Here is a 54,772-nt window from a genome sequence, read left to right as displayed (position 1 = left end):
CAAGCTCGACGGGGCCGGCGCCGACCCGGTGCTCGGCCGGCAGTACCTGCTCGCCAACGACGACGTACGGATCGCGTACGTGCTGGCCGACCGGCCGTCTCCGCTGTTCCGGGACGCCACCGGCGACCACTGCCTCTACCTGGAGTCCGGGTCGATGCGGGTGGAGTCGCCGTTCGGTGTGCTGGACGCGGTGGCCGGCGACTACGTCATCATCCCCACCTCGACCATCCACCGGCTCGTGCCCACCGGCGACGAGCCGACCCGGCTGCTCACCATCGAAGCGGCCGGCCACATCGGCCCGCCCAAGCGCTACCTCTCCGTACGCGGGCAGTTCCTGGAGCACTCGCCGTACTGCGAGCGGGACGTCCGCGGGCCGGACGCGCCGCTGCTGGTGGACGACGAGGACGTCGAGGTGCTGGTCCGGCACCGTCGGGGCTGGACGAAGTACGGCTACGCCCACCACCCGTTCGACGTGGTCGGCTGGGACGGGCACCTGTACCCGTGGGCGTTCTCCATCCACGACTTCGAGCCGATCACCGGCCGGGTGCACCAGCCGCCGCCCGTGCACCAGACCTTCCAGGGCCCGAACTTCGTGATCTGCTCGTTCGTGCCGCGCAAGGTGGACTACCACCCGGACGCCATCCCGGTGCCGTACAACCACCACAACGTCGACTCCGACGAGATGCTCTTCTACACCGGCGGCAACTACGAGGCCCGGCGCGGCTCCGGCATCGAGCAGGGCTCGATCTCGCTGCACCCGTCCGGCTTCACCCACGGGCCACAGCCGGGCGCGGCCGAGCGCTCGATCGGGGTGGACTTCTTCGACGAGCTGGCGGTCATGGTGGACACGTTCCGCCCGCTGGACCTCTGCGACGCGGCGTCGGGGTGTGAGGACTCGGGGTACGCCTGGACCTGGGCGCGTCGTTCGTAGTCTTCCCCGGGGTTTCGCCGGGGTGCTGCCTTGCGTCGGGTTACCTGGGGGTGCGGGTGAGGGCGGCGAATTCGGCGAGCATCGCCACGGTGATGGCGGCGACCAGCGGCCAGGGGCCGCCGACCAGCGCGTAGAGGAGCAGCAGCAGGGGCGCGGCGGCGACCGCGTAGACCGCCAGGGCGAGGGCACGGTCGGCGCGCAGCAGCCCGGGCAGGATCGTGCGCAGCAGGCCCGGAATCCGGGCCGCGTACCGCCAGACCACCAGCGCCCCGCCGAGCGCGGCCAGCACCGCGAGCAGCCGGGAGAGACCCGGCGCGCCCGGGGCCAGGAAGGTCACCACCACGGTGGCGACCAGGGACCAGCCGGCACCGTAGAGCACCAGCCGGCGCAGGCCCGCGGAGATCGTCCGACCGGCGTCCACGCGCCCCGGATCCATCGCCGCCGCCTCCGTCAGGTGCTCCAGCGCCTCCGCGTAGCGGCGCTGTTCCAGCCGGATCACGCCCATGTCGTGCCGCGCCTCGGCCAGCTGCGGGTCGAGCCGCAGCGCCTCCCGGTAGGCCCGCTCGGCCAGGTCATACAGCTCCAGCCGCACGGAGACCAGGCCGAGCACCAGGTGCGCCTGCGGGGCCTCGGGGGCCAGCTCCACGCCGCGCCAGGCGGCGTTGAGCGCCTGCTGCCCGTTGCGTGAGCCGGCCAGGATCGCGGCGGCGCTGCGCTGCGCGTACGGGTCGGTCGGGCCGAGCGCCAGGATCTGGTCCGCGGTGCTCGCGGCGGCCTTCCACCGCTCCAGGTCGACCAGGGCCATCCCGCGCGCCACCAGCGGCGGTACGGCCCCCGGGGCGGCGGCCACGGCCGCCTCGGCGGCGTCGAGCGCCTCGCCCGCCCGCTCGGCAGCGAGGTGCACCTGGGCCAGCATGGTGAGCGCCTCAGCGTTGCCCGGATCTGCCGCGAGCGCCCCGCTGAGCTCCCCGGCGGCCTCGTCGTACCGGCCCAGCTCGGCGAGGAGTTGCGCGCGCTGGAGGTAGCCGTCGGCGGCGGACTGGTCGGGGGCGGCGTCACTCGGCATCCCGGCGAGCGTAGCCGCCCGCGTCCCGCCCCGCCGACCTACTCCGCCGGAGCCTCGTACACCAGGGCGACCGCGATGCCGGTCAGCCCCTCGCCACGGCCGGTGAAGCCGAGGCCGTCGGTGGTGGCGGCGGAGACGGTGACCGGGGCGCCCACCGCCGCCGAGAGCACCAGCTGCGCCTCCTCCCGGCGCGGACCGATCTTCGGCCGGTTGCCGATCACCTGGACCGACACGTTGCCGATCCGGAACCCGGCCGCCCGGACCCGCCGGGCGCTCTCGGTGAGCAGAGCCACGCCGGCGGCACCCGCCCACTCCGGCTGGTCGACGCCGAAGTTCGCCCCCAGGTCGCCGAGGCCGGCGGCGGAGAGCAGCGCGTTGCAGGCGGCGTGCGCCGCCACGTCGGCGTCCGAGTGACCGGCCAGGCCGTCCTGGTCCGGCCAGTGCAGGCCGGCCACCCAGCACGGCCGCCCCGGCGCGAAGGCGTGCACGTCGGTGCCGATGGCCACCCGAGGAACGATCATGCGCCGAGGGTACGCCCGGATCAGTCCAGCCAGCCGGACCGGGCCGCCACGACACCGGCCTGGAACCGGGTACGCACGCCCAGCTCAGCCATCACCCGCGCGACCCGGGCCCGGACGGTCCGTACGGAGAGACCGAGCCGGCGGGCGATGGCGTCGTCGGTGAGTCCCTGGGCCAGCAGCGCCACCACCTGCCGGTGCGGATCGACCGCCGCACCCAGCGGCACCGCGGTCCGCCACAGCTCTTCGAAGAGGCTGGTCAGCGCCGCCACCAGCACGGTCGAGCGGACCAGGTGGAACTGGTACGCCGAGCCGGCCAGGTCGTCGCCCCACTTCCGCGGCAGCGCGGCGTGCTCGCCCAGCACGTAGTAGCCGCTGGGCAGCCGGCCACGGACGCGTACCTCGATGCCTGCCCCGGCGAACCGGGTCAGCGTCCCCGACGCCGCCGGGGATTCCAGCACCTCGGCCTCGACCAGCAGCGACATGACCAGTAACCGCTCCCGGGCGGCGTGCAGCAGGTCCTCCATCCACGGCACCACCGCCGCGTCGAACGAGCGCGGGTCCCGCTGGCAGCAGTACGACCGCACCGGCGGGTTGGTCAGCGCGACCGCGAGCGGCACGTCCTTTGCCTCACCCACCCCGGAGACCAGGCTGACCGACGCGTCGGCGACGACCCGCTGGCCGGCGGCGTACTCCCGGCTGAGCGGCTCCAACTGCGCGACCAGCCGCTCGACGTCGGCGAGCCGCCGGGACACCCCGTCCAGTCCGTCGCGGAGCAACCGGCCGAGGCCCGCGCCGGGCGGCACGGCCTCGACCCGCCCGTCCACCTCACCGACCAGGCCCAGCCCGGCCAGCCGGCGCAGACCGTCGGCCACCTGCGCCTGATCTCCGCCGAGCGCGAACGCCAACTCGTCCCGACCGGCGCCGGGCATCCGCAGAGTCAGGGCGTAGAGCCCGCGCAGTTCCTCGTCGAGGTCCACGGCGGCACGCTACCGCCGGCCGTCCACGTCGGATGCCCGACCCTGCAGCTTGCTGAAGCTGCAGCTAGTGACCTGGATCGACGTCTCCGGCGGCCCCACCATGGGTCCGACCCGACCGATCGACGGAGGAGAAGGATGAGACGAGGCAGGGCAGTACGGGCCGGCGTGGCGGCCATCGCGGTCGCCGTACTACTGACGGCGTGCGGGCCGGAGGACGTCGACCCGGGCACCCGGGAAGCGGTGGACGCGGCCGCGTCGGCCGGCGTCGAGCCCGGCGTACGGCCCGCCGGGGCGGGCGCGATCGAACTGGTGATCACGGGCGACCTGCCCCGCACCGAGCTGCGCGGGTCGATCAGCGACACGTATGGGGAGCACTGCCGGCTGGGGCGCACCCCGCCGTTCGTCGGTGGGCGGGGCGCGGACGTCGTCAAGTCGAAGGTCGCCAGCGGCGGCAGCCCGGCGGTGACGCTGAAGGTCTGGTCGCCCCGACAGGCCGAGGCGGGCGAACTCCAGGGCGATCCGCAGGTGATCGTCGAGGTGGACCTCGACACCGCGTTCGTCGCACCGCTGCCCGCCGGGGCGGTGGACGGCAGCAGTCTCCGGCTCGACCTGGACCTGCCCGGCGTGCAGGCGTACGCGGGAAAGACCGCCCACGTCGTCGCCACCGTCACCTGCCCGACCGCCTGACGATCCGGAAAGGACCGACCTGCATGACCACGCGACTCAACGCGGCCGCGGTGCTCGCCACCGCGCTCACCCTCCTCGTCGGCTGCGGCGACCAGCCGAGCCCGGCCAGCAACGATGCGGCGGCCACCGCGGCCAGCACGCACACCGGCACCGCGGACCCGGCGGCCGGTACGGACACGGACACCGCCGACCCGGCGACCACCGCCCCGGCCGCTACCGCGGCGGAGGCGCCCGGGCCACCGGACCCGTGCCTGCTGACCAGGACCGAGATGTCGCGACTAGCCGGGGTGGAGATCGTCGACGCCGACACCGACGAGTCCAGCAAGGAGGTGGCGGTCTGCGCCTACCACTTCCACTCGGCGGACGGGCCGGCCATCCTGCTCCAGTACCACAAGGGCGGCGCGGCGATGATCAACAATCCGCTCTTCAAGGACGCGGAGAAGGTGACTGCGCTCGGCGCCCCGGCGGAGTGGTTCGACGGCCAGGCCGGCCTGCACGTGGCCGTCGGGGACGGCGACGCGCTGGAGGTGATGCTCGGGGCGTCCAGCGTCAAACTCCGCGGCGGTGACCTGAAGGGTCTCGCCGTGGACATCGCGAGGCTGGCGCTAACCCGCCTGGCGGGCTGAGAGCAGGTACTCGGCGAGGGCCAGGTCGAACGGCCGAGTGACCTTGAGGGCGTACTCCGAGCCGGGGACGCAGACCACCGGCACGCCCTGCTTCTCCACCAGGCCGGCGTCGTCGGTGAGCGGGTCGCTGGTCGCCGCGTGGGCGGCGGCCAGCACCGTCCGGCGGAAGCCCTGCGGGGTCTGCACGGCCCGCAGCGCGGACCGGTCGACCGTGCCGAGGACGAGTTCGCCGGTGCCGACCTCCTTGATCGTGTCGACCACGGGGAGCACCGGGATCACCGCGTCGTTCCCGGAGCGGACGGCCGCGGCGACCGACTCGATCAGTGCCGGCGGGGTCAGCGCGCGGGCCGCGTCGTGCACCAGGACGATCTCCGGCCCGGCGGGGACGGCAGCCAGCGCGGCGGCCACGGACGCCTGGCGGTCCGCGCCGCCGGGCACCACGATCACCGGAGCGACCGGCGCGAGCATCGCCCGGACCGGCTCGACGTCGGCGGCCGGGGCGGCCACCACGACGGTGTGCACCGAGGGTGCCGCCGCGATCCGGCGTACCGCGTGCACCAGCAGCGGCTCGCCGGCGAGCGGCCGGAGCGCCTTGGGGGCGCCGGGGCCGAGGCGTACGCCGGCACCGGCCGCAGGAACAAGGACCGCGACGTCACCGCGCGGATTGAGCTGCGCGGTCACGTCGCGGTCCTCGGATTTCTTTGCTACGGGGTGGGTACGACGATGCTGTGGAACTCAGGCCTCGGTCAGCACCTTGTCGAGCAGCGTCTCCGCCTCGTCCTTGGTGCTCTTCTCGGCCAGCGCGACCTCGCCGACGAGAATGTCGCGGGCCTTGGCGAGCATGCGCTTCTCACCCGCGGACAGACCCCGCTCCCGCTCCCGGCGCCACAGGTCGCGGACGACCTCGGCGACCTTCAGCGGGTTGCCGGAGGCCAGCTTCTCCAGATTCGCCTTGTAACGCCGCGACCAGTTGGTCGGCTCCTCGGTGTGCGGTGCGCGGAGCACGTCGAAGACCTTGCCCAGGCCCTCTTCGCCGACCACCTCACGCACACCCACGATCTCGGCGTTCTCAGCGGGCACCCGGACCGTAAGGTCACCCTGCGCGACCCTCAGGACGAGGTACTGCTTGGGCTCGCCCTTGATGACCCGAGTCTCGATTGCCTCGATGAGTGCGGCCCCGTGGTGGGGGTAAACAACGGTCTCGCCGACACTGAAAACCATAGGTTCGAAACCCCTTTCGCTGTGTCTAGGGTAACACGCTCAGGCACCGATGTCTCACCGCTGTCCTGACCGTTGGCGCAGCTCAGGGGCCCTGTGAGAGGTATTTCTTCAGCTTGACAGGCGGTCAAACCGACGCTTTCGACACGCTCCGTGACCAGCGGATGACAACCCGGTGCGGGTGACGGAAGCGTGGATGTCTAGGGCGATGCGCTCCTCCCATGGTAGCCCCGGAATCCGGAGTGCGCCCAGGTGTGGCGGTACGCCGAGCGGTGCGGGAGGCTGGAGGTGGACGCGACGTCCGCTCACCGAGACGGTTCCTGGGGGTCCGATGGGCATGCCTGATGCTGAAGGCCAAGGGCCACCGGACGGGCTGCCCGACCTGCCCCCGGAGTGGGGGCGGGTGGTCATCCCCGACGACGCCTCGGCGCTCGCCCACGAGGCCCGGCAGGTCCGCCGCGAGCTGCGCCGCCTCCGCCGGCGGGCCGGCTGGCGCCGCCGGCTCGGCCTCACCCCCCGGCCGGACGGCCGCCCGCCGCTCGGGCTGCCGGTGCTGGTGCTGCTGGTGTCCGTGTTGATCACCCTCACCGGGCTAGCGGCGGTCACCTGGCCCCGCTCGTCACGCTCCGGCGGCAGCCCGACCGTCCTCCCGTACCCGACGGCCACCCCGGTCGCGGTCGGGCCACTCCCCGCGCTCGACCTGGTCGGCGCCGGCGAGTCTCCGGTGCCGCTACGCAGCCTGCTGCCGGCGATGATCGTGCTGGTGGACGCCTGCGCCTGCGCGGAACAGGTCACCCAAGCGGCGGCCGCCGCGCCCCCGAGCGTCACCGTGGTCACCGTCACCGAGGGCCGCCGGGTCGAACCTGCCACCGCACCCGGGGTACGCGCGCTCGCCGACCCGGCCGGCGGGCTGCGCGCCTACGCCCACCTCGCCGCCCGCCCCGGTACGGCCCCCGCGCTGCTGGTGGACCGGGAAGGCACCCTGGTGCGGATCGTCCCCGAGTTGGGCGCGGTCGAGCAGTACCGCGACGACCTGGCTCGCATCGCCGGCTGACCGGCGTTCAGAACAGGGCCACGAGCCGGGCGTCCAGGTCGACCGCGCCGCCGGCGACGGTGAACCGCACCAGCAACGGGCCGCCGGCGGCGTCGATCCGGCGGGCGAGCGGCGTCTCCGCACAGGTCGTGGTCAGTGGCGTGCCGTCCTGGTCCGAGCCGGAGTAGGCCACCGTCAACGTCCCCGGGCCGCTGCAGGACACCGTGAGCAGGTGGCGCTCGCCGGCCGAGGGGTTGGCCTGCCGGACCAGTGGACCGTCACCCGGGGCGAGCTGGGACCGCTCCGCCCAGACGGCGTGCGAGCTCAGCACCTCCGCGGCGGCGCCCGGCTCCTGATGGACGACCAGGCCCGCGTCCGGGTCGGCCTCCGGCCCCGGGAGCACCTGCCCGGTCTCCGGGTCGACGGTCACCCGCCTCGCGTCCGGGTCGACGGTCACCCGCCTGGTGTCCGGGTCGGCCAGCCGCACCCCCGGCTCGAGGAAGGCACCCGTCGACGGGCTGGGTGAGGCGCCCGTCTCGCCGAGGGCCGGCGCCGACCGCTGCCACCACCAGCCACCGGCGGCCAGCGCGGCCACCGTCAGCCCGGCCAGCAGCGCACCCCGTACCCGGTCGTCGGCGCCCATCCGGCCAGGGTAGCCGCGCGACCCGGCGGGCACCGTCCCGTGGGACCGGCCGGTCATCCGGTGCGGTCGAGCAGGGCGGCGTACAGGGTCAGGCCCGGTCCGAACGCGAGCATCACGATCCGTTCCGGCGGGGTCTGGGCCCGGCGGAGCCGGTCCAGGATCAGCAGCACCGTGGGGGACGAGCAGTTGCCGTGCTGGTCCAGCGTGGCCCGGGACGCCGCGAGGGCGTCCGGTGGCAGAGCCAGGTCGCGGTCCACCACGTTGAGGATGCGCGGGCCGCCCGGGTGCACCGCCCAGCCGTCCACCTCGGAAACAGTCCGCCCGTGCCGGGCCAGCAGCTCGTCGACCAGCCGCCGGACGTGGCGCGAGAGCACCTGCGGGACCTTCGGCGACAGCCCCATCCGGAAGCCGGTGTCGGTGACGTCCCAGGTCATGTGGTCGGCGGTCGAGGTGTCGGTGACCGAGGCAACTTCCCGCAGCGCGTACCCCCGGCCGCCGGGGACGAGCACGGCGGCGACCGCGGCGTCCGAGAAGAGCGCGTGCGAGACGATCTGCTGGGTGTCCACCCGGACCCCGGCGGGCTGGATGTGCAGGCTCGTCAGCTCGGCGCAGAGCAGCAGCGCCGGCCGGCGCCGGGCGGTGACGAAGTCGCTGGCCGCGCCGAGCCCCGGCAGGGCCGCGTAGCAGCCCATGTGGCCGACGAACATGCGCTGGGTGCCCGGGGCCATGCCCAGATCCCGGGCGAGCAGGATGTCCAGCCCCGGGGTGGCGTACCCGGTGCAGGAGCAGACCAGGAACAGCCCGATGTCACCGGCGTCCAGGCCGGCGGCGGTGAGCGCCCGGCCCACCGCCTCCTTGCCGAGCGGCAACGCCTCTACCTGGTAGCGCCGCATCCGGCGCTCGGTGGGCCACTCGGAGACGTCCTCCAGCAGCGGGTTCACCGCCGCCTGCCGGCGGGACACTCCGGAGTTGGCGAAGATGCGTTCGGCCAGGGCGTGAGTGGTCCCGGAGAAGTGTTTCGCGAAGAAGCCGTCCCAGAGCTCGTCCTGCCCGGTGGCCGGCGGCAACGCCGTACCCACCCCCGCGATCACCGGCACGGCCATGTCGCCCACCTCTCGTTCCCGATCCCACGCTTCACCAACGACCATCTCCCGTTCGCGACTGCGGGGCACGCAAAACCGGCTCACTCCTCGCGCTCACCAACGACCATGTCCCGCTCGCGACTGCGCGGCCGGCTCGCCGCACTGATTGGTGACCCCGGTGGACGGTCGATGCTCACCAGCGAGGCGTCGAGCCGTCGCGGTCCGGGTCGCCGCCGAGCGCGGCGATGCCGAGCCAGTCGGCGCAGACGTCGGAGGTCGCCGGATGCAGCGAGCCGCACCGGGCGTCCCGGTAGAGCCGCTCCAGCGGGTGACCCCGGCGGGTGGCCGAGGTGCCGGCCGCCTCCAGCATGGACGCCGCCACGTCGGCGGCGGTGGTGCCGGCGAGCAGCTTGGCCCGCCACACCCAGCGGTTGGTCTCCGCGTCGCCGGGCGCCTCGTCGACCCGGCGGGCCGCCTCGGCCACCACCAGCTCCGCCGCCGCGACCGCTGCGTCCGCCCGGCCCAGCCGGGCCCGGACCGCCGGCAGACCGGCCAGGTTACGGGCGTTCAGGTGCTCGGCGGCGGCCTCGATCGCCGCCCGGGCCACCCCCACGTACACGGCGGCGTAGCTGGCCACCAACCAGTGCGGCATGAGCTGGGCGACCACCAGGGCCAGCCCCTCCACCCCACCGAGCAGCCGGTCGGCGGGCACGGTGACGTCCAGGTGCAGGTCGTGCGAGGAGGTGGCGCGCATGCCGAGCGAGTCCCAGGTGGGCTCGACGGTGATCCCCGCGCCGGCCGGGACGAGGAACTGGGAGACCACCGACTGGTCGGCGGCGCTGCGGGCGGCCACCAGGTAGCCGTCCGGGTGCCCGGCACCGGAGCAGAAGGTCTTGCTGCCCTTGATGTGCCAGCCCCCGTCGACCGGCTCGTACACCGTGCTGAGCTGGGACAGCCGGGCGCCGGCACCGCGCTCGCTCATCGCCACCGCGTACCAGGCCCCCTCGGCCGCCGCGCGGAGCAGCCGGTCCCGGGCGGCCAGCGCCTCGTCCGGTACGCCGAGTGCCTCGGCCAGCTCCTCGGTGACCGCGCCGAGCGCCCCGGTGACCGAGGCGTGCATGTTGAACACCAGCGCGGTGGCACCGTTGCCCCGGGCCAGCTCGGTGGCGATGGCGGCGTACCCGGCGAAGCTGGCGCCCGCGCCGCCCAGCTCCCGGGGCACCATCAGCCCGAACAGCCCGGCCTCCCGCAGGTCGGCGAAGTCGTCGACCGGAAAGGAGCCGTCCCGGTCGTGGTCCGCCGCGCGGGCGGCCAGTCGCGGCGCCAACCGGCGGGCCGCCTCCAGCGCGTGCACAGTCATGTCGCCCCCTTCTCGGCGTCCCGCTACCCCGGCCGGCCCCGGCTATCCGTGCCGGACCCCCTGGCCCTGGTAGAGCACGGCTCTGGACCAGGTCGGCACGATCCGGGGCGTCCGCCCGGGCGGACGGTCGGTGGCGCCGCTCCGCATCCGGCGCAGCAGCCAGGCCAGCGTCCCACCCAGCTCGGGGCGGATCCCGCGCAAGCGCAGCGCCACGCCGTGTCGGGCGCACTCGGCGACCAGCGCGCGGGCGTCCACGAACAACCGTGGATCGTGGATGCCGCGCGGCACGGTGGGCAGCCGTTCGCCGATCTCCACGGCGACGAGCCGGGCCAGCACGGTGTCGTTGAGGGTGTCCAGCACCAGCAGGCCGCCCGGCCGCAGCAGGCGGCACGCCTCGGCCACCGCGCGTCGCCAGTCCGGCACATGCTCCAGCAGCTCGCCGGCGGACACCACGTCGGCGCAGCCGGCCGCGAGCGGGACCGCGGTGGCGTCGGCCCGGATCGCAGTCACCCCGTGCGTGGCGGCCTGGTCGAGGGCGGAGCGGGTGAGGTCCACCCCGATGTGCCGGTAGCCCTTGCCGACCAGGTGCGGGGCGAGCAGTCCGGCACCGCAGCCGAGGTCGACCAGGACGGCGTCCCTCCTGGACGCCGGGGGCACCAGGTCGGCCCGGGCCCGGGCCAGCCAGTGCAGCATCGCGAACGCGCCGTCCGGGCGCCACCACTCGCCGGCCAGGTCGTCGTACTGGCGGGGATCGTTGGGCGGCAGCACCCGGGGCGAGGTGGACACCGCGGGTGCGTCTCGCATGGACAGAGCGTGGCACGACTCCCCGGTAACGACCAGACTTCTCTTATGCCGTCGTCGGTGTTAGGGCTGATCAGGGCGAGCCATCCAGAGCCGGCCGCTGCGGTCACCGTGGTGGCCGGGCTGCTGGCCTGGGGCGTCGGGCACCGGCCGGCCGGGATCGCCGCCGTGGTGCTCACCGTGCTGGCCAGCCAGCTCGCCGTCGGCTGGAGCAACGACCTGATCGACGCCGACCGGGACGCCACGGTGGGACGTACCGACAAGCCGGTGGCCAGCGGACTGGTCGGGCGGCGTACCCTCGCCCGCGCCGCCGTCGCGGCCGCCGTCGCCACCCCGGTGGTGGCGCTGCTCACGGGCGGCGTGGCGGCGCTCTGCGTGACGCTCGGGCTGGTGTCCGGGCTGCTCTACAACTGGCCGCTGAAGTCGACCCCCGTCTCGGTGCTGCCGTACGCGGTCTCCTTCGGCTCGCTGCCCGCGTTCGTGGTGCTGGCCCTGCCGGGCGCGCCCACGCCCCCGGTCTGGCTGGTGGCCGCCGCCGCCTGCCTGGGCGCCGGGGCCCACTTCGCCAACGTCCTGCCCGACCTGGCCGACGACGCCCGCACCGGGGTGCGCGGGCTGCCGCACCGGCTCGGCCCGGCGGGCAGCCGGTCGGCCGCCGCCGGGCTGCTCCTCGCGGCCACCGTCGTCCTGGTCGTCGGCCCGCCCGGGCGTCCGTCGTGGGCGGGCCTGTCGGCGGTCGCCGCCGCCGTCCTGGTGCCGGCCCTCGGCTGGTACGGCGGACGGGTCGGGACCCGGCCCGGGGGCCGGCCGGTGGCCGCCTTCCGGGCGGTGATGCTGGTGGCGCTCATCGATGTGGTCCTGCTGGTGGCGAACGGTCGGGTGGTCTGACGGGTCACCGGGAAGGTGGCATGTCCGGGTCGGCGTGCGGGCCTCGATCAGCTACAACTACCCTGGAGCGCGGTCTGCGCGGGTATGGCCACCCCGTGCCCGGCGTACGGCCGGGTGGGGATCGTGACGAGGAGGACCGACGTGACGCGCTCGATCAGGGGTTCCCGGCGGGCGGCCCTGTTGCTGGCTGGTACGGCGGCGACGAGCCTGCTGCTGTCCGGGTGTGGCGCCGGCCAGGTGGCCGAGACCGCCAAGAAGATCCCGTCGGTGCAGGGCGTCAGCGTCCAGACCCCCGACAACCTCTACGCCGTGCGCGGCCTGTACGTGCAGTTCCCGGGCGTCGAGGGCTACCCGGCGGGCGGCAACGCGGCGCTCAACATGGTGATCTACAACGACAGCCGGTCCGCGGTCACCGTGACCGTCACCACCGAGAGCGCCCGCGACGTCGTGCTGAACGGCGGTACCCCGAGCGGCGCCCAGGCGAGCCCGAGCGAGTCGGCCACCGAGCCGATGTCCGCGTCGCCCAGCCCGACCGAGCCGTCGGCCTCCGCCAGCGCCGCCGAGTCGGCCAGCCCGTCGGCCTCGCCGAGCGAGTCGGCCACGCCCACCGAGCCGGCCCGGATCGAGATCCCGGCGCTCGGCTACGCCCAGCTCAACAGCAGCAACGGGCGGTTCCTCCAGCTCGTCGGCCTGACCGACAAGCTCCTCTCCGGCCAGCAGGTCGTCCTGACCTTCGACTTCGGCAACGGCAAGACCATCAAGACCGCAGCCCCGGTCGGCGTCCCGCTGACCCCGGCCGCGCGCCCCTCGCCGGTCGTCCAGCCCCGTGAGGAGGGCGGCGCCGGCCACCCCGGTGGCCTGGAGGAGGGCGGCGCCACGGGCGTCACCCACAGCTGACCGACCCATTCTTCGACGACACCGCCGGTGTGGCCAGCGCCACGCCGGCGGTGTCGTCGTTTCCGGGTGGGCTTTCGTCGTACCGCCCGGTTAGCGTCCTGACGTGAGCACCTCCCGATCGACGTCGTCCCGCACCACCACCGCCACCAGCCGAAGCCGGGGCGCCAGCCGTGAGCCGCGCCCGGCGTACGAGTGCGACGCCTGCGGCCACCAGCCGCCCAAGTGGGTCGGGCGCTGCCCGGAGTGCGGCGAGTGGGGCTCGGTGGTCGAGTGCACTGTCACCGGCCCGCTGGTCTCCGGCCGGGTGGTCAGCTCCCGGATGCCCGCCGAGCCGGCCCGCCCGATCGCCACCATCAGCGCCGCGCCGGCCCGGGCCCGGCCGACCGGGGTCAGCGAGCTCGACCGGGTGCTCGGCGGTGGTCTCGTGCCCGGCGCGGTGGTGCTGCTCGCCGGCGAGCCGGGGGTGGGCAAGTCGACGCTGCTGCTCGACGTCGCCCAGCAGTGGGCGGCCAACGCCGGCAGCCCGTCTCTGGTGGTCAGCGGCGAGGAGTCGGTCAGCCAGGTGCGGCTGCGCGCCGAGCGGATGGGCACCCTGCACGAGAAGCTCTACCTGGCCGCCGAGAGCGACCTGTCGGCGGTGCTCGGCCATCTCGACGCGGTCAAGCCGGGGCTGCTGGTGCTCGACTCGGTGCAGACCGTCTCGACCACCGGTGCGGAGGGCGTGCCGGGCGGGGTGACCCAGGTCCGGGCGGTCACCGCGGCCCTGGTGGCGGTCGCGAAGGAGCGCGGCATCGCCACCGTGCTGGTCGGCCACGTGACGAAGGACGGTCAGGTCGCCGGCCCCCGGGTGCTGGAGCACCTGGTCGACGTGGTGCTGCACTTCGAGGGCGACAAGCACTCGTCACTGCGCATGGTCCGGGGGGTGAAGAACCGGTTCGGCGCGGCGGACGAGGTGGGCTGCTTCGAGATGCACGAGGGGGGCATCAGCAGCCTGGCCGACCCGTCCGGGCTCTTCCTGACCCGCTACGCCGAGCCGGTGCCGGGCACCTGTGTCACCGTGGCGATGGAGGGGCGGCGGGCCCTGGTGACCGAGGTGCAGGCACTGATCGGGGCCACCGTCGCCGGCTCGCCCCGGCGTACGGTCTCCGGGCTGGATGGGGCCCGGCTGGCGATGGTGCTGGCGGTGCTCCAGCGGCGGACCGAGCGGCTGACCCTGCACGACCGGGAGGTCTTCGCCGCCACGGTCGGCGGCATCCGGGTGGTCGAGCCGGCGGCCGACCTGGCCGTGGCCCTCGCGGTCGCGTCCGGCGGCCTCAACCTGGCCATCGCCCCGCATCTGGTGGCGATCGGCGAGGTCGGGCTCACCGGCGAGGTACGCCGGGTCGGCGCGGTCCCCCGCCGGCTGGCCGAGGCGGCCCGGCTCGGTTTCCGGCTGGCCCTGGTGCCACCCGGCTGCGGTCCGACCAGCAGCGGGGTGGCCCCGGACAACATGACCGTGATCGAGGTCACGGACGTGCGCGCCGCGCTCCAGGCGGCCGCCCGTGCGTCCGCGGAGTGAACCGTGGGGCGGCGGGGGCGGCACGGGCTGGGCGATTTCGGACAGCGCGCGCATCCGGTCGCCGATCACCGAAGCAGGACATCGTGACACATCACAGTAACCACGAGAGCACCCACCGCAGGGCAGTCCGTAGACTGTGCCCGTGCCGATCGACCGCGATGCCACCAAGCCCGCCGCGGCGACGCCGCACGCCCGCACCGGCGCGGTGGGCTCCCCCGCCCGTCCGATCAACGTGACCGTCACCGGAGGCGTCGGCGCCGGCGGGGATCCGCTGCGCGCCAACCTCGCCCTGATGGCGCCCGGCACCGCGCTGCGCGACGGGCTCGAACGCATCCTGCGCGGCCGCACCGGCGCGCTCATCGTCCTCGGTTACGACAAGATCGTCGAGCAGATCTGCACCGGCGGCTTCCCGCTGGACGTCGAGTTCTCCGCCACCCGGGTCCGGGAGCTGTGCAAGATGGACGGCGCCGTGGTGCTCTCCAGCGACGGCACCCGCATCGTCCGGGCCGCCGTGCACCTGATGCCCGACCCGTCCATCCCCACCGAGGAGTCCGGCACCCGGCACCGCACGGCGGAGCGGGTGGCCCGGCAGACCGGCTACCCGGTCATCTCGGTGAGCCAGTCCATGCGGATCATCAGCCTCTACGTAAACGGTCAGCGGCACGTGCTGGACGACTCGGCGGCCATCCTGTCCCGCGCCAACCAGGCCCTGGCCACCCTGGAGCGCTACAAGCTCCGCCTCGACGAGGTGTCCGGCACCCTCTCCGCCCTGGAGATCGAGGACCTGGTGACCGTACGCGACGCGGTGGCCGTGGTGCAGCGGCTGGAGATGGTCCGCCGGATCGCCGACGAGATCGCCGGATACGTGGTGGAGCTGGGCACCGACGGCCGGCTGCTCGCCCTTCAGCTCGACGAGCTGATGGCCGGCGTGGACGCCGACCGCACCCTGGTCATCCGGGACTACCTCCCGATCGGTCGCAAGTCGCGCACCCTGGACGAGGCGCTGGTCGAGCTGGACCTGCTCGGCGCCACCGAGCTGATCGACCTGGTCTCGGTGGCCAAGGCGATCGGCTACCCGTCCGCCTCCGACGCTCTCGACGCGGCGGTGAGCCCGCGCGGCTTCCGGCTGCTGGCCAAGGTGCCCCGGCTCCCCGCAGCCGTGGTCGACCGGCTGGTGGTGCACTTCGGCAGCCTGCAGCGGCTGCTCGGCGCCACGGTGGAGGACCTGCAGGCGGTCGAGGGGGTGGGCGACGCCCGCGCCCGGGGCGTCCGCGAGGGGCTGTCCCGGCTCGCCGAGGCGTCCATCCTGGAGCGGTACGTCTGAGCCGACGCCGGTCGGCCAGTCAGTCAGGCAGTCAGCTGGCCGCCGGTCATCCGGTCAGCCGGTGATGGTCAGCTTCACCGGATCGCTGAGCTTGGTGCCCACTCGGGCGAAGACCTGGTAGGTGCCGGGCTGCGCGTAGGGGCCGTCGGCCAGGCCGTTCGCGCACTTCGTGCTGTACCGGCTGTTCCAGCCCAGCTCGTAGAAGCGCTCGAAGTTCGGCGTGAACGACTGCACGTCCGAGCCCTTGCCGGTGCCACAGGTGTCCGAGGACCAGACCTTCTCCGCGCCGGCCTTGACGAACAGCTCCTGCAGGTCGGCACCGACGTCCCGGCTGCAGGTACGGGTCGACACGTTCTTGATCTTGAGCCGGAGGGTGACCATCGTCTGCTGCTGGGCGGTGGCCGGCACCGCCACGGGGGTGACCTTGATCTCGGAGTCGGCGCAGGTCCCGTCATCGACCACCGGGGCGGCCGGCACGTCGTTCGACGCCCCGCCGCTCTGCCCGGCGTCCGAGCCGCCGCCGGCGTCGCCCGGGGTCGGGGACGGGCTGTCGGACGTCGGCGTCAGCACCGACCCGGTTGGCTGCGCGGCCGGGGCGGACGCCTTCGACGAGGGATCGACACCCGTCGCGTTGGTGTTCTTGGGATCCGGATTGGCGCAGGAGTAGAGCAGGACAATCAGGAAGAGAAGCCCCGCTCCGAAGACGACGGCGCGACGCCGCCAGTACACGGCGGGTGGCAGGGGGCCGACCGTCATACGCATAATGCGTTCACCGTAGCGGCGTACCGCGTGCGGCGGGGTGCGACGCGCCGGTGCGGACGGACCGGGCCGAGCACGCCCTCCACAGTCGACAGCCGCCGGTCACCGAGCGGCTCCGGGCGGGCGCGCAGCGCGACGCCGAATGGCAGGCGGACGCGGCCAGCCACCGGCTGCGCGAGGTGGTGAGCGACGCTGGCCAGCACGGCTCAGAGATAGACCTTGCGCTGGTAGACGGCGTGCGCCCCGGCGACCCGGTCGAGGAACAGCAGCCCGGCGCAGTGGTCGATCTCGTGCTGGAGCGCCCGCGCCTCGAAGCCGTCCGTCACCAGCCGCACCGGCGCGCCGCTGCCCGGCAGCACCCCCTCGACCACGAGCCGGCTGGCCCGCTTCACGTCGCCGGTCAGGTCGGGCACCGACATGCAGCCTTCGCGCCCGGCCTTCCAGCGGGACGCCTCCACCACCTTCGCGTTGCAGAGCACGAAGGTGCCGTGCACCGTGACCGCCTTCGGGTGGCCGGTGATGTCCACCGCGAACACCTGGGCGCTCACCCCGACCTGCGGCGCGGCGAGACCCACGCACCCCGGGGAGACCCGCATGGTGGCGACCAGGTCGGCGGCGAGGCGGACCACCTCGGCCGAGGTCGGGTCGACCTCCGGCCCGGGGCGGCTGAGCACCGGGTCGGGCGCGGCGACCACTGGGCGTACCTCGCCGGGCACGCCCAGCGCCTCGGGGGTCCAGCCGCCCAGGCCGACGTACTCGGCCGTCACAGCAGGTCCGGGTCCGCCGGCCGGAGGCTGACGCCCACGCCCAGCTCGGCAGCGGTACGGGCGAGCCGGCCGGCCACCTCGTCGGAGCTGCCCGGCGGCAACTCCACCTCGGCGACCACCACGTAGAGGGACCCGGTCAGCCGGGTGCTCAGGTCGGTGACGTTGCCGCCCGAGTCGGCCAGCACCCGGGTCATCGCCGCCACGATGCCCATCCGGTCCGCGCCGTGCACCGCCATCACGTACGGCTCACCGGCCGGCGCGGTCCGCCCGTCGGGGGTGACCGCGCGTACGGTGGCCAGCAGTTGGCCGTCCGCGGCGAGCGGGGCCAGCGCGGCCTCGACCTCGGCGGCGGCCGGGCCCACGCAGATCAGGGTCATCGCGAAGTGCCCCCGCAGCCGGGTCATCGTGGAGTCGGTGAGGTTCGCGCCGAGCCGCGCGAGGGCCTCGGCGACGTCGGCCACGATGCCCGGCCGGTCCCGGCCGATGACGGTGATCGCGAGCTCGTTCATCCGGACATTCTGCCCCGTCGGCCCTGGTCGGCCGCGTGGGCCCGGCCAGCCCGCCCATCCTGCGGGAAGGCCGTCCGTGACATGATCGGCAGCGCGATGTCTGAGCCCACCTTCGCCACCCTGGTCAGCCGGTGGTACGAGCGGAACGCCCGCGACCTGCCGTGGCGCAAGCCGGGTGTCGGCGCCTGGGCCATCCTGGTCAGCGAGGTCATGCTCCAGCAGACGCCGGTGGTCCGGGTGCTGCCCGCCTGGGAGGCGTGGCTGGCCCGCTGGCCGGTACCACTGGCGCTGGCCGAGGACACCCCGGCCGAGGCGATCCGGATGTGGGGCCGGCTCGGCTACCCCCGCCGGGCGGTACGGCTGCGGGACTGCGCCGTGGCGATCGTGGAGCGGCACGGCGGCGAGGTGCCGGACCGGCTGGACCAGTTGCTGGCCCTGCCGGGCGTCGGGACGTACACGGCCCGGGCGGTCGCGGCGTTCGCGTACGGGCAGCGGCACCCGGTGGTGGACACCAACGTGCGACGGGTGGTCTGCCGGGCGATCGCCGGGGAGCCGGACGCCGGCCCCGCCACCCGCCCCGCCGACCTGGTGGCCACCGAGGAACTGCTGCCGGCGGAGCCCGCTGCGGCGGCCCTGGCCAGCGCGGCGTTCATGGAACTCGGGGCTGTCGTCTGCACCGCCCGCACTCCCCGCTGCACGGTGTGTCCGGTCGAGTCCGTCTGCGCCTGGCGCGCCTCCGGCCAGGAGGCCCCGGCCGGCCCGACCCGCCGCCCCCAGCGGTACGCCGGCACCGACCGGCAGGTACGCGGCCTGCTGCTCGCGGTGCTCCGCGAGGCGACCGGCCCGGTGCCGCACCAGCGGCTCGACCAGGTGTGGCACGACGACGTACAGCGGGCCCGGGCCCTGGCCGGGCTGGTCACCGACGGGCTGGTCGAACCCGTCGGCGAGGAGTCCTTCCGCCTGATCGGCGACGGCCCCCCAATCCCCCTCCGCCACCCCTGATCCCACGCCGGACAGGCTTCTCGGCGATGCCAGGCCGCCCACCTGGCGGGGCCGAGCGCCAGCTCGCCGACCTGGCGGCATCATGCCGCCCTCGACACCACCACATCGCCGACCCGGAGTCGATCAAGCGCGAGGGCGGGGCGGGCGGGGCCGGACCGGCGCCGCGCCGGGCCTGGCCGGCGGGGCGGGCCAGGGCGGGGCGGCCGGGCCAGGCGGGGCGCGGCGCGGAAAAAGCGACGACCCCGGCGGCTTTCGCCTGCCGGGGCCGTCGCCCTGTCGCTGGGTCTTACTCGTCCGCACCCGCGGTGGCGGCGCCACCGAGGTCCGCCGGGACGGCGTCCGGCACGGCCACCGGCCGGTCGGCGCCCCGGAAGACGAGCTTCGACTTGTCGATGTTGCTCGGGTCGCCCTCGCAGTCCACCACCACGATCTGACCCGGGGTCAGCTCGTTGAAGAGGATCCGCTCGGAGAGGTTGTCCTCGATGTCGCGCTGGATCGTGCGACGCAGCGGCCGCGCGCCCAGCACCGGGTCGAAGCCCTTCTTCGCCAGGTACTTCTTGGCGTTGTCGGTCAGCTCCAGGCCCATGTCCTTGTTCCTCAGCTGGGTCTCGATGCGGGAGATCATGATGTCGACGATCGACAGGATCTCCTGCTCGCGCAGCTGGTGGAAGACGATGGTGTCGTCGATCCGGTTCAGGAACTCGGGCCGGAAGTGCTGCTTGAGCTCGTCGTTGACCTTCTGCTTCATCCGGTCGTAGTTCGACTCGGAGTCCTCAGAGGCCTGGAAGCCCAGCGAGACCGCCTTGGCGACGTCCCGCGTACCGAGGTTGGTGGTCAGGATGATGACCGTGTTCTTGAAGTCCACGATCCGACCCTGGCCGTCGGTGAGCCGCCCGTCCTCCAGAATCTGGAGGAGCGTGTTGAACACGTCCGGGTGGGCCTTCTCGATCTCGTCGAACAGGACCACCGAGAACGGCCGACGACGCACCTTCTCGGTCAGCTGCCCGCCCTCGTCGTAGCCGACGTAGCCGGGAGGGGCACCCACCAGCCGGGACACCGTGTACCGGTCGTGGAACTCGGACATGTCCAGCTGGATGAGGGCGTCCTCGCTGCCGAACAGGAACTCGGCGAGCGCCTTGGACAGCTCGGTCTTACCCACACCGGACGGGCCGGCGAAGATGAACGAGCCGGACGGGCGCTTCGGGTCCTTCAGGCCGGCCCGGGTACGCCGGATCGCCTTCGAGACCGCCTTGACCGCGTCCTCCTGGCCGATGACGCGCTTGTGCAGCTCGTCCTCCATGCGCAGCAGGCGCGAGGTCTCCTCCTCGGTCAGCTTGTAGACCGGGATGCCGGTCCAGTTGCCGAGCACCTCGGCGATCTGCTCGTCGTCGACCTCGCTGACGACGTCCAGGTCGCCGGCCTTCCACTCCTTCTCCCGCTGGGCCTTCTGGCCGAGCAGCTGCTTCTCCTTGTCGCGGAGCTGAGCGGCCCGCTCGAAGTCCTGCGCGTCGATCGCGGACTCCTTGTCGCGGCGCACCTGGGCGATGCGCTCGTCGAAGTCGCGCAGGTCTGGCGGCGCGGTCATCCGGCGGATCCGCATCCGGGCACCGGCCTCGTCGATCAGGTCGATCGCCTTGTCTGGCAGGAAGCGGTCGGAGATGTACCGGTCGGCCAGGGTGGCGGCGGCCACCAGGGCGGCGTCGGTGATGCTCACCCGGTGGTGCGCCTCGTAGCGGTCGCGCAGGCCCTTGAGGATCTCGATGGTGTGGGCCAGCGAGGGCTCACCCACCTGGATCGGCTGGAAGCGGCGCTCGAGAGCGGCGTCCTTCTCCAGGTGCTTGCGGTATTCGTCGAGGGTGGTGGCGCCGATGGTCTGCAGCTCGCCACGGGCCAGCATCGGCTTGAGGATGCTGGCGGCGTCGATCGCGCCCTCGGCGGCACCCGCACCCACCAGGGTGTGGATCTCGTCGATGAACAGGATGATGTCGCCGCGGGTGCGGATCTCCTTGAGCACCTTCTTCAGGCGCTCCTCGAAGTCACCGCGGTAGCGCGAGCCGGCCACCAGGGCGCCGAGGTCCAGCGTGTAGAGCTGCTTGTCCTTCAGCGTCTCGGGCACCTCGCCCTTGATGATCTTCTGGGACAGCCCCTCCACCACGGCGGTCTTGCCGACGCCGGGCTCACCGATCAGGACCGGGTTGTTCTTGGTACGGCGGGAGAGCACCTGCATGACCCGCTCGATTTCCTTCTCGCGCCCGATCACCGGGTCGAGCTTGCCCTCGCGGGCGGCCTGGGTCAGGTTGCGGCCGAACTGGTCCAGCACGAGGCTGGTCGACGGCGCGGCCTCACCCGGCGCGGCGCCCGCCGCGGCCGGCTCCTTGCCCTGGTAGCCGGAGAGCAGCTGGATCACCTGCTGGCGGACCCGGTTGAGGTCCGCGCCGAGCTTGACCAGCACCTGGGCGGCGACGCCCTCACCCTCGCGGATCAGACCGAGCAGGATGTGCTCCGTGCCGATGTAGTTGTGGCCGAGCTGCAGCGCCTCACGCAGCGACAGCTCCAGCACCTTCTTGGCCCGCGGCGTGAACGGGATGTGCCCGCTCGGCGCCTGCTGGCCCTGGCCGATGATCTCCTCGACCTGCTGACGGACGCCCTCGAGGGAGATGCCGAGGCTCTCCAGGGCCTTTGCCGCGACACCCTCACCCTCGTGGATCAGGCCCAGCAGGATGTGCTCCGTACCGATGTAGTTGTGGTTGAGCATCCGGGCCTCTTCCTGGGCCAGGACGACAACCCGTCGCGCTCGGTCGGTGAACCGCTCGAACATGCCCTCGTGCTCCTCACGTGCCGTGCGCCTTGATGGTCTAGATCTTGGCGGGGCCGGTGCGCGGACGTCCGGGACGGGCGTCCGTGCCTCCTTACTCTATCGCCGCGGACCGACTCCGCTGAGGTCGTGCGACCCCGCGAATGCCGGTTCACGCGTCGTTTCTGACAACCGTCCACGCTCAGGAGGTGTTCCGGTACCCCTGCCTGTACGCGCAGAGCGAAATTCGATCGTCGGTGGAAAAGCCCGATCGGGGGCTCCCCGGAGGTGTCCGGGGCGGGGCGGGCGGCGTCGCTGCCGACCGCCGGTCATCCACAACCTGTGGACAGGTTCTCCACTGCCTGTGGACAACTGCCCCCGGCACGGTTTTCTTCCCCGGTCCCGGCCGAAGTTTCGTGGGCACCCGCCCGGCACGCCACCGGCGGGGACGGACCGGACAGACGACGCGGCGAGGCGGAAACGGCCGGGACGGACCGGACAGACGGCGCGGCGGGGCGGAAACGGCGACGCCGGCCCGGAGTGGCACTCCGGTCCGGCGTCGGTGTCGCCCGCTGCGGCTCGTCGGCTCAGTGGCCCGCCTTCGCGTGGTACTCGTCCACGATCTCCTGCGGGATGCGCCCCCGGTCCGAGATGTCCTTGCCGGCCTTCTTCGCCCAGGCCCGGATGGCCTTGTTCTGCTCGCGGTCGGCGGTCGCGCCGCCGCGGCCACGCGCGGCCCGGCCACCGACGACCACCCCGCCGCGCCCGACCTTCGTGCCGTGCGCGATGTACTGAGCGAATACGTCGCGCAATTTCTCGGCATTGGGAGCCGACAGGTCGATCTCGTACTGCACGCCGTCGAGCGCGAACTTGACGGTCTCGTCAGCGTCCCCGCCGTCCAGGTCATCGACCAGCTTGTGAATGATCTGCTTGGCCATCCCCACATTCCTTTCGAGCAGGGTGGTGCTCCTGTTTATACAGGAGCACAATAACCCCCTCGATGCTTGCCGCGTCAATAGGATCCGGTAACGACGCGGCGCTGCCTCACGGCTACTCGGGGCGGACCAACGGGAACAGGATGGTTTCCCGAATTCCCAGGCCGGTCAGCGCCATCAACAGCCGGTCGATTCCCATTCCCATACCGCCGGCCGGCGGCATTCCGTACTCCATCGCCCGGAGAAAGTCCTCGTCCAGTCGCATGGCCTCGTCGTCGCCGCGGGCGGCGAGCTGCGCCTGGGCCACCAGCCGCTCCCGCTGCACCACCGGGTCGACCAGCTCAGAGTACGCGGTGCCCAGCTCGAAGCCGAGCACGTAGAGGTCCCACTTCTCGGCCAGGCCCGGCTCGGTGCGGTGCGCCCGGGTCAGCGGGCTGGTCTCCTCCGGGTAGTCGCGCACGAAGGTGGGCGCCTGCAGCGACGGGACGACGAGTTCCTCGAACAGCTCCTCGGCCAGCTTGCCCGGACCCCACTTCGGGTCGACGGAGAGCCCGACCTTGTCCGCGTACTCGACCAGGCGCGACCTTTCGGTGCGCACGGTGACCTCCTCACCGAGCGCTTCGGAAAGCACACCGAACAGCGTCACCGACCGCCACTCGCCGCCCAGATCGAACTCGCGGCCGTCGGCGTGGGTGACCACCGTCGAGCCGGCGACCGCGAGCGCCGCCTGCTGCACGAGATTACGGGTCAGCTCGGCCATCGTGTTGTAGTCGCCGTACGCCTGGTAGGCCTCGAGCATCGCGAACTCGGGTGAGTGCGAGGAGTCGATGCCCTCATTACGGAAGTTGCGGTTGATCTCGAAGACCCGGTCCACACCGCCGACCACGGCGCGCTTGAGAAACAGTTCCGGCGCGATTCGCAGATACAGATCGGTGTTGAGCGCATTGCTGTGGGTCACGAATGGGCGGGCCGCCGCGCCACCGTGCAGCAACTGGAGCATCGGGGTCTCCACCTCGACGAAGTCCTGCGCGTGCAGGGTGTCGCGGAGGCTGCGCACCGCCGCGGCCCGGGTACGCACCATCTGCCGCGCCTGCGGCCGGACGACCAGATCCACGTAGCGCTGGCGGACCCGGGCCTCCTCGCTGAGCGGCTTGTGCGCCACCGGCAGCGGGCGCAGCGCCTTGGCGGTGACCGCCCACTCCTCGACCAGCACCGACAGCTCGCCGCGCCGGCTGGTGATCACCTCGCCGGTGACCCCGACGTGGTCACCGAGGTCGACCAGGCGCTTCCAGTCCTCCAGCCGCTCCGCGCCGACCCGGTCCAGCGAGAGCATCGCCTGGAGTTCGGTGCCGTCGCCGTCCCGCAAGGTGGCGAAGCAGAGCTTGCCGGTGTTGCGCACGAAGATCACCCGGCCGGTGACCGAGACCCGGTCGCCGGTGGCGGTGTCGGTGGGCAGGTCGGCGTACTGCGCCCGGATCCGGGCCAGCGTGCTGGTCCGGAGGTATCCGACCGGGTACGGCTCGACGCCCTCGGCGAGCATCCGGTCCCGCTTCTCCCGGCGGACCTTCATCTGCTCCGGAAGGTCGTCGGCGGGGTCGACTGGCAGGGCGTTCTGCTCGCTCACGGCACGCTTCCTCAGGAAAGGAGTTATCGGCGGGGTCAGGCTCCGAGCGTACTCAAGGCCCTGGGTGGGCGTTACGGGATAACCTGCCGCTCATGACGGACCCCACTCAGGCGCTCTCCTTCGGCGTCGCCGCCGCGGCGTACGACCGGTTCCGCCCCCGCTATCCGGAGGCGGCCCTGCGCTGGGCGCTGGACGGGCTGGCCACGCCCGCGCGGGTGGTGGATCTGGGCGCGGGCACCGGCATCCTCACCCGCGGGGTGCTCGCGCTCGGCCACGACGTCGTACCCGTGGAGCCGGATCCGGAGATGCGGGCGCAACTGGCGGTCGCGACCCCGGGCACGACGCCGCTGGCGGGCACCGCCGAGGCGGTGCCGCTGCCGGACGGGTCGGCGGACGCGGTGCTGGCTGGGCAGGCCTACCACTGGTTCGACAAGGAGCCGGCACACGCGGCGATCGCCCGGGTGCTCCGGCCGGGCGGCACCTTCGCCCCGATCTGGAACACCCGCGACGATCGGGTCGGCTGGGTGGCGGAGTTGGGCCGGGTCGCCCACCTCGGCGACACCGCCGGCGACGTGACCGAGAAGTACGGCGACTTCGGCCCCGCCTTCGAGCCGGTCGAGCTGGGCGAGTTCGCCCACACCACCACGCTCACCCCGGACGAGGTGATCGGCATGCTGCACACCCGCTCGTACTGGCTCACCGCCCCGCCGGACGAGCAGGAGCGGGTCGACCGGAAGCTGCGGGAACTCTTCGCCACCCACCCCGACCTGGCCGGCCGGGAAACCGTCGAGCTGCCCTACCGCACGTTCGTCTTCCGCTCCCGACGGCGCTGAACCAGGAAGGGATCCGGGCAGCCCGACCGGCGGAGGGATCAGGCCGGACCGACCGGAGCCGGTCGGGCTCCCCGGATCCCCACGAACGATCAGAGGTTGCGCTCGTAGACCATGCGCAGGCCGATGAGGGTGATCATCGGCTCGTGGTGGGTGATCGTGCGGCACTCGTGGAGCACCAGCGAGGCCAGCCCGCCCGTGGCGATCACCGCCTTCACCTCGCCCAGCTCCTCGGTCATCCGCTCGACGATCCGGTCGACCTGGCCGGCGAAGCCGAAATAGAGGCCGGCCTGCAGGCACTCCACGGTGTTCTTGCCGATCACCGAGCGGGGCTTCGTCGCCTCCACCTTGCGCAGCTGGGCGGCGCGGGCGGCCAGCGCGTCGAAGGAGATCTCGATGCCCGGCGCGAAGGCGCCGCCGAGGAACTCGCCCCGGCCGCTGATCACGTCGAAGTTGGTGGTCGTGCCGAAGTCCACCACGATCGACGGCCCGCCGTAGAGGGTGTACGCGGCCAGGGTGTTGACCACCCGGTCCGCGCCGACCTCCTTGGGGTTGTCGATGGCGAGCTGCACCCCGGTGCGTACCCCGGGCTCGACGATCACGCTCGGCAGGTCCGCGTAGTAGCGGGCCAGCATGGTACGCAGCGAGCGCAGCGCGGCCGGCACCGTCGAGCAGGCGGCCACCCCGGTGATCTCCACGGCGTCACCGGCCAGCAGCCCCCGGAACATCAGCCCCAGCTCGTCCGCGGTGGAACGGGCATCGGTCTTGATCCGCCAGGAGTGCACCAGCTTGTCGCCGTCGAAGGTCGCCAGCACGGTGTTGGTGTTTCCGATGTCGATGCAGAGCAGCACGCTGGCAGCCTAGACGGCGGTCGCGCCGGGTGAGCGCGAGGAGTGAGCCGGTTTTGCGAGCCCCGCAGTCGCGAACGAAGACCAGCTCAGCTCATTCCTCGCGCAGATCCAGGGCGATGTCCAGGATCGGCGAGGAGTGGGTGAGCGCGCCCACCGAGAGGAAGTCCACCCCGGTCGCGCCGTACTCGGCCGCCACCGGCAGGGTCAGCCCGCCGGTCGCCTCCAACTCGGCCCGGTCGCCCACCGCCGCGACCACCTCGCGCAGCTGCGCCGGGGTCATGTTGTCCAGCAGCAGGAAGTCGGCGCCGGCCTCGACCGCCTCCACCGCCTCGGCCAGGGTGTCCACCTCCACCTGCACCGGCACGTCCGGGAACGCCTCCCGAACCCGGCGGTAGGCGGCGGCGATCCCGCCCGCGGCGACCTTGTGGTTGTCCTTGATCATGGCGACGTCGTGCAGGCCCATCCGCTTGTTGGTGCCGCCGCCAGCGCGGACCGCGTACTTCTCCAGGGCACGCAGGCCGGGGGTGGTCTTGCGGGTGTCCAGCACCATCGCTTTGGTGCCGGCCAGGGCGTCGGCCCAGGCCCGGGTGTGGGTGGCCACCCCGGACATCCGGCAGAGCAGGTTGAGCGCGGTCCGCTCGGCGGTGAGCAGCAGCCGGGTCGGGCCGGTCACCGTGGCCAGCACGTCGCCGCGCGCCACCCGCTGCCCTTCCTGCGCCACCAGCGACACCTCGACCGCACGGCCGGCGCCGGTCACCTCGCCCACCAGCTCGAACACGGCCGCGGCCACGGCCAGCCCGGCCACCACCCCGTTGGCCCGGGCGACCAGGTCACCGGTGTCGGTCTGCGCGGCCGGGATGGTGGCGACGCTCGTGACGTCGAGGAAGTCCGGACCCAGGTCCTCGGTGAGCGCGTCGACGATCACCCGCCGTACCCGCTCCGGGTCCAGGCCACCGGCCCGCAGCGCCCGCTCCGTCGACTCCCTCATGGCAGTTCCTCCCACCGCGCGGTCAACCGTCCCTCGGTCCCGACCCCCGCGACCAGGTGGCCCAGCCACCGGTCGTCGGCCGTCGGGAAGTCCTCCCGCCAGTGGCAGCCCCGGGTCTCCCGGCGGGTGTACGCGGCGGCGACCAGCGCCGACGCCACGGTGACCAGGTTCGTCGCCTCCCAGTCGGCGGTGCGCGGCGCGCCGCGGCCCAGACCCAGGTCGGTGAGGGCACCGGCCGTCGCGGCCAGGCTCTCCGCCGAGCGGAGCACCCCCGCGCCCCGGGTCATCGCCCGCTGCAGGGCCGGCGTGGTCGCGGCCGGCACCACCCAGCCCTGGCCGCCCACCCAGGCGCCGGTCTCGGCCGGCTTCGCCTGCTCGGGCAGCCCGGTGGCGACGTCCTCGGCGATCCGGCGGGAGAAGACCAGCCCCTCCAGCAGCGAGTTGCTGGCCAGCCGGTTGGCGCCGTGCACCCCGGTGCAGGCCACCTCGCCGCAGGCGTACAGGCCGGGGATCGAGGTGCGGCCGTGCAGGTCGGTACGGACGCCGCCGGAGGCGTAGTGGGCGGCCGGGGCGACCGGGATCAGGTCGGTCGCCGGGTCCACCCCGATGGCCAGGCAGGACGCCACGATGGTCGGGAAGCGCCGGGCCAGGAAGTCCCTGCCGAGGTGGCGGGCGTCCAGGAAGACGTGGTCCGCGCCGGTGGCCAGCAGCACCCGGTGGATGCCCTTCGCGACCACGTCCCGGGGGGCCAGCTCGGCCAGCTCGTGCTGGCCGACCATGAACCGCTTGCCGTCGCCGTCGACCAGGTGGGCGCCCTCGCCGCGCAGCGCCTCGGAGACCAGCGGCTGCTGGGCCCGGGCGGCGCCGGACGCGCCGGCCGGCACGATCAGCGCGGTCGGGTGGAACTGGACGAACTCCACGTCGGTGACCGCCGCGCCGGCCCGCAGGGCGAGCGCCACGCCGTCGCCGGTGGAGACCGCCGGGTTGGTGGTGGCCGCGAAGATCTGGCCCATGCCGCCGGTGGCCAGCACCACCGCCCGCGCGAGGATCGCCCCGACGCCGTCCTCACTGCCCTCGCCGAGCACGTGCAGGGTGATCCCGCAGGCCGGGCCGAGCCCGTCCGGGCCGTCACCGGGGGCGCGCAGCAGGTCCAGCACCAGGGCGTGCTCGACCAGCCGGATCCACGGGTCACGGTGGACCGCCGCGTGCAGTGCCCGCTGCACCTCGGCCCCGGTGGCGTCGCCGCCGGCGTGCACGATCCGGTCGGCCCGGTGGCCGCCCTCCCGGGTGAGCATCAGCGAGCCGTCCGGGTTCCGGTCGAACTCGGCCCCGATCCGCATCAGCTCGCGCAGCCGGGTCGGGCCCTCCTCCACCAGCACCCGGACCGCCGCCGGATCGCACAGCCCGACCCCGGCCACCTCGGTGTCGTACGCGTGCGCGGCCGGGGTGTCGGTCGGATCGAGCACCGCGGCGATGCCGCCCTGTGCCCAGCGGGTCGAACCCTCGTCCATGTTGACCTTGGTGACCACGGTGACGTGCAGCCCCGCCTCGCGCAGGTGCAGCGCGGCGGTCAGGCCGGCGACCCCGGAGCCCACCACGAGCACGTCGGTGGTCTCCACCCAGCCGGGTGCGGGCGCGGCCAACAGCCTGGGCAGGGCCGGCAGGTCGACGGTCGGAAGGTCCATGAGCACAGTCAACCCGAACGTCCCTCGCCCCGGGCGGCGGGGGCGGGACGAGTGGTTTCGGCTACCTCGTCCGCACCGGCAGGCCGGCCGGCCCGGCGCCCTTGAGGGAGGCAGTCACCGTCCGGTCGCTGAGCCACAGGTAGCAGCGGACGCCCCGGTCACCGACGGCCCACCGGCCGGCGCCGGGCGGGCGTACCACCACGCCGCTGCGGAAGCGCAGGGTCGCGTCGTCGGGCACGCCGACGTAGCGGGCGAGGACGCTGTTGCAGCCGGCGTAGAGCGGGGCCCAGTCGGCGTCCTTCGTCGGGTACGGGCGGTCCGGCGCCGGCCACACCCCGACGAACTCGGCGTCGTGCGCGGTGCCACAGTCCACCGGGGTCAACGTCTGCACCCGGCGGGCGTCGCCGCCGGTGCGCTGGCAGCCGAGCCGGAGCGCGGCCGGCCCCTTCAGCGCGTCCCGCAGGCTGCCCGTCCGGGTCACCACCTGCGCCGCCGCCTCGACCGAGGTCAGCTCGGTCAGGTCGCAGCGGTACCACCGGGAGCCGGCCGCCCAGCCGGGCCCCGTGGGCAGGGCCACGGCCAGCCGCAACCGCCCGGCCCGCCAGTTGTCGCCGACGTACCCGCTGGCCCGGGTGTCGCAGGCGGCGAAGGCCGTACGCAGCTCCGGTGAGTCGAGGGGCGGCGGGGTGGCCCGGTCGCCCGGGAAGGCGCCCACGTGCACCGTTTCCACCCGGTGCGGCAGGTCGCAGCCCACCGGGTCGTACGCGGACAGGCTGACCGTGGCGGTGAAGTCGGCGACCTGGCAGACGCCGGCCGCCGGGGTGAACGCCCGGGCCGGCGGCAGCGCCGCCCAGTCGTCCGCGAGGTCGCCGTCCAGCCCGCCGGCTCCGGCGCAGCCCGCCAGGGCGGCCCCCGCGACCAACGCGGCGACCAGGGTGGTCATCGCACGGCGCATCGCGGCCTCCCCCGACCGACGACCGTCAACCCGACGGTCCGCCCAGGGTAGCCGGAAATGACCTTCCGGTGACAGACCGTGCGGGTGGGCCGGATCAGCGCAGGCTGGCGGCCAGGGGGTTGGGGACGGGGTCGCCGGCGGTGCCGGGGACGGCGGTGGTCGGGTCGGCGGTCAGGTCGACCACCCGGTTGTCCGCGTCGACGTGCACCACCCGCGGCTGGTAGGTCCGCGCCTCCGCGTCGTCCATCTGCCCGTACGAGATGAGGATCACCAGGTCACCGGGGTGCACCAGGTGCGCGGCGGCGCCGTTGATGCCGATCACGCCGCTGCCCCGCCGCCCCGGGATCACGTACGTCTCCAGCCGGGCCCCGTTGGTGATGTCCACGATCGCCACCTGCTCGCCGGGGAGCAGGTCGGCCGCGTCGAGCAGCTCCTCGTCCACGGTCACCGAACCGACGTAGTGCAGGTCGGCCTGGGTCACCGTGGCCCGGTGGATCTTCGACTTGAGCATGGTCCGGAGCATCGGGTGCCTTTCCGCGGAATGTGGTGGTGGGGTCAGGAGGGCGGCGCGAGCCGGAGCGCCGTGTTGTCGATCAGGCGGGTGGCGCCGACCCAGGCGGCGATCAGCAGCCGCGCCGGGCCGGCGACCGGCCCCGGCTCCAGGTCGGCGTCGGTGAGCACCAGGTAGTCGAGGCGGGCGCCGGACGTACCGGAGTCGAAGGCGCGGTGGGCGGCGGCCAGCACCGCGCCCGCGTCCGCGCCCTGCTCGGCGGCCTCGACGCCGGCCCGCAGCGCGGCCGACAGGCTCAGCGCCGACGCCCGCTCCTCCGGCGAGAGGTAGCGGTTGCGACTGGACAGGGCCAGACCGTCCGGCTCGCGTACGGTCGGCACGCCGACGATCTCGGTCGGCACGTCCAGGTCCCGGACCATCCGCCGAACCAGGGTGAGCTGCTGGTAGTCCTTCTCGCCGAAGAAGGCCAGGTCGGGGCGGGTGAGCTGGAGCAGCTTCATGACCACGGTGAGCACCCCGTGGAAGAAGCCGGGGCGGCTCAGCCCCTCCAGGTCCTCCCCGAGCGGGCCCGGGTTCAGCCGGACCGTCGGCTGGCCGTCCGGGTACATGTCGACCACCGCCGGGGCGAAGACCACGTCCGCGCCGGCCCGCCGGCAGATCTCCAGGTCGGCGTCGAGGGTGCGCGGGTAGCGATCGAAGTCCTCGTTCGGGCCGAACTGGAGCGGGTTCACGAAGATCGTGACGAGGACGTGGTCGGCCCGCTCGCGGGCGGCCCGCAGCAGCGTCTCGTGCCCGGAGTGCAGCGCACCCATGGTCATCACCACGCCGACGGTGCCGGTCAGCGCGTCCCGCGCCGCCGCCAGCTCCTTGCGCGTGTGCACCAGCTGTGTCATGCGGCCACCTCCCCGTAGATCCCCGTCAGCACGTCCAGCAGCGACTCCGCGTCCGCCGGGCGCAGCCGGCCGGCCGCGATGGCGCGGTCCGCCGTCCGTCGGGCCAACGCCAGGTAGGGGGCCACGGATTCCGGCGCGGTCGCCGCCAGCCGCTCCAGGTGCCGGCGTACGGTGCCCGCGTCGCCCCGGGAGACCGGGCCGGTGAGCGCGTCGTCGCCGAGTCGCAGGGCGTTCTCCAGGGCGGCACGCAGCAGCGGGGCGAGCACCTTCTCCGGCCGGTCCACCCCGGCGTCGCGCAGCCGGTCGACCGCCTCGTTGACCAGGGTCACCAGGTGGTTGGCGCCGTGTGCCAGCGCCGCGTGGTAGAGCGGGCGGTCGTCCTCCGCCACCCACTCCGGCACCCCACCGAGGTCGGCGACCAGCCGTGCGGCGAGCGGGCGCAGCTCCGCCGGGGCGGTCACCCCGTACGAGATGCCGGCCAGGCGGGTCAGGTCGTCCGGCGTACCGGTGAAGGTCATCGCCGGGTGCAGCGCGAGCGGCCGAGCGCCGACCGCGGCGGCCGGGGCGAGGACGCCCAGCCCGTGCGCGCCGGAGGTGTGCGCGACCACCTGGCCGGGGCGCAGCGCGCCGGCCTCGGCCAGCCCGGCGACCACGCCGGCCAGGGCGTCGTCGGGCACCGCCACGATCAGCAGGTCGGTGGCGGCGCGGGCGACCGCGGTCGCGGACCGGTTCGGGGTCTGCGGCAGCAGCAGCGCCAGCCGAGCCTTCGCGGCCCCGGAGGCGCCGGAGGCGGCGACCACCCGGTGGCCGGCGGCGGCGAGGGCCGCGCCGAGCACGGCACCGACCCGGCCGGCGCCGAGCACGCCGACGGTGAGGGTGCGCGGAAAGACGAGCGGGGCGCCGGACGGGGCGCCACCCGACGGTACGGCGGACCCGCGCGGGGCGGCCGGGCGCGGGCGCAGCGGTGCGCTCATGACAATCGATCCAGTCCTCGACGGGGGTACCGGTCGATCGCAAGTATGCGCCGGGGCCACGGACGCTGAACAAGCATGTGTGAAAACCTTCACGGAGCGTGTGGAACGCGGAATTCTGGGCACCGGGCGAGCCGGCTCCGGCACGGGCCAGCGCCCGGTCGTACCGTCAGCGGGTGACCTTCCCCGAGCAGCCGCTGCCCTGGCGGCAGGCGATGGAGTCGGCCCTCTACGGGCCGGACGGCTTCTTCGTCTCCGGGGCGGGGCCGGCCGCCCATTTCCGCACCAGCGTGCACGCCTCCCCGGTGTTCTCCGCGTGCCTGCTACGGCTGCTGCACTCTCTTGACGAGGCTCTCGGTCACCCACCGGTTCTCTCCGTCGTGGACGTCGGGGCTGGTCGCGGGGAGCTGCTGCGTTCGCTGCTCGCTGCCGTGGGGGTTTCCGGGGAGCCCGCCCGCTCCGGGCGGTCAGGCTTGATCCCTCCGCGTGCGGGCTCCCCGGAAACCCTGACCACCGCGGCCGCCGTCCGCCCGTCACCCTCCGGGCTCGGGTCGCGCTCCGCCGGGCCGTCGCCCACCGCCCCGGTCCCGCTCGCCGCTCGGGTACGCCTCACCGCCGTCGAGAAGGCACCCCGCCCCGAGGACCTCCCGGCTGAGATCGCCTGGCTGGACGAGATTCCTGCGGGGATCACCGGACTGCTCGTGGCCACCGAGTGGCTGGACAACGTGCCGCTGGACCTGGCTGTGCACACGCCCGAGGGCTGGCGGTATCTGCTGGTGGACCCGACGACGGGTGAGGAGTCGGTGGGTGACCTGGTCGACGCCGCGGATGCCGACTGGCTGGACCGGTGGTGGCCGCTGACCGGAAGCGACGAGACCAGCCGGACCGGGTCGGGGTTCCGGGCGGCCCGACCGGCGGAGGGATCAAGCCTGACCGCCCGGAGCCGGTCTGGCCGCCCGGAACCACCCACCGGCGCGAGTGCCGAGATCGGCAGGACCAGGGACGAGGCGTGGGCTGAGGCAGTCCGAAAGATAGAGCGAGGGCTAGCGCTGGCCGTGGACTACGGGCACCTGAAGGGCGAGCGGCCGGTGGACGGGACGTTGACCGGGTATCGGGGTGGGCGGCAGGTGCCGCCGGTGCCCGACGGGACGTGTGACGTCACCGCGCACGTCGCCGTGGACGCGGTCGCCTCCGCCGGTGAGCGGGTCGCCCGGTGTGCGTACACCCTGGTCTTGCAGCGGGAGGCGCTGCGGGCGCTCGGGGCCGACGGCGGGCGACCGCCGCTGAGCCTGGCCTCCCGCGACCCCGCCGGGTACGTCCGGGCGCTCGCCGCCGCGTCGGCGGTGGCCGAGCTGACCGACCCGGCCGGCCTGGGCGGGCACTGGTGGCTGCTGCAACCGCTCGACGTCGCGCTGGCTCCCTTCATGGCACGATGACGGGCATGACCACGGACGCCGGCGATCTCCGCGAACTGACCGTCGGCACCGGCGCCGGCGGGGAGCAGCTCGGCACCGACATGGTGCTCAACATCGGCCCCCAGCACCCCTCCACCCACGGCGTGCTGCGGCTGCGGCTGGTGCTCGACGGCGAGCGGGTGGTCTCGGCCGAGCCGATCGTCGGCTACATGCACCGGGGCGCGGAGAAGCTCTTCGAGGTACGCGACTACCGGCAGATCATCGTGCTGGCCAACCGGCACGACTGGCTCTCGGCGTTCGCCAACGAGCTGGGCGTGGTGCTGGCGGTGGAACGGCTGATGGGCATGGAGGTGCCGGAGCGCGCGGTCTGGCTGCGGATGGCCCTGGCCGAGCTGAACCGGGTGCTCAACCACCTGATGTTCCTCGGCTCGTACCCCCTGGAGATCGGCGCGATCACCCCCGTGTTCTACGCGTTCCGCGAGCGGGAGACCCTCCAGGCGGTGATGGAGGAGGTCTCCGGCGGCCGGATCCACTACATGTTCAACCGGGTCGGCGGCCTGAAGGAGGAGGTGCCGGCCGGCTGGACGGGCCGGGCCCGGGCGGCCATCGGCGAGGTGCGCCGGCGGATGCCGGACCTCGACCACCTGATCCGGCGGAACGAGATCTTCCTGGCCCGGACCGTCGGGGTGGGTGTGCTGTCCGCGGCGGACGCCGCCGCGTTCGGCGCGTCCGGGCCGGTCGCCCGGGCCTCCGGCCTGGACCTGGACCTCCGCCGGGACGAGCCCTACCTGGCGTACGACCAGCTCGACGTGCCGGTGGTGACCAAGACCGCCGGGGACTGCCACGCCCGCTTCGAGGTGCTGCTCGACCAGGTGTACGCGTCGCTGGACCTCGCCGAGCAGTGCCTGGAGCGGGTGGACCGGCTCACCGGGCCGGTGAACACCCGGCTGCCCAAGGTGGTCAAGGCCCCGGAGGGGCACACCTACGCGTGGACCGAGAACCCGCTCGGCATCAACGGCTACTACCTGGTGTCCCGGGGCGAGAAGACGCCGTGGCGGCTCAAGCTGCGCACCGCCTCGTACGCGAACGTGCAGGCGTTGGCGACGCTGCTCCCCGGCTGCCTGGTGCCGGACCTGATCGCCATCCTCGGCTCGATGTTCTTCGTGGTCGGCGACATCGACAAGTAGGCCGGCACACGGCAGCCGGCGGCGTCAGCGCCAGCGGTCGGCGGAGCGGGGGTCGCCGGCGCGGGGCGTCTCGTCGCGCGGCGGGTAGCCGTACCGGGCCGGCTCGGGCTCGGCCTGGCGCCACTCGGGCTGCCCGCTGCGCTGCGTCGGGGGGCGCCACTCGTCCGGTACGGGCACCCCGCCGACCGGCAGGGCCGGCCGGTTCCCCTCCACCCAGCCGGCTCCCGCGCCGGCCGCGTGGCCCCGGTTGGGCTCGCGGACGGACGCCCAGCGATCCTCGACCCGGTACTCGCTGCCGGCGCCGTCGGCGTGCACCGCGGCGTGCCGCTCCCCGACCCGGACCTCCCGGCCGTGCTCGTCGTCGCGGACCGACGCCCAGCGATTCCCGGCGCGCAGCTCGGACCAGTACTCGCCGTCCGGATCGTCGGAGGCGGCGGCCCGGCCGGACGGCGCGGGCGGGGCCCCGGCTCGGCCGTCCGGTGACGGCCGGCCCACCGCCGGGTCCGCCCAGTAACGCTCGTCCTGCGGCGCGGACCAGGACTGCTCGGCACGGCCCCCCTCGCGGCCGGTCGCCCAGGACCGGTCGTCGCCGTCCCGGCCCGCCGACCAGGACCGTTGGCCCGGCGGGCCCGCCTGCGAAGCCGGCCAGGACCGCTGGTCACCCGGCCCGGCCGGTTCGGTGGACCCGGTCCGGTCGTCGCCGCCGGCCGGCCACCCGCGGTCGTCAGCGGACGCGCCCGCGCCGCCGGCCCGGGCCGCCCACCGCTGCTCCGGCGCCGGCGTGCCGGACCAGGAGCCGTCCTCCCAGGACGGGGCCGCCCCGTGGTTCCGCTCACCGCCTGGCCCGGACCAGGCGGCGCCATCCCGCGGCCCGCCCGGCCCGGACCAGGCGGCGCCGTCTCGTCCCTCGCCGTGGCCGCCCCAGCGGTCGCCGGACGACCGGGCGGGGTCGTCCGCCACCTCCCGGTGGCCGGACCGGGGGCGCTCCTCCGGCTCCGCGCCGCTCCACGGCCGCTCCTCCGGTGCCGGGGACCAGCGGCCGGCGTAGCGGCCGCCCGCGACCTGATCCGCCGCACCGTCCACGATGGTGTGCCGGGTGGTGACGTGCACGGTCTCGGTGTGATGCACCACCCCGACCGGTCGCGGTTCCGGGCGGGCGTCCGGCTCCTGGGTACGCGGGGCGCCGTAGACGCCGGGCTGCGGACGATCGGTCGGTGGGGCGGGGCGCTCCGCGCGGGTGCCGGACTGCGGGCGGCCCGCCGGCTCGTCCTCGTCCCGGCCGGCGGGCTGCCCCCAGCCCGGCTGCTCCGTGGCTGCGTAGCGGACTCGGCCATCGTCGTACGTCTCGCCGGACGGCACCCGGGCGCGGCCACCGGCGGGTTCCTCCGCGGCCGCCACGCTGATCCCCGCGGCGGCGGCCGCCGTCGCGTCCAGCCGGCGCCGCAGCGCGATGACCGTCTCCTGGGTCCGGTGCGCCTGATCGAGCGCCTGGTTGCCGCGCTGCGCGGCGGCCACGATCTCGCTGCGCAGCTCGCGGCGGAGCTGCTCGATCTCCTCGCGCATCGCCTCGCTGCCGGCGACGTCGCCGCTGTTGTCGGGGCGCAGCGCGATGGAGAGACCGATCAGCACCACGGCGAGGATCGCCAGCACCGCGCCGACCCGCAGCGACCCGTCGCCACCGGCGACCAGCAGGGTCAGCGCCGCAAGGGGCGCGAGCCCCACCCCGATCCAGAACAGGACGGTCAGCAGCGATGGACTGCGCTTTTCGGCGGGGGCGACCGGGGCGGGCATGGCTGTGCAGACTACCGAGAGTTGCCCCGGTAGGGAACGGGCCGAAAGCACCGATGTAACGGCGGTGACCAGGCTTTCCCTGGCGGGCCGCCGGGCCGGGTCCGGTCGCCGACGGATCGGGCTGGTCCGTCGGCGACCGGCGACCGTTCCGGGTCGCGGCGTGGCAGGCCGGAACGGTCGGTACGGTCAGCTCGCCGCGAGCGCGGCGTCGGAGGAGAAGACCAGGCCGACGCTGGCCGCCCCGGTCTTCAGCGCGTTCTTGGTCTGCGGGCCGCCAGCGTCCAGCGAGCTGAACGAGCCGGCCTTGAAGTCGTAGACCTGGACGAGGCCGGCCTGGCACTTCGGCCGCTGCGGGCACTCCGGCGGGCCGGCCAGCACCGTCGCCTGGCCGGAGCACTTGCTCGCCATGTCGGAGAGCGTGGCGACCTGGTACTTGTCGGCGAAGGCCTTGGTGACCGCGAAGGCGTTCTGGTCCTGGGCCTGGGACGGCTGGCCGAAGGTGATGCCGACCTTGTCGCCCGCGGCCTTCAACGCGCTGACCGTCTTGTCCAGCTCCGGCGAGGAGACCGGCGCGGCGTCCTTGCCGTTGGCCTTGGTGTTGAGGAACTCGGCCATGGTGGCCGCGTACTCGGGGACGACCTGGATCTCGCCCTTCTCCAGCGCCGGCTCGTAGAGCTCACGGTTGCCGATGGTCTGCACCTTGACCTGGTAGCCGGCCGCGGTGAGGGCGATCTTGTAGAGCTCGGCGACGGTCTGGCTCTCGCTGAAGTTGCCCGCGCCGACCGTGACCTGGCCGCCCGGGCCCTTCGCCACGCCCTGGGTGACGCCGTTGGCGTCGGCGAACTCCTTCGCCGCGACCTGTGGGGTCTTGCGGTCGACGTCGACCGCCCGGTTCAGCTCGATCAGCTTGGGGGTGTCGAGCTTCGCGGAGACCTGGTCCAGCGCGGCCACCAACTGCGGGGTGGCGGCCTTGGCGTTGATCGCCGGGAGGACGTTGTCGGTGTTCTGCAGCTTCTTGTCGTCGGTGAGGACCGTCAGCTGGTCGCCCGCGACCGGGGCGCAGCCGGCCCCGGAGGCACCCTGCTGGGGGGCGTCGGTGCCCGAGGAACCGGCGTCACCGCAGCCGGTGAGCAGGCCCGCCGCCGTGAGGGCGCCGAGCGCCCCGACGGCCAGGCGTGTACGTGCGCGCATGTGTGCCCGCCTTCCGTGTCCCGGCGCGACCCGTTTCGGGCCGGCCGCGTGTCCGACGGGCGATCCGGTCGGCCGCCCGCGAGTCCAGCCAATATCCTCCGGGTCGGACCGACAAACTCCGAGCCGATTTCGTGACTGGATCGTCACCGGGCGCGCGGTTTGGCCCGGTTCAGCTACCTGCCGTGGCGTCGGCCGCGCGCCGGTTCGCCGCGCCCCGGGCCCGCCGCAGCGAGCGCGGCGTGACGCCCCGCTCCACCAGCGCGAGCACCCCCTCGACCAGCAGCGCCAGCCCGGCGACCAGCACCCCGCCGGCGATGATCTGCCCACCGCCGGCCGCGATGTCCAGCCCGAAGCCGGCCCGGATGATCTGCCCCAGCCCGCCGCCGTTGACGAAGGAGGCCAGCGCCGCGGTGGCGACCACCTGCACCGCGGCGGTACGGAACCCGGCGGCCAGGTACGGCACCGCGAGCGGCAACTCCACCCGGCGCAGCAGCTGCCCGCCGGAGAGCCCCATGCCACGGGCCGCGTCCCGGGCCTCCGGGTCGGCCTGCCGCACCCCCGTGTACGCGTTGGCCAACAGCGGCGGCACCGCGAACACGGCGAGCGCGACCACCACGGCCGGCCGGCCGAAGCCGAGGAAGGTCAGCGGCAGGATGGTCAGCAGCGCCAGCGTCGGCACGGCCAGCGTGACGTTGGACACCAGCAGCACCGCCCCGCCGCCCCGGCCGCTGTGCCCGAGCCAGAGCCCGACCGGCCAGGCCACCAGGCAGCCCAGCAGCACCGCCAGCGCGGAGATGGTCAGGTGTTCGCCGAGCCGGTCCAGGATGCCGCCCGGATTCGTCCAGTTCAGCGGGTCGTTCAGCCAGACCACGGCCTGCTCGACGGGGTTCATGCGGGCGGCCTTCCGTTCGCGACTGCGGGGCTCCGCCGCGCTGCACTCCTCGCGCTCACGATGCCCGCCGGCGGAGCCAGGGGGTGAGCAGCCGACCGACGCCGGCGAGGAGCAGGTCCAGCACCAGCGCCAGCAGGACGCAGAGCACCGTGCCGGTCATGATCTCCGCCTTGTAGAAGTTGTTCTGGAAGCCGGCGAAGATGAGCTGGCCGAGGCCGCCCCGGCCGACCACCACGCCGACCGTGACCAACGCCACCGTGGAGACGGTGGCCAGCCGTACGCCGGTGAGGATGCCGGGCAGGGCCAGCGGCAGTTCGATCCGGAACAGCCGGCCCCAGCGGCCGTACCCCATCCCCTCGGCGGCCTCCCGGACCTCGGGCGGCACCTGGTTCAGCCCGGCCAGGGCGTTGCGCACGATGACCAGCAGCGCGTACAGCGCCACCCCGCTGAGCACGGTGATCGCGCCGATGCCGAGGTAGGGCGCGAGGAAGGCGAACAGGGCCAGCGACGGGATCGTGTACAGCACCCCGGTCAGCGCCAGGATCGGCCCGGACAGCGACCGGAACCAGTACGCGGCCACCGCCAGCGGCAGCGCCACCAGCGCGGCGATCAGCACCGCCCGGCCGGTGAGCCAGGCGTGCTCGCGCAGCGCGGCGAGGATCGTGTCAGAGTTGTCCCGCACGTACTGCCAGGAGAACCACGGGTTACCCGGCGCGGCCCGGTAGCTGAGGTGGAGGGACACACGTGGACGTTACCCCGGGATCCGCCGGTGGACCCAGCGCGGCATCGATCACCCTCGAGCGCATCCGCAAGCGCTACCCCGACGGCACCGAGGCGGTCCGGGAGCTGAGCCTGGAGGTGAAGGCCGGCGAGCTGGTGGTGCTGATCGGCCCGTCCGGCTGTGGCAAGTCCACGGTGCTTCGCATGATCAACCGGCTGATCGAGCCGACCGACGGCCGGATTCTGCTCGGCGACGACGACGTCACCCGAGTCGACCCGGTGGCGCTGCGCCGCCGCATCGGGTACGTGATCCAGAACGTCGGCCTCTTCCCGCACCAGACGGTGGCCGCCAACGTGGCGACCGTGCCGGGGCTGCTCGGCTGGCCGCGCGGGCGGACCCGGGACCGGGTGAACGAACTGCTGGAGCTGGTCGGCCTCGATCCGGCACAGTTCGGTCGCCGCTACCCGCACGAGCTCTCCGGCGGCCAGCGGCAGCGGGTGGGGGTGGCCCGGGCGCTCGCCGCCGACCCGGTGGTGCTGCTCATGGACGAGCCCTTCTCGGCCGTCGACCCGATCGTCCGGACCCGGCTGCAGGAGGAGTTCCTGCGGCTGCAGGCCGAGGTTCGCAAGACCATCGTGCTGGTCACCCACGACCTCGACGAGGCGGTGCGGCTGGGCGACCGAATCGCGGTGCTCTCCGAGGGCGGCCGGCTGGAGCAGTACGACACCCCGGCCGCCCTGCTCGGCTCGCCCGCCTCGCCGTTCGTACGCGAGTTCGTCGGCGCCGACCGGGGCATCCGCCGGCTCGCGGTGACCCCGGTCACCCGGGAGGTGCTGGAGCCGCTCCCGACCGGCGACGGGTCGGACCTGCCGGCGCTGCCGCTGGGCGGCTCGGCGTACGACGCGCTGGGCGCGCTGCTCAGTTCGGCCGCCGAGCGCGCCGTGGTCACCGAGGACGGGCGGCCGGTGGGGCTGCTCAGCCGGTCCCGACTGCTGGAACTGGGCGCCGTGCCGGACTAAGCGGCGGCGGGACCGTGCGGCGGGCGCGGAACCGTGCGGCGGGCGCGAGACCAGGCGGCGGGCGCGGGACCTCGCGGCCGGGGGCGGGCGCGGGGGCCCGAGCTGCCTCAGGCGCGGCCGCCGAGGCTGGCCAGGCCGATGATCCAGCCGGCGAAGAAGCCGTAGCCGGCCCCGGTGCTGGCCGCCTGGAAGGCGGCGAGGAGCGACCCGTCCGGCCCGAGGAGGGTGGCCAGCAGCCCGGTGCAGCCGCCGGCCAGGGCGTACGCCGCCCAGCCGGAGAAGAACTGGCTGGCCGAGCCCTGCACCCGGGCCACCTGCGCGGCGGGCAGCAGGTAGAGGAGTGCGGCGGCCAGGATCACCAGCAGGATCGCCCGCAGGTCGGCGGCGAGCACCCCCTGGGACGGGTCGTCGGCGTGCAGCCGCCAGGCCGGCCAGGCGAGCAGCCGCAGGAACCAGCCGCCGGCCCCGTTCGGGTCGGTGTGGTCCTGGACCGAGCCCACGTACATCGGGCTGCCGCACACTCCGACGAGGAGAAGCGCGGCGAGGGTGCCGGTGCCGGCGGCCGTGCCGTAGCCGCTGACGGTCCGGACGCGATTGGTGAGGGCCATGGGGCGGTCAGTGCCCGGCCCACCCCGCCGGGCAAACCTGCGCGCCACCGCCCTGGGCCGGCGGGTGGTCATCCCTCAGTGCTTCAGCAGGTAGTCGATGAAGGCGGCCCGCAGCAGCGGTGCCGACTCCTCGTAGCCGTGGCCGGTGAGCTCCCGCCACAGCGCGTTGGCCTCGTCGATGGTCGGCCCGACCGAGTTGGGGGCGCCGTCCAGGGCAGCGGCCTCGTCCGAGTTGGGCAGGTGCCGCAGCACCGACCAGAAGAACCCGACGTCGCGACGCTCCCGGGCCAGGGCGAACGCCCGCTCGCGCAACTCCTCCGTGGAGAGCTTGTCGAGCTCGTCGAAGGTACGGCCGCCGGCGCCGGGAGTCTCGCTCATGCCGCCACCTCGCTCCGCTCGGCGACGACATGAGACACCACCGCGCTGTGCTGATGATTCGCTCGCTGACGCTCGCTCATGCGCCGAGCCTAGCCGCCGAGATCAGGTTCGGCCCGTCATCGCGCGGGCGTCGCCGGCCGGCGATCCGGTGCGGTCAGCGGTCGTCGGCGTCCCAGCGCCGCGGCTCGCTCTCCCAGCGCGGCGCGTCCCACGCGTCGACCGTGGTGTCGGTCCGGACCGGCAGCACCGAGGGCCAGGCGTCGGCCGGCTCCGGCGGCCGGGTCAGCGCCCAGCCGGTGCTGATCGTGCCGTCGCCGGACGGCCCCACCTCGGCCGGCACGAAGGCCTGCCGCGGCCGGCCGAACGCCTCGACCAGCCGGGTGACCAGCAGCCCGATGCCCAGGGTGGCCCCGCCGACGGCCCACCGGCTGATCGTCCAGCCCTGGGCCGCCGCCCAGACCAGGAAGACCTCCACCAGGCTGACCGCGAACAGGGTGCCGAAGATCCCCCCGCGCCGGCCGTAGGCGCTGGTGCCGGCGAGCATCGCCGTGCCGATTGCCAGCACCGACCAGTCCAGCCCGGACCTCGGCGCCACCGGTCCGTTCCCGTTCGCGACGATCAATACCCCACCAAGCGTGGCCAGCACGGTGGAACCGATCAGGGCCAGCGCGGCCACCGTGGCGGCGACGCCACCCCGGCGCCGGGCCGGGTCGGCGACCGGCCGGAACCGCCCGACCAGCCGGCGGACCGGCCGCATCGCGCCGAAGAGCCCACCGAGCACGGCCACCGCGGCGAAGCCGATGAACAGGTAGAGGGCGGTGCGCCGGAAGTCGTACCCGCCCTGGAGCACGACCGGGGCGGTACGCCGCTCGATGTAGACGACCACGCCGGCCGCGCCGGCCAGGCTCGCCGCCCAGCCGGGCACGTGCAGCACCACCACCGCCAGGGCCAGCGCCAGCCCGCCGAGCGCCGCCACCACCAGCGCGGGGAGCAGCGCCTCCCGGACGCCCCGGTCGCTCTGCTCGGCGAAGTGCAGGGCGGCGGCCACCGCGACCGGACCGACCGCCAGGTTGGGCACGGCGGCGCGCAGGCTCAGCCCGGCGGCCAGGGTGAGCAGCCCGAGCCCGGCCACGTTGACCAGGAGGGTCTGCAGGCCGATGCCGCGCAGCGCGTCCGCGTCGTCCCGCCAGAGCAGCCAGGTCAGCGCGGCCAGCCCGGCCAGCAGCAGGAACTCCCAGACCACATGGACGGCGATCCGGTCGCGGCCGGGTTCGCCGTGCGCGGGGTCGTCGAAGACGTTCTCCAGCACGGCGGCGGGCACGGACTCACCCTGGGCCGTTTGGTCGTACCCCATGACCCGCGCCTCCCACGTCGCCCCGCCGTGCCGTCCGACGCGCGGGCGGACCGGCGGCGGCCGTTGCTCTCCGGTCGCCAGGCACGGTACCTGCGGGCGCGGGTGGTGGGAACCCCTGATCAGAGGCGGCCGCGCGGAGTCTCCCGATCACCCGGGTCGCGGTCCTCGTCGTCCTCCTGCTCCGGCACCCGGCAGGACCGCTCCAGCCAGAGCGCCGCCGCGACCAGGGCGAGCGAGGCGAGCAGCCCGGCGCCGGCGGCCGGCCGGTCGCCGACGGCTGCGGCGGTGCGCTCGACGAAGAGCCAGCCGGTCAGCCCGGCGTAGAAGCCGGTGAAGATCGCCCCGGCCAGCGCGGACGCCTTGGCCAGCACCACGAACCGGGCGACCAGCAGCGGATTCACCGGGTCCCGCCCGGGTCGGCGCTCGATCCGGCCGCGGGTGTTGATCGCCGCGTACCCCTCGAGCACCGCGAGGGCGGCCAGCGTGACCACCGGCAGCCAGGGCAGCCTCGGCGCGCTGGGGTAGTAGAAGCTGCTGATCAGCAGCCAGGCCACCGCGGCGGCGGCGAGGCCGGCCACCACCAGTGTGGAGATCCGGGTGGGGCCCATCCGCCATCGTTCGGGATCGCGCGGGAACTGCGCCTGACTCATGCCGTCCGGCTCCACTGGGTCATGTGTCCGACTGTATCGCCAGATCCGGCCGAGGGCTGAGTTCCAGGGCGTCCCCGGCCAGCGGCTCGGCGTTGAGCAGGTCGGTCAGCCAGCCGTGTCCGGGCAGCCGGCCGTGCGGTTCGATGTCGATCCACGGCCGCAGCACGAAGGCCCGCAGGTGGGCGCGCGGGTGCGGCAGGGTCAGCTCCGGATCGTCGCTCAGCACGGGCGCACCGGCGTCGTCCCAGACCGCGATGACGTCGACGTCGAGGGTGCGCGGCCCGTACCGGCGCTCCGGGTCCCGGGTCCGCCCGGCCGCCCGCTCGGCGGCCCGGGCCCGGGCCAGCCAGTCGCCCGGGGTCGCCGCCGGGTCCGCGACCAGCACCGCCGCGTTCAGGTACGCGGGCTGCTCGGCGTCCCCCCACGGTGGAGTCTCGTAGACGCCGGAGACCGCCAGCACGGCGTCGTCGAAGGCGGCCACCGCCGCACGGAGGTGGGCGAGCCGGTCGCCGAGGTTGCTGCCGATCGACAGCACGGCCCGGCTCATCGGGTACGCCGCATCGTCACGGCCACATCCCGGAAGGCGTGCGGGATGGGGGCCTCGGGCTTGTGGACGGTGACCGTGGCGGCGGCGACCAGCGGCTCGGCCAGGCAGACCGCGAGCAGCCGGTCGGCGAGCGTCTCGATCAGGTTGACCGGCTCCCCGGTGATCACCGCGACCAACTTCTCGGCCAGCTCACCGTAGTGCACGGTGTCGGTCACCTCGTCCGAGCGCGCGGCCGGGCCGAGGTCGAGTTCGAGCACGGCGTCGACCACGAACTCCTGCCCCTGGGCGCGCTCGAAGTCGTACACCCCGTGCCGGCCGTGGGCGCGCAGGCCGGTCAGCTCGATCCGGTCCGTCACCGGTCCCCCTTCGTTCGCGACTGCGGGGCTCGCAAAACCGGCTCACTCCTCGCGCTCACCGGTCCCCCTCGATCATCGTGGTCGCCAGGCACGGGCGGCCGGTGGCCCGCCAGACGGCGAGCGCGTCGGCGGTGCCCCGGACGTCGTGCACCCGTACCCCCCAGGCCCCGGCCGCCACCGCGAGCACGCTGGTGGCGACGGTGGCCGCCTCGCGTCCCGAGGTGGGCCGGGGCATGCCGTCGGCAGCGGCGAGCAGCCGGCCCAGGTACGACTTCCGGCTCGATCCGAACAGCACCGGGAAGCCGAGGTTCACCAGCTCGGGCAGCCGGGCGCTGAGCTCCCAGTTGTGCGCGGCGGTCTTCGCGAAGCCCAGCCCGGGATCGATGATGATCTGCTCGGGGGCGATCCCGGCGGCGAGCGCCTCGTCGACCCGCTGGCTCAGCTCGGTCCGGACGTCGGCCACCACGTCGCCGTAGCTGGCCAGGTCGCGCATCTGGCGCGAATGCCCCCGCCAGTGCATGAGCACCCAGGGGCAGCTGGCGTCCCGGACCACCCGCGCCATGTCCGGGTCGGCGAGGCCGCCGGAGACGTCGTTGACCACGTCCGCACCGGCGGCGAGGGCGGCCTCCGCCACCCGGGCGCGGCTGGTGTCGATGCTGACCGGGATGCCGGCGGCGTGCAGCTCGCGGATGACCGGCAGCACCCGGGCGATCTCGGTCTCCGCGTCGACCCGCTCGGCGCCCGGCCGGGTGGACTCGCCGCCCACGTCGACCAGGTCCGCGCCCTCCGCGCGCAGTCGCACTCCGTGTCCGACGGCCGCGCCGAGATCGGCGTATCTGCCGCCGTCGGAGAAGGAGTCGGGCGTGACGTTGAGGACGCCCATCACCACCGGGGCCTGCGCCCGCACCAGATCGGTCACGACCCGACAGTACCGGTCGCCAGCAGGGCTTCCGGCGGCCCGGGCGGCAACCCTCCACGACGGCCCTGACATGGGAATTGGAACAGGTGTACGATCGGTCGTCCGGGTCGCTCCGGGTCGACTCTTCGCGGGTTGTCGCAAAGAGGGCCGGCCCGTACGCTTTGGAATTGCCCAGCATCGAGATGGCGAAGCCTGGAGGGAGGGCCGAAGCGGGAAGAATCCCCCCAAAGCTCACCACTCTCCGTGGTGGGTGACGAACGCAGCGTCGCGCACGCTGTGTCGAATGAGCACCATCCCGCCAGGCTTGCCTACTGCACCGCCGCGGCGCCGCCGGCCGCGACATGGGGAGGTTTCCAGTGATCGCCACCGAGCTCATGGGGGCGGCGAGCGCAGCCGTCGACCACGCGCTCCACACCCTGGCGTCGACTCCACTCGCCGAGCCGGCCCCCAAGGGCATCGACACCAACAGTGTCGTCAGCTTCTTCGCCAGCAAGATCGCGCCGATCCTGCTCGCCGTGCTCGGCGTCATCTTCATCGGGCGCGCCAGCCGGGGCGAGATCTCGAAGGTGCTGACCAGCTCGGCCATCGCCATCATCGGCCTGGCCTTCATCGCCGGCGCCGCCACACTCTTCTTCGTCGGCGATTACCTGATCAACCTGATCTTCGAATAGGCGCGGGCAACCATGCGGCTGCGCACCGACGACGACATCTACCGGGCTCGTCTCGTCTATCTCGGGCCGCCCGGATACACCCTTCCCGTCCACCTGCCGTACGCCCAGTACGGCTTGTTCATGCTGCTCGTGCCCCTCTACATGTTCATCCACTGGTTGTTCACGTTGCAGGTCGAGCTCTTCCCCGCGTGGGAGATCTCGCTCGCCATCGTGACCACCTCGTTCATCTTCCGGTACGTCGACCCGGACCGACCGGCGCGCATGGTCATCCGGACCGCGCTGACGGACTGGCGACGCACCCGGGAGCCGGCCGCCGAACTGCGCGACCCGCGGCTGGTGGCGAGCCGGATCAGGATCCGGGAGGAACTGGCATGACCGGGCGTACCCCGACGGGGCGGACGGACGACGCGGGTGAGGCGGTCGCATGAGTCGCTCTTCCACGCCGGGTTCCCCGGCCGGACGTCCGGCCGGGCCGCACGGTAACCGAGCGCGATCGTTCGATCACCCGCAGGACGAGGAACTGGACGAGGTCGCTCTCGACCCGGCCCTGGTCACCAGCCCCGGGCACGGTCGGGTCGGGGTCTTCCAACCGCCCCGCCCGGCGACGACCCGCACGCCGGGCCCCGAACAGCGGCCGGCGACCGGCGACAGCGGCGACATCGACTCACCGTTCCTCGACCTGTTCGGCGGCGCGCAGCCCGGCGGCCGGCGCCCGGCCCGGCCCGCGAGCCCCCCGGCCGGCCTGCCCACCGCGGCGGAGCCGACACCGGTGGTGGCGCCGCCCCGCCGCGGGGTCGGGCGGGAGGCGCTGCCCATCCCGCACCAGCCCGCCGCCCCGACCGAGCCGCCCCCCTCGATGACCGACCAGGGTGGCCCGCCGGAGGAGGAGCCGCCGAGCGTCCGGCTCCGGGAGACCGCTCCGGGCGTACGGCCGGTCGGGCGCCCCCGGGAGGCCCCCGAGGCCAGCCACGTGCCGTCGTACCCCGCCGAGCCGGCGGAGCGGCCCGCCGGTCGGCCGGCCGCCCTCGATCCGGCGCCCACCCGTTCCCGGGTCCCCCACCAGGCCGGCGACCGGCTGCCCGCGCTCCGCGCGACGACCGAGCCGGAACTGGCCGACCCCGAGGCCCCGGCCCGCCCGGCCCGCCGTGGCGACCGGCGGGCGGAGGCGGGGGCCCGGTCGAGCGGCCGCGAGGTCGCCACTGCGCCGAGCCGGGAGGTGACAGCGCCGCGGCAGCGGTCCGCGGCGCGGAGCGGCAAGCCCGTGAAGCCGGTCCAGGTCCGCCCCCCGAAGATCAAGTTCGGCGACCGGGACCCGTCGGTGGAGCTGGCGATCACCGAGATCGCCGGTCACCTCACCTTCACCCCGAACACGGTCACCGCCTGGTACTGGCTGCCCGAGGTGCGCTGGGCGTTCCGCCCCGACGCCGAGCGCGAGGCGCTGCTCTCGGCCATCTCCGAGCAGTACGCCGGCCTGGCCGGCTTCCGGCTGCACCTGCGCCGCACCACCCGGCCGTTCCCGGCCGACGAGTGGGCCCGCACCATCGACGCGCACACCGCCGCGCCGCTGCCCGACGTGCCCGGCACGCCCGGCTGGGCCGACCACCTGGTCGCGGCACAGCGGCACCTGATGGCGGTCAACCACGCCGAGGGTCAGACCTACCTCGGGGTCACGTTCGCCCGCCGGTCGCTGGGCGACTCGCTCACCGAACGGCTGCTGCGCACCTTCGGCCGCGGCACCGCCGACGGCGAGCGCCGCCGGCTGGGCCGCACGGTCGAGCAGTTCGACGAGGTGCTCAGCGCGTTCGGCATGCGGGGCCGCCGGGTTACCGCGCAGGAGCTGGAATGGCTGCTCTACCGCTCCGTCGCGCTGTGCATGGCGCCGCCCGGCGCGCTGTCCCCGGTGACCAACGGGCGGTGGGAACGCGGTGACCTGCTCGCCCTCACCGAGCAGGTCGAGCGCTACCGCACCCCGTACGGCTCGACGGTGAAGCTGGTCAACCGGATGACCGGCGAGGAGCGGCACGTGGCCGTGCTCGCGGTCGGCCGGATGGAGCCGCTGGAGATTCCCGAGCGGCACGAGCCCTGGCTGCACTTCCACGAGCGGCTGCCGTGGCCGATGGAGCTCTCCACCCGGGTGGACATCCTCGGCCCCGGCGACTCCTTCCGAAACCTGGAGCACCGGCTCCGGATGATCCGCTCCCAGCAGCTCGACTACGCCGAGCACGGCATCGACGCCCCGCCCGAGCTGGAACGGCTCGCCAAGCGGGCCCTGGTGATCGGCGACGAGATGACCACCGGCCTGCCGGTCGACTCGGCCCGCGCGCACGGCTGGCACCGGATCGCGGTCGGCGGCCGGACCCGCGAGGAGTGCCTGGAGCGGGCCCGGCGGCTCATCCAGCTCTACTCCCGCGAGCTGCGGATCTCGCTCCAGCACCCGAAGAACCAGGACTGGCTGGCCCGCGAGTTCATCCCCGGCGAGCCGATCGCCAACACCGGCTACGTCCGCCGAATGCCGGTCAACCTGCTCGCCGCCGCGCTGCCGCAGGCCGCCTCCACCGTTGGCGACCGGCGCGGCGACCTGATCGGCCGGACCGCCGGCACCTGCCGCCGCCCGGTCTTCCTCGACCTGCACTTCCCCATGGAGGTACGCGAGCGGTCCGGGCTCGCCGTGTTCGTCGCCGAACCGGGCGGCGGCAAGTCCACCCTGCTCGGCGCGCTCGGCTACCTGGCCGCCCGGCGCGGCGTCCAGGTGACCCTGCTCGACCCGTCCGGCCCGCTGGCCCGGCTGTGCGCGATGCCGGAGCTGGCGCCGTACGCGCGGGTGCTCAACCTGACCGGCTCCGAGCAGGGCACCCTCGCCCCGTACGCGCTGATTCCGACGCCGCTGCGCAGCGAGTTCAGCGCCGGGTCGGCGGGCGACCGGGAGTTCGAGATCGCGGTCTCCAATGCCCGCGCGGAACGCCGCATGCTGGTGCAGGACATCTGCATGATGCTGGTGCCGCCGCAGGTGGCCCGGGAGGCGTCCACCGCCACCCTGTTCCGGCACGCCGTACGCCAGGTACCGGCCGAGGAGACCTCCACCCTGGACGATGTGGTCGCCTGCCTGCAGGGTTTGGACGACGACGCCGGCCGGGAGCTGGCGAACCTGCTGCTGGACACCGCCGAGATGCCGCTGGCCATGCTCTTCTTCGGCCGGCCGCCGGAGGGACTGCTCGGCGCGGACGCCGCGCTCACCGTGATCACCATGGCCGGGCTGCGGCTGCCCGACCTCAAGATCGAGCGGGAGTACTGGTCGGCCGAGGAGGCCCTCGCCCTGCCGATGCTGCACACCGCGCACCGGCTCGCCGTCCGCCGCTGTTACGGCGGCTCGATGTCCTCGCGGAAGCTGGTCGGCCTGGACGAGGCGCACTTCATGGAGGGATGGCGTTCCGGGCGGTCGTTCCTGGTCCGCCTCGCCCGCGACTCCCGCAAGTGGAACCTCGCCGCCCTGGTCGCCTCGCAGAACCCCAAGGACATCCTCGGCCTCGACGTGCAGAACCTGGTCTCCACCGTCTTCGTCGGCCGGATCGCCGAGGACACCGAGATCGCCTCCGAGGCGCTGCGGCTGCTGCGGGTGCCGGTCAACGACGGCTACGAAGCCACCCTGGCCTCGCTTTCCCAGGCGGACTCCGGATCGGCCTCCCGGCTCGGCTTCCGCGAGTTCGTGATGCGCGACGTCGACGGGCGGGTGCAGAAGGTCCGGGTCGACGTGTCGTACGTCGACGGGCTGCTGGAACACCTGGACACCACCCCCGCCGCGGCCGCCCAGGCGGCCGGGCAGCTGCCGACCGTCCTGGCTGATCTGGAGGCGTGACATGGCGCGGGCACGGATCGCGGCGCTCCTCCTCGCGCTCGGCGTACTCGCCGTGGCCACGATCGCCTGGCCGGTGGTCGGGGCCACACCCGCGTACGCCACCGCCACCCCGGTCGCTCAGGCTCGGGCCGAGCTGTGCAGCACCAAGGAGTGGCAGGCCGACTTCCGCGCCTGCGTTGCCCGGCTCAAGGAGGTCAGCCAGGACGAGGTCGAGTGCCGCAACGCCCCGGTCCCCGGCGCGCCCGACTCGGGCCTCGCCGGTTGGTTCGCCTCCCGCCCCGACTCCGCCAAGCTCCGCGGCCCCAAGGGGCTCTACAGCGAGTACGGCTACGCCGGATACAGCTACACGACGTATGACGTGGACGGCGGCTGCGCCTCGGCCGTGCTCCACCCCGACTACCGCTTCACCACCATGGTCGCGAACGGCGAGTTCATGTTCGCCAACGCGGTCATCGGCGCATCCAACGCGTTGCGCGAACGGGCCTGGGACCCGCGCTCGATGTGGGCCTGGGCGGACCCGCTGGTGGAGCACGCCACGAAGGCCGTCTACCAGAAGGTGTTCAGCGTCTTCGGCATCATCACGCTCTGCGTGGTCGGTCTCTATCTGCTCTGGCGCTCACGCCAGTCGGACATGAGCAACACGATGACCACGGCCGGCTGGGCCTTGCTGGTCATGGTGGCGGTGACCGCCCTGGCCGCCTGGCCAGTGAAGTCCGCGAACGTCGCCGACAACACCCTGATCACCACGCTGGGCGTGGTGCACGACGCCGTCGGCCCCGGGTCCAAGGACATCCCGGCGGACAGGTGCGCGATGCCGAACCCGGACGCCTGCGTCGACAAGCGGCCCCCCGCCGTGCGGGCCAGCGATACCGCCACGGAGACGATGCTTTACCGGAACTGGCTGCGGGGAATGCTCGGCTCGGCCGACAGCGAGACCGCCAAGAAGTACGGTCCGGCACTCTACGACGCCAAGTCGCTCACCTGGGATGAGGCGGAGTCGATCCGGAAGAATCCCGCCACTCGGGATGTGGTCATCAAGGCCAAGCAGCAGCAGTGGGCGAAGGTCGCCGAGCAGATCAAGACGGAGGACCCGGAGGCGTACGAATACCTTCAGGGCGTCCGTGACATGGACCGGATCGGGGCCGGCTTCATCGCGGTGCTGGCCTCGCTGCTCTTCGCGATGTTCGACCTGACCGCCTCGCTGCTGGTGCTGCTCGGCTTCCTGATCTTCCGCTGGGCGGTGATCGCCGCGCCGATCCTCGGCACGGTCGGCCTGCTGCGGCCGGCGAGCGCCGGCCTCCGCCGGCTGGCGAACGCGGTGGTCGCGGCGGTCTTCAACATCGCCATCTTCGGCACCGGCGCGGCCATCTACCTGTTCGCGGTCGACCTCATCATGAACACGCCCACCCTGCCCGGCTGGCTCCAGGTGGTCCTGGTCTGGCTCTGCGGCGTGGTGGGTTGGCTGCTGCTCCGCCCGTACCGGCGGATCACCCAGCTCGGCGGCAAGGACAGCAGCGAGGCGATCAGCTCGGCCGGCTCCTGGCACCGCCGGTTCTTCCGCGACATCCGGGTGGCGGCCCGGCTGGACGTGGCCGAGCCCGGCGGCACGGCCGAGCCGGCGGTCGGCCGCCGACGCGGCGTCATGCTCGACCAGAGCAGCCTCCGGCCGGAGGCCCGGCACGAGGACCCGTCGCACGGCGAGCGCCAGCGGCCGGACGGGCGGGAGCGAACCGAAGAGGTCCCGGGGCCGGAACCGCAGGACGGGCACCGCCCCACCGCGCCGCGCCCCCGCCGGCAGCCGGCGAGCTGGACGGAGCCCGACGTGCCCGAGGAAGCTCCCTCCTTCGCCATCTACCGGCCGGGCTCGACCGACCGCGCGCCGGCCAAGCCGGCACCTCGGGTGCGCTCTGAGGCGCGGTGAGGCCGATGCGTCGGGCGCTGGAATTCCTGGTCACCCGGGTGCTGCGGTCCCGGCTCGGCATCGCGCTCGTGATCGCCGCCCTGGTCTTCGGCGTGATCGGCGTGGCCCGGCTGGTCTCCGGTCCGGTCGACCGGACCGTCGGTCTGAGCAACCGGCCACGCGAGCCGATCAGCACGGCCGACCCGGAGGCCGGTGACGACGGGGTGCTGGCGAGCTCCACGGCGCCCTCGCCGAAGACCCGGCCGGGCGAACTGACCCCCGAGCAGACCGCCGGCCGCTTCACCACCGCCTGGCTGACCGGCCCCGGCAGCAGCGGGGAGGACTGGCAGGGCCGGCTGCGACCGCTGTCCACGGCGGCGCTGACGGAGAAGCTGACCGGTGCGGACCCGGAGAGCGTGCCGGCCCGGCGGATGGCCGGCCAGGTGACCCTCCGGCCCCGGACGGAGTCGTTCGTGGAGGCCATCGTGCCGCTCGACAACGGCCGGCTCCGGCTGGAACTGGTGGCCTCGGACGGGCGGTGGCTGGTGGATGTGGTCGACTGGGAGCGGCAATGAGCGCCGTGGCGGAGGGGACGACCCCGCGCCGACGCAAGCTGCGGCTCGGCGTGCTGGTCGCCGCACTGGCCACGGTGCTCACCCTGCTCTGCTGCGTCGGCGGCGCCGGCGCGTTCTTCCTCACCGAACTGGGCGGCGACGAGAAGGACGCCCTGACTGCCGGCCTGGACTGCGACGCGGCCTACCAGGTCGACGTCACCGGGGACATGCCGCGCTTCAGCGAGTACGGCGAGGGCCAGTTGCGCAACGCCGCCGTCATCATCAAGGTCGGCCAGGACAAGAAGGTGCCCGCCCGGGGGTGGGTCGTCGCGCTGGCCACCGCCATGCAGGAGTCCGCGCTGCGCAACCTCGCCAACAGCACCGTGCCGGCGTCGCTGGCGCTGCCGCACGAGGGCGTCGGCTCCGACCACGACTCGCTGGGCCTCTTCCAGCAGCGCCCGGGCTGGGGCAGCGTCCAGCAGCGGATGACGCCGTCGTACGCCGCCGGGAAGTTCTACGAGAAGCTGCTGAAGGTGCCGGACTGGCAGCGGCGCCCGCTGACCGTGGTGGCGCAGCGGGTGCAGGTCAGCGCCTTCCCGGACGCGTACGCGAAGCACGAGGACCTGGCCGCCCGCATCGTCGACGCGCTCGCCGGGGGCGCGGCCCGCACGGTGGAGATCGCCGGAAAGGCGGTCTGCGACGCCGCCGCCGGCACTCGGATCGCCGCCTCCGGCTGGACGGCGCCGCTCCCGGGCGGCATCGTCTCCGGCTTCCGCACCGCCGAGCGCCGCAGCCACAACGGGGTCGACCTGGCGGCGGACAAGGAGACTCCGATCCACGCCGCGTCCGCGGGCCGGGTCCTGGTGGCCCGCTGCGACCCCGACCATTCGGGCCGGCGGGACTGCGACCGGGACGGCTGGCCGGACAAGGGCGGCTGCGGCTGGTTCGTGGACATCCTGCACGTGGGCGGGTTCATCACCCGGTACTGCCACCTGATCCAGCGGCCCAAGGTGGTGCCGGGGCAGACGGTGGAGGCCGGCGAGGTGATCGGTTACTCCGGCAGCAGCGGGAACTCCTCCGGCCCGCACCTGCACTTCGAGGTGCACGTCAACAGCGACCGGTCCAGCCGTGGCGCGATCAACCCGGTGCCGTTCATGCGACAGCGCGGTGCACCGCTGGCCGGCACCGGATGAGGGTTGTCGGCCCATGAGCAATCCCCTGCCCGACCCCTTCGCGGACCAGCCCGACTGGACGCCGCTGCCGCCGCGACCGGTCGAGATCGTCCCCGCCGCCGGGCGCGTCGACCTGCGCGGCCGTCGGGTGCTGGTGGGCCTGCCCGGCCTCGGCTGGCGCGGCGATCTGCGCGCCGACGAGCGGGTGGTGCAGGGCAGCCGGACGTACGTGCCGGTCATCCCGGAGCACGAGTGGTACCGCGCCGAGGCGGAACAGGTGGAGGTCTTCGCGCCGCTCGTGCCGGTGGAGCGGGTGTGGGTGGAGACCGTTGGCGAGCGGGGGCCGGCCGCCCGGCCGGCCGGGTCGGGGTTCCGGCTGGTCTCCCTCGACGCGCCCACCCGTCGCCCGCCCACCCCGGTGGTCGAGGCGGACTCAGTCACCGGCCGGCGCGTGGTGCACGTGACCGGGGCGACCGAGCAGCGCGACCTTCGCGCGGTGACCGAGACCTACGCCGGCGCGGACGGGGACATCTGCGTCCGGGTTGCTCCGGAATTGGAGTGGTACCGGTGGGCCTGGCGCGGCCAGGCACCGGTCACGTTGGAGGTCCCGGTCCACCTGCTCTGGCTCGAGTAGTGGTGCCCTCAGCCGACACGCTCGGCCGCGCAGACCCCCCAGTCATCACTACGCTTGGTCTCGAACCGCCAGCCCTGCCGATCGCTCTGCGAGATGCCGTCGACGAAGGCCGAGATGATGAGATCGACTTCGACCAGGGCGACATCTCCCGACTGTTGAACGCTCAACGCACCCCAGCTCACCGAGATCGTCGTGGCAAACCTCTTCTCCCGTGCCACGAGATCATCGCGTAGCGATCGCAGGCCGCCGAGATCATTCTGGCGCTCGCAAGTGAACTCCTGCGCCTTCGTGTCGTTGCGGTCCACCAGGAAGGCCTGGATGTAACTGGCCACCACGACATCCGGAGCGCTGCGGTCGGGCGCGGTGGCACGGTCGTACAGCACGAAACCGACGACGGCACCGCCGGCACAGAGCAGCGCCAGCACCCCGGCGACGACCGTGAGGACGGTACGCAGCGGCCGCCGCGGACGTTCCGGCGCCGGGGCCGGCGCGGGCGGCGCCAACTGCTCGGGCGGGGTCCGCTGCGCCGGTACGCGGGAGACCTGGGAACCGGCGGGGGGCTGCACTGATTCCACCTCCTGAGGCTATCGGCTGCGTGCCGCGTACCCAATGCCCCAGATCCCCGGATCGTGGCGAACCGCCGGGCGGACGCCGCGCGGCGCGGATCCGCCGGACGGGATCCGGGTGAGCCGGCTCACCACCGGGGCAAACACCGGCGCAGCGCCGATCGACATCCCGGAGGACGGCCCTCGGCTGGGATACCGTCACAGCTCGGGGAGGAGATGTCGGCCTCGGGAAGAGAGGTGGACGCGGTGGCGAGTCCGAAGGCGCGAGCCGGTCGGGCGGCCGCGCTGCACCGGCGGGCCGAGGCCACCGCGACCGCGGCCGCCGCCATCCTCGACGAGATCCGGCCCGCGCCCGCCGACCACCATCGGCAGTACGAGCTGGCGGAGCGGCTCCGCGCGGCGGCGGCGCTCGCCGCACCCGGCTGGGCCGGCGATCCGCTGGAAGCCCTGGCGGTGACCACCCCGCCCGGGGACGGCCCGCCGCCCGTCGTCCGGGTCGGCACCGCCGCACCCCTGGACGATGCCCGGTTCCCCGCGCTGGTACCGCTGGTCGGCAGTGGACACCTGAGCATCGACGCCGACGCCGGCGATCCGCGGGTGGCCGGTCTGCTGCGGGCCCTCCTGCTCCGGCTGTTCGCCGCCACCCCGGCCGGCGCCCTGCTGGCCCGCGCGGTCGACGGCACCGGCACCGGCACCGGCACCGGCACC

55 protein-coding genes (2 of these 55 cut by a window edge) are annotated in these 54,772 nt (G+C 73.9%); 21 read left to right on the top strand and 34 right to left on the bottom strand.

Annotated elements, in window-relative coordinates; translation table 11 throughout:
• Positions 1–931: the 3' portion of a homogentisate 1,2-dioxygenase gene (locus FXF52_RS00775; RefSeq protein WP_148793172.1), read on the top strand. Its footprint begins 236 nt before the window's first position; 931 of the gene's 1,167 nt are visible here — the last part of the coding sequence; its start codon lies beyond the left edge, outside the window; the stop codon is at positions 929–931.
• Between the two features lie 40 nt (positions 932–971).
• Here the strand turns inward: FXF52_RS00775 and FXF52_RS00770 are convergent, their stop codons facing one another.
• The 3 genes from FXF52_RS00770 to FXF52_RS00760 are packed head-to-tail and all read right to left on the bottom strand — an operon-like array spanning position 972 to position 3,495.
• Positions 972–1,997, bottom strand: a complete 1,026-nt coding sequence (locus FXF52_RS00770; protein WP_148793171.1) for a tetratricopeptide repeat protein — start codon at positions 1,995–1,997, stop codon at positions 972–974.
• A 38-nt stretch (positions 1,998–2,035) separates the two neighbouring features.
• Positions 2,036–2,518, bottom strand: coding sequence for a 2-C-methyl-D-erythritol 2,4-cyclodiphosphate synthase (ispF, locus tag FXF52_RS00765; protein ID WP_148793170.1), 483 nt, complete (start codon positions 2,516–2,518; stop codon positions 2,036–2,038).
• 20 nt (positions 2,519–2,538) lie between these two features.
• On the bottom strand, positions 2,539–3,495 hold the full coding sequence (locus tag FXF52_RS00760; protein WP_148793169.1) for a helix-turn-helix transcriptional regulator: 957 nt from the start codon (positions 3,493–3,495) through the stop codon (positions 2,539–2,541).
• 135 nt (positions 3,496–3,630) lie between these two features.
• On the opposite strand from FXF52_RS00760, the gene FXF52_RS00755 reads away from it, so the two are divergent.
• Positions 3,631–4,182: a hypothetical protein gene (locus FXF52_RS00755; protein ID WP_148793168.1), complete on the top strand. Its 552-nt coding sequence runs from the start codon at positions 3,631–3,633 to the stop codon at positions 4,180–4,182.
• A 23-nt stretch (positions 4,183–4,205) separates the two neighbouring features.
• The gene (locus FXF52_RS41415; RefSeq protein WP_187413269.1) at positions 4,206–4,808 is read left to right on the top strand and encodes a hypothetical protein; all 603 of its coding nucleotides are present in this window, start codon (positions 4,206–4,208) and stop codon (positions 4,806–4,808) included.
• On the opposite strand, the gene ispD is transcribed toward FXF52_RS41415, so the two are convergent.
• The gene (gene ispD, locus FXF52_RS00745; protein WP_148793166.1) at positions 4,788–5,489 is read right to left on the bottom strand and encodes a 2-C-methyl-D-erythritol 4-phosphate cytidylyltransferase; all 702 of its coding nucleotides are present in this window, start codon (positions 5,487–5,489) and stop codon (positions 4,788–4,790) included. The two genes, FXF52_RS41415 and ispD, sit on opposite strands and share 21 nt — an antisense overlap.
• 54 nt (positions 5,490–5,543) lie before the next feature.
• The gene (locus FXF52_RS00740; RefSeq protein WP_007073334.1) at positions 5,544–6,029 is read right to left on the bottom strand and encodes a CarD family transcriptional regulator; all 486 of its coding nucleotides are present in this window, start codon (positions 6,027–6,029) and stop codon (positions 5,544–5,546) included.
• A gap of 328 nt (positions 6,030–6,357) precedes the next feature.
• Between FXF52_RS00740 and FXF52_RS00735 the strand changes: the two genes are divergently transcribed.
• The gene (locus FXF52_RS00735; protein ID WP_148793165.1) at positions 6,358–7,080 is read left to right on the top strand and encodes a hypothetical protein; all 723 of its coding nucleotides are present in this window, start codon (positions 6,358–6,360) and stop codon (positions 7,078–7,080) included.
• A gap of 7 nt (positions 7,081–7,087) precedes the next feature.
• On the opposite strand, the gene FXF52_RS00730 is transcribed toward FXF52_RS00735, so the two are convergent.
• The 4 genes from FXF52_RS00730 to FXF52_RS00715 form a co-directional block, all read right to left on the bottom strand.
• Entirely contained in the window at positions 7,088–7,702 is a 615-nt protein-coding gene (locus tag FXF52_RS00730) for a hypothetical protein (RefSeq protein WP_148793164.1), read from the bottom strand.
• A gap of 53 nt (positions 7,703–7,755) precedes the next feature.
• Positions 7,756–8,805 (bottom strand): type III polyketide synthase, encoded by a 1,050-nt coding sequence (locus tag FXF52_RS00725; protein ID WP_148793163.1) that lies wholly within the window; start codon positions 8,803–8,805, stop codon positions 7,756–7,758.
• A gap of 172 nt (positions 8,806–8,977) precedes the next feature.
• A complete protein-coding gene (locus FXF52_RS00720) occupies positions 8,978–10,144 on the bottom strand; it encodes an acyl-CoA dehydrogenase family protein (protein ID WP_148793162.1) in 1,167 nt (388 codons plus the stop codon).
• A gap of 42 nt (positions 10,145–10,186) precedes the next feature.
• Positions 10,187–10,948 carry a methyltransferase domain-containing protein gene (locus FXF52_RS00715; RefSeq protein ID WP_148793161.1) on the bottom strand — a complete coding sequence of 254 codons (762 nt, stop codon included), beginning with the start codon at positions 10,946–10,948 and terminating at the stop codon, positions 10,187–10,189.
• Positions 10,949–10,993: 45 nt separating this feature from the next.
• Between FXF52_RS00715 and FXF52_RS00710 the strand changes: the two genes are divergently transcribed.
• The 4 genes from FXF52_RS00710 (at position 10,994) to disA (ending at position 15,612) form a co-directional block, all read left to right on the top strand.
• The gene (locus FXF52_RS00710; protein ID WP_148793686.1) at positions 10,994–11,833 is read left to right on the top strand and encodes a UbiA family prenyltransferase; all 840 of its coding nucleotides are present in this window, start codon (positions 10,994–10,996) and stop codon (positions 11,831–11,833) included.
• A gap of 141 nt (positions 11,834–11,974) precedes the next feature.
• Positions 11,975–12,730: a hypothetical protein gene (locus FXF52_RS00705; protein ID WP_148793160.1), complete on the top strand. Its 756-nt coding sequence runs from the start codon at positions 11,975–11,977 to the stop codon at positions 12,728–12,730.
• Positions 12,731–12,833: 103 nt separating this feature from the next.
• Positions 12,834–14,288, top strand: coding sequence for a DNA repair protein RadA (gene radA / locus FXF52_RS00700; protein WP_148793159.1), 1,455 nt, complete (start codon positions 12,834–12,836; stop codon positions 14,286–14,288).
• Between the two features lie 142 nt (positions 14,289–14,430).
• Positions 14,431–15,612, top strand: coding sequence for a DNA integrity scanning diadenylate cyclase DisA (gene disA, locus FXF52_RS00695; RefSeq protein WP_148793158.1), 1,182 nt, complete (start codon positions 14,431–14,433; stop codon positions 15,610–15,612).
• A 54-nt stretch (positions 15,613–15,666) separates the two neighbouring features.
• Here the strand turns inward: disA and FXF52_RS00690 are convergent, their stop codons facing one another.
• From FXF52_RS00690 to FXF52_RS00680, 3 genes are all read right to left on the bottom strand, one after another.
• Positions 15,667–16,374 carry a hypothetical protein gene (locus FXF52_RS00690; RefSeq protein WP_148793157.1) on the bottom strand — a complete coding sequence of 236 codons (708 nt, stop codon included), beginning with the start codon at positions 16,372–16,374 and terminating at the stop codon, positions 15,667–15,669.
• A 203-nt stretch (positions 16,375–16,577) separates the two neighbouring features.
• The gene (locus tag FXF52_RS00685) at positions 16,578–17,138 is read right to left on the bottom strand and encodes a peptide deformylase (protein WP_148793156.1); all 561 of its coding nucleotides are present in this window, start codon (positions 17,136–17,138) and stop codon (positions 16,578–16,580) included.
• The gene (locus FXF52_RS00680; RefSeq protein WP_148793155.1) at positions 17,135–17,647 is read right to left on the bottom strand and encodes a glycine cleavage system protein R; all 513 of its coding nucleotides are present in this window, start codon (positions 17,645–17,647) and stop codon (positions 17,135–17,137) included. The genes FXF52_RS00685 and FXF52_RS00680 overlap by 4 nt, the downstream gene beginning before the upstream one ends.
• Positions 17,648–17,743: 96 nt before the next feature.
• Between FXF52_RS00680 and FXF52_RS00675 the strand changes: the two genes are divergently transcribed.
• The gene (locus tag FXF52_RS00675; protein ID WP_148793154.1) at positions 17,744–18,649 is read left to right on the top strand and encodes an A/G-specific adenine glycosylase; all 906 of its coding nucleotides are present in this window, start codon (positions 17,744–17,746) and stop codon (positions 18,647–18,649) included.
• A 286-nt stretch (positions 18,650–18,935) separates the two neighbouring features.
• On the opposite strand, the gene FXF52_RS00670 is transcribed toward FXF52_RS00675, so the two are convergent.
• The 3 genes from FXF52_RS00670 to lysS all read right to left on the bottom strand — a co-directional run bounded on the left by FXF52_RS00670 (position 18,936) and on the right by lysS (position 24,002).
• A complete protein-coding gene (locus tag FXF52_RS00670; protein WP_148793153.1) occupies positions 18,936–21,467 on the bottom strand; it encodes an ATP-dependent Clp protease ATP-binding subunit in 2,532 nt (843 codons plus the stop codon).
• Positions 21,468–22,030: 563 nt separating this feature from the next.
• Complete coding sequence (locus FXF52_RS00665) at positions 22,031–22,381, bottom strand: Lsr2 family protein (protein ID WP_148793152.1); 351 nt, start codon at positions 22,379–22,381, stop codon at positions 22,031–22,033.
• Positions 22,382–22,493: 112 nt separating this feature from the next.
• Positions 22,494–24,002, bottom strand: coding sequence for a lysine--tRNA ligase (lysS, locus tag FXF52_RS00660; protein ID WP_148793151.1), 1,509 nt, complete (start codon positions 24,000–24,002; stop codon positions 22,494–22,496).
• Between the two features lie 92 nt (positions 24,003–24,094).
• Between lysS and FXF52_RS00655 the strand changes: the two genes are divergently transcribed.
• Entirely contained in the window at positions 24,095–24,835 is a 741-nt protein-coding gene (locus FXF52_RS00655; RefSeq protein WP_148793150.1) for a class I SAM-dependent methyltransferase, read from the top strand.
• 89 nt (positions 24,836–24,924) lie between these two features.
• On the opposite strand, the gene FXF52_RS00650 is transcribed toward FXF52_RS00655, so the two are convergent.
• The 7 genes from FXF52_RS00650 to FXF52_RS00620 all read right to left on the bottom strand — a co-directional run bounded on the left by FXF52_RS00650 (position 24,925) and on the right by FXF52_RS00620 (position 31,689).
• Positions 24,925–25,683 carry a type III pantothenate kinase gene (locus FXF52_RS00650; protein ID WP_148793149.1) on the bottom strand — a complete coding sequence of 253 codons (759 nt, stop codon included), beginning with the start codon at positions 25,681–25,683 and terminating at the stop codon, positions 24,925–24,927.
• 91 nt (positions 25,684–25,774) lie between these two features.
• Positions 25,775–26,671 carry a carboxylating nicotinate-nucleotide diphosphorylase gene (gene nadC / locus FXF52_RS00645; protein ID WP_148793148.1) on the bottom strand — a complete coding sequence of 299 codons (897 nt, stop codon included), beginning with the start codon at positions 26,669–26,671 and terminating at the stop codon, positions 25,775–25,777.
• Positions 26,668–28,356, bottom strand: a complete 1,689-nt coding sequence (locus FXF52_RS00640) for an L-aspartate oxidase (RefSeq protein WP_148793147.1) — start codon at positions 28,354–28,356, stop codon at positions 26,668–26,670. The genes nadC and FXF52_RS00640 overlap by 4 nt, the downstream gene beginning before the upstream one ends.
• A gap of 61 nt (positions 28,357–28,417) precedes the next feature.
• Positions 28,418–29,311: a septum formation family protein gene (locus FXF52_RS00635; RefSeq protein WP_148793146.1), complete on the bottom strand. Its 894-nt coding sequence runs from the start codon at positions 29,309–29,311 to the stop codon at positions 28,418–28,420.
• A gap of 94 nt (positions 29,312–29,405) precedes the next feature.
• Complete coding sequence (gene panD / locus FXF52_RS00630; RefSeq protein ID WP_148793145.1) at positions 29,406–29,834, bottom strand: aspartate 1-decarboxylase; 429 nt, start codon at positions 29,832–29,834, stop codon at positions 29,406–29,408.
• A gap of 32 nt (positions 29,835–29,866) precedes the next feature.
• Entirely contained in the window at positions 29,867–30,715 is an 849-nt protein-coding gene (panC, locus tag FXF52_RS00625; RefSeq protein ID WP_148793144.1) for a pantoate--beta-alanine ligase, read from the bottom strand.
• Complete coding sequence (locus FXF52_RS00620) at positions 30,712–31,689, bottom strand: Rossmann-like and DUF2520 domain-containing protein (protein ID WP_148793143.1); 978 nt, start codon at positions 31,687–31,689, stop codon at positions 30,712–30,714. Before FXF52_RS00620 ends, panC begins: the two co-directional genes overlap by 4 nt.
• A gap of 212 nt (positions 31,690–31,901) precedes the next feature.
• Between FXF52_RS00620 and FXF52_RS00615 the strand changes: the two genes are divergently transcribed.
• Positions 31,902–33,122, top strand: coding sequence for an SAM-dependent methyltransferase (locus tag FXF52_RS00615; RefSeq protein WP_148793685.1), 1,221 nt, complete (start codon positions 31,902–31,904; stop codon positions 33,120–33,122).
• Complete coding sequence (locus tag FXF52_RS00610; protein WP_187413268.1) at positions 33,119–34,288, top strand: NADH-quinone oxidoreductase subunit D; 1,170 nt, start codon at positions 33,119–33,121, stop codon at positions 34,286–34,288. Before FXF52_RS00615 ends, FXF52_RS00610 begins: the two co-directional genes overlap by 4 nt.
• Before the next feature lie 24 nt (positions 34,289–34,312).
• Here the strand turns inward: FXF52_RS00610 and FXF52_RS00605 are convergent, their stop codons facing one another.
• The 4 genes from FXF52_RS00605 to FXF52_RS00590 all read right to left on the bottom strand — a co-directional run bounded on the left by FXF52_RS00605 (position 34,313) and on the right by FXF52_RS00590 (position 38,904).
• The gene (locus tag FXF52_RS00605) at positions 34,313–36,079 is read right to left on the bottom strand and encodes a hypothetical protein (RefSeq protein ID WP_187413267.1); all 1,767 of its coding nucleotides are present in this window, start codon (positions 36,077–36,079) and stop codon (positions 34,313–34,315) included.
• A gap of 186 nt (positions 36,080–36,265) precedes the next feature.
• The gene (locus tag FXF52_RS00600; protein ID WP_148793141.1) at positions 36,266–37,270 is read right to left on the bottom strand and encodes a glycine betaine ABC transporter substrate-binding protein; all 1,005 of its coding nucleotides are present in this window, start codon (positions 37,268–37,270) and stop codon (positions 36,266–36,268) included.
• A 169-nt stretch (positions 37,271–37,439) separates the two neighbouring features.
• The gene (locus tag FXF52_RS00595) at positions 37,440–38,162 is read right to left on the bottom strand and encodes an ABC transporter permease (RefSeq protein ID WP_148793140.1); all 723 of its coding nucleotides are present in this window, start codon (positions 38,160–38,162) and stop codon (positions 37,440–37,442) included.
• A 55-nt stretch (positions 38,163–38,217) separates the two neighbouring features.
• Positions 38,218–38,904, bottom strand: coding sequence for an ABC transporter permease (locus FXF52_RS00590; RefSeq protein ID WP_148793139.1), 687 nt, complete (start codon positions 38,902–38,904; stop codon positions 38,218–38,220).
• Between the two features lie 2 nt (positions 38,905–38,906).
• On the opposite strand from FXF52_RS00590, the gene FXF52_RS00585 reads away from it, so the two are divergent.
• A complete protein-coding gene (locus tag FXF52_RS00585) occupies positions 38,907–39,902 on the top strand; it encodes an ABC transporter ATP-binding protein (RefSeq protein WP_148793138.1) in 996 nt (331 codons plus the stop codon).
• Between the two features lie 107 nt (positions 39,903–40,009).
• Here the strand turns inward: FXF52_RS00585 and FXF52_RS00580 are convergent, their stop codons facing one another.
• The 7 genes from FXF52_RS00580 to folP form a co-directional block, all read right to left on the bottom strand.
• Positions 40,010–40,510, bottom strand: a complete 501-nt coding sequence (locus FXF52_RS00580) for a hypothetical protein (RefSeq protein WP_148793137.1) — start codon at positions 40,508–40,510, stop codon at positions 40,010–40,012.
• 75 nt (positions 40,511–40,585) lie between these two features.
• Complete coding sequence (locus FXF52_RS00575) at positions 40,586–40,888, bottom strand: hypothetical protein (RefSeq protein ID WP_148793136.1); 303 nt, start codon at positions 40,886–40,888, stop codon at positions 40,586–40,588.
• Between the two features lie 154 nt (positions 40,889–41,042).
• A complete protein-coding gene (locus FXF52_RS00570) occupies positions 41,043–42,242 on the bottom strand; it encodes an ABC transporter permease (protein ID WP_148793135.1) in 1,200 nt (399 codons plus the stop codon).
• 119 nt (positions 42,243–42,361) lie between these two features.
• Positions 42,362–42,850, bottom strand: coding sequence for a DUF3180 domain-containing protein (locus FXF52_RS00565; protein ID WP_187413298.1), 489 nt, complete (start codon positions 42,848–42,850; stop codon positions 42,362–42,364).
• 61 nt (positions 42,851–42,911) lie between these two features.
• Positions 42,912–43,439 carry a 2-amino-4-hydroxy-6-hydroxymethyldihydropteridine diphosphokinase gene (gene folK, locus FXF52_RS00560; RefSeq protein WP_148793133.1) on the bottom strand — a complete coding sequence of 176 codons (528 nt, stop codon included), beginning with the start codon at positions 43,437–43,439 and terminating at the stop codon, positions 42,912–42,914.
• A complete protein-coding gene (gene folB, locus FXF52_RS00555; RefSeq protein ID WP_148793132.1) occupies positions 43,436–43,795 on the bottom strand; it encodes a dihydroneopterin aldolase in 360 nt (119 codons plus the stop codon). Before folB ends, folK begins: the two co-directional genes overlap by 4 nt.
• A 55-nt stretch (positions 43,796–43,850) precedes the next feature.
• The gene (folP, locus tag FXF52_RS00550; protein WP_148793131.1) at positions 43,851–44,714 is read right to left on the bottom strand and encodes a dihydropteroate synthase; all 864 of its coding nucleotides are present in this window, start codon (positions 44,712–44,714) and stop codon (positions 43,851–43,853) included.
• Positions 44,715–45,070: 356 nt separating this feature from the next.
• Here folP and FXF52_RS00545 point away from each other — a divergent pair, with 356 nt between their 5' ends.
• Genes FXF52_RS00545 through FXF52_RS00515 form a run of 7 tightly spaced genes read left to right on the top strand, consistent with a single transcriptional unit; the run spans position 45,071 to position 53,498 of the window.
• Positions 45,071–45,385 carry a hypothetical protein gene (locus FXF52_RS00545; protein WP_148793130.1) on the top strand — a complete coding sequence of 105 codons (315 nt, stop codon included), beginning with the start codon at positions 45,071–45,073 and terminating at the stop codon, positions 45,383–45,385.
• 12 nt (positions 45,386–45,397) lie between these two features.
• Entirely contained in the window at positions 45,398–45,760 is a 363-nt protein-coding gene (locus FXF52_RS00540) for a hypothetical protein (RefSeq protein ID WP_091317037.1), read from the top strand.
• 49 nt (positions 45,761–45,809) lie between these two features.
• A complete protein-coding gene (locus tag FXF52_RS00535; protein ID WP_148793129.1) occupies positions 45,810–49,238 on the top strand; it encodes an ATP-binding protein in 3,429 nt (1,142 codons plus the stop codon).
• Position 49,239: 1 nt separating this feature from the next.
• Complete coding sequence (locus FXF52_RS00530) at positions 49,240–51,159, top strand: MFS transporter (protein ID WP_148793128.1); 1,920 nt, start codon at positions 49,240–49,242, stop codon at positions 51,157–51,159.
• Positions 51,160–51,164: 5 nt separating this feature from the next.
• On the top strand, positions 51,165–51,713 hold the full coding sequence (locus FXF52_RS00525) for a hypothetical protein (RefSeq protein WP_370517867.1): 549 nt from the start codon (positions 51,165–51,167) through the stop codon (positions 51,711–51,713).
• Positions 51,710–52,885: a M23 family metallopeptidase gene (locus FXF52_RS00520; protein ID WP_148793126.1), complete on the top strand. Its 1,176-nt coding sequence runs from the start codon at positions 51,710–51,712 to the stop codon at positions 52,883–52,885. Before FXF52_RS00525 ends, FXF52_RS00520 begins: the two co-directional genes overlap by 4 nt.
• Positions 52,886–52,898: 13 nt before the next feature.
• Positions 52,899–53,498: a hypothetical protein gene (locus FXF52_RS00515; protein WP_148793125.1), complete on the top strand. Its 600-nt coding sequence runs from the start codon at positions 52,899–52,901 to the stop codon at positions 53,496–53,498.
• Positions 53,499–53,506: 8 nt separating this feature from the next.
• Here the strand turns inward: FXF52_RS00515 and FXF52_RS00510 are convergent, their stop codons facing one another.
• Positions 53,507–54,064 carry a hypothetical protein gene (locus tag FXF52_RS00510; RefSeq protein WP_148793684.1) on the bottom strand — a complete coding sequence of 186 codons (558 nt, stop codon included), beginning with the start codon at positions 54,062–54,064 and terminating at the stop codon, positions 53,507–53,509.
• A gap of 237 nt (positions 54,065–54,301) precedes the next feature.
• On the opposite strand from FXF52_RS00510, the gene FXF52_RS00505 reads away from it, so the two are divergent.
• Positions 54,302–54,772: the 5' end (the start) of an FtsK/SpoIIIE domain-containing protein gene (locus tag FXF52_RS00505; protein WP_187413266.1), read on the top strand. The gene runs 2,091 nt beyond the window's last position; the window shows 471 of its 2,562 coding nt (coding positions 1–471); its start codon is at positions 54,302–54,304; its stop codon lies off the right edge, out of view.

Source organism: Micromonospora sp. MP36 (assembly GCF_008119785.1).
Taxonomy (GTDB): domain Bacteria; phylum Actinomycetota; class Actinomycetes; order Mycobacteriales; family Micromonosporaceae; genus Micromonospora.
This window is presented reverse-complemented; position numbering and strand designations above follow the sequence as displayed.

Bases quoted from the DNA above. Each gene is read 5' to 3' on its own strand.
- FXF52_RS00565 (WP_187413298.1), bottom strand. From the start codon at position 42,850: ATGGGCCCCACCCGGATCTCCACACTGGTGGTGGCCGGCCTCGCCGCC.
- FXF52_RS00610 (WP_187413268.1), top strand. From the start codon at position 33,119: ATGACGGGCATGACCACGGACGCCGGCGATCTCCGCGAACTGACCGTC.
- FXF52_RS00680 (WP_148793155.1), bottom strand. From the start codon at position 17,647: ATGAACGAGCTCGCGATCACCGTCATCGGCCGGGACCGGCCGGGCATC.
- FXF52_RS00620 (WP_148793143.1), bottom strand. From the start codon at position 31,689: ATGAGCGCACCGCTGCGCCCGCGCCCGGCCGCCCCGCGCGGGTCCGCC.
- FXF52_RS00520 (WP_148793126.1), top strand. From the start codon at position 51,710: ATGAGCGCCGTGGCGGAGGGGACGACCCCGCGCCGACGCAAGCTGCGG.
- FXF52_RS00740 (WP_007073334.1), bottom strand. From the start codon at position 6,029: ATGGTTTTCAGTGTCGGCGAGACCGTTGTTTACCCCCACCACGGGGCC.
- FXF52_RS00725 (WP_148793163.1), bottom strand. From the start codon at position 8,805: ATGGCCGTGCCGGTGATCGCGGGGGTGGGTACGGCGTTGCCGCCGGCC.
- folK (WP_148793133.1), bottom strand. From the start codon at position 43,439: ATGAGCCGGGCCGTGCTGTCGATCGGCAGCAACCTCGGCGACCGGCTC.
- panD (WP_148793145.1), bottom strand. From the start codon at position 29,834: ATGCTCCGGACCATGCTCAAGTCGAAGATCCACCGGGCCACGGTGACC.
- FXF52_RS00690 (WP_148793157.1), bottom strand. From the start codon at position 16,374: ATGCGTATGACGGTCGGCCCCCTGCCACCCGCCGTGTACTGGCGGCGT.
- FXF52_RS00515 (WP_148793125.1), top strand. From the start codon at position 52,899: ATGAGCAATCCCCTGCCCGACCCCTTCGCGGACCAGCCCGACTGGACG.
- FXF52_RS00595 (WP_148793140.1), bottom strand. From the start codon at position 38,162: ATGAACCCCGTCGAGCAGGCCGTGGTCTGGCTGAACGACCCGCTGAAC.
- FXF52_RS00710 (WP_148793686.1), top strand. From the start codon at position 10,994: ATGCCGTCGTCGGTGTTAGGGCTGATCAGGGCGAGCCATCCAGAGCCG.
- nadC (WP_148793148.1), bottom strand. From the start codon at position 26,671: ATGAGGGAGTCGACGGAGCGGGCGCTGCGGGCCGGTGGCCTGGACCCG.
- ispF (WP_148793170.1), bottom strand. From the start codon at position 2,518: ATGATCGTTCCTCGGGTGGCCATCGGCACCGACGTGCACGCCTTCGCG.
- panC (WP_148793144.1), bottom strand. From the start codon at position 30,715: ATGACACAGCTGGTGCACACGCGCAAGGAGCTGGCGGCGGCGCGGGAC.
- FXF52_RS00605 (WP_187413267.1), bottom strand. From the start codon at position 36,079: ATGCCCGCCCCGGTCGCCCCCGCCGAAAAGCGCAGTCCATCGCTGCTG.
- FXF52_RS00730 (WP_148793164.1), bottom strand. From the start codon at position 7,702: ATGGGCGCCGACGACCGGGTACGGGGTGCGCTGCTGGCCGGGCTGACG.
- FXF52_RS00540 (WP_091317037.1), top strand. From the start codon at position 45,398: ATGCGGCTGCGCACCGACGACGACATCTACCGGGCTCGTCTCGTCTAT.
- FXF52_RS00770 (WP_148793171.1), bottom strand. From the start codon at position 1,997: ATGCCGAGTGACGCCGCCCCCGACCAGTCCGCCGCCGACGGCTACCTC.
- FXF52_RS00670 (WP_148793153.1), bottom strand. From the start codon at position 21,467: ATGTTCGAGCGGTTCACCGACCGAGCGCGACGGGTTGTCGTCCTGGCC.
- FXF52_RS00530 (WP_148793128.1), top strand. From the start codon at position 49,240: ATGGCGCGGGCACGGATCGCGGCGCTCCTCCTCGCGCTCGGCGTACTC.
- FXF52_RS00755 (WP_148793168.1), top strand. From the start codon at position 3,631: ATGAGACGAGGCAGGGCAGTACGGGCCGGCGTGGCGGCCATCGCGGTC.
- FXF52_RS00640 (WP_148793147.1), bottom strand. From the start codon at position 28,356: ATGGACCTTCCGACCGTCGACCTGCCGGCCCTGCCCAGGCTGTTGGCC.
- FXF52_RS00720 (WP_148793162.1), bottom strand. From the start codon at position 10,144: ATGACTGTGCACGCGCTGGAGGCGGCCCGCCGGTTGGCGCCGCGACTG.
- FXF52_RS00655 (WP_148793150.1), top strand. From the start codon at position 24,095: ATGACGGACCCCACTCAGGCGCTCTCCTTCGGCGTCGCCGCCGCGGCG.
- FXF52_RS00600 (WP_148793141.1), bottom strand. From the start codon at position 37,270: ATGCGCGCACGTACACGCCTGGCCGTCGGGGCGCTCGGCGCCCTCACG.
- FXF52_RS00575 (WP_148793136.1), bottom strand. From the start codon at position 40,888: ATGAGCGAGACTCCCGGCGCCGGCGGCCGTACCTTCGACGAGCTCGAC.
- FXF52_RS00570 (WP_148793135.1), bottom strand. From the start codon at position 42,242: ATGGGGTACGACCAAACGGCCCAGGGTGAGTCCGTGCCCGCCGCCGTG.
- FXF52_RS00580 (WP_148793137.1), bottom strand. From the start codon at position 40,510: ATGGCCCTCACCAATCGCGTCCGGACCGTCAGCGGCTACGGCACGGCC.
- FXF52_RS00735 (WP_148793165.1), top strand. From the start codon at position 6,358: ATGGGCATGCCTGATGCTGAAGGCCAAGGGCCACCGGACGGGCTGCCC.
- FXF52_RS00665 (WP_148793152.1), bottom strand. From the start codon at position 22,381: ATGGCCAAGCAGATCATTCACAAGCTGGTCGATGACCTGGACGGCGGG.
- FXF52_RS00635 (WP_148793146.1), bottom strand. From the start codon at position 29,311: ATGCGCCGTGCGATGACCACCCTGGTCGCCGCGTTGGTCGCGGGGGCC.
- FXF52_RS00525 (WP_370517867.1), top strand. From the start codon at position 51,165: ATGCGTCGGGCGCTGGAATTCCTGGTCACCCGGGTGCTGCGGTCCCGG.
- FXF52_RS00535 (WP_148793129.1), top strand. From the start codon at position 45,810: ATGAGTCGCTCTTCCACGCCGGGTTCCCCGGCCGGACGTCCGGCCGGG.
- FXF52_RS41415 (WP_187413269.1), top strand. From the start codon at position 4,206: ATGACCACGCGACTCAACGCGGCCGCGGTGCTCGCCACCGCGCTCACC.
- FXF52_RS00715 (WP_148793161.1), bottom strand. From the start codon at position 10,948: ATGCGAGACGCACCCGCGGTGTCCACCTCGCCCCGGGTGCTGCCGCCC.
- FXF52_RS00675 (WP_148793154.1), top strand. From the start codon at position 17,744: ATGTCTGAGCCCACCTTCGCCACCCTGGTCAGCCGGTGGTACGAGCGG.
- FXF52_RS00615 (WP_148793685.1), top strand. From the start codon at position 31,902: ATGGAGTCGGCCCTCTACGGGCCGGACGGCTTCTTCGTCTCCGGGGCG.